Source organism: Flavobacterium sp. LAR06 (genome assembly GCF_041946075.1).
Classification (GTDB): domain Bacteria; phylum Bacteroidota; class Bacteroidia; order Flavobacteriales; family Flavobacteriaceae; genus Flavobacterium.
Genome location: NZ_JAUTYT010000006.1, coordinates 1 through 57,671, shown reverse-complemented (window position 1 = coordinate 57,671; position 57,671 = coordinate 1). Strand labels below are relative to the sequence as shown.

General features: G+C 33.2%; 58 protein-coding genes and 1 tRNA gene (1 of these 59 running past the window's edge). 34 read left to right on the top strand and 25 right to left on the bottom strand.

Annotated elements, in window-relative coordinates; translation table 11 throughout:
• Both Q7C23_RS10065 and Q7C23_RS10060 read left to right on the top strand, forming a co-directional pair.
• Positions 1–406: the 3' portion of a hypothetical protein gene (locus Q7C23_RS10065; protein WP_375032402.1), read on the top strand. The gene continues 140 nt to the left of window position 1, outside the view; 406 of the gene's 546 nt are visible here — the last part of the coding sequence; its start codon lies off the left edge, out of view; it ends in the stop codon at positions 404–406.
• Positions 407–572: 166 nt separating this feature from the next.
• Positions 573–1,508: a DUF6268 family outer membrane beta-barrel protein gene (locus Q7C23_RS10060; RefSeq protein ID WP_375032401.1), complete on the top strand. Its 936-nt coding sequence runs from the start codon at positions 573–575 to the stop codon at positions 1,506–1,508.
• Positions 1,509–1,510: 2 nt separating this feature from the next.
• Here the strand turns inward: Q7C23_RS10060 and Q7C23_RS10055 are convergent, their stop codons facing one another.
• From Q7C23_RS10055 to Q7C23_RS10045, 3 genes are all read right to left on the bottom strand, one after another.
• Complete coding sequence (locus Q7C23_RS10055) at positions 1,511–2,221, bottom strand: LytR/AlgR family response regulator transcription factor (protein ID WP_375032400.1); 711 nt, start codon at positions 2,219–2,221, stop codon at positions 1,511–1,513.
• A 201-nt stretch (positions 2,222–2,422) separates the two neighbouring features.
• Positions 2,423–3,508 (bottom strand): sensor histidine kinase, encoded by a 1,086-nt coding sequence (locus Q7C23_RS10050; RefSeq protein ID WP_375032399.1) that lies wholly within the window; start codon positions 3,506–3,508, stop codon positions 2,423–2,425.
• Positions 3,509–4,062: 554 nt separating this feature from the next.
• Positions 4,063–4,944: a PPK2 family polyphosphate kinase gene (locus Q7C23_RS10045; protein WP_375032398.1), complete on the bottom strand. Its 882-nt coding sequence runs from the start codon at positions 4,942–4,944 to the stop codon at positions 4,063–4,065.
• A 209-nt stretch (positions 4,945–5,153) separates the two neighbouring features.
• On the opposite strand from Q7C23_RS10045, the gene Q7C23_RS10040 reads away from it, so the two are divergent.
• The 13 genes from Q7C23_RS10040 to Q7C23_RS09980 all read left to right on the top strand — a co-directional run bounded on the left by Q7C23_RS10040 (position 5,154) and on the right by Q7C23_RS09980 (position 13,291).
• The gene (locus Q7C23_RS10040) at positions 5,154–5,990 is read left to right on the top strand and encodes a hypothetical protein (protein ID WP_375032397.1); all 837 of its coding nucleotides are present in this window, start codon (positions 5,154–5,156) and stop codon (positions 5,988–5,990) included.
• A 9-nt stretch (positions 5,991–5,999) separates the two neighbouring features.
• Positions 6,000–6,512, top strand: a complete 513-nt coding sequence (locus Q7C23_RS10035; protein WP_375032396.1) for a hypothetical protein — start codon at positions 6,000–6,002, stop codon at positions 6,510–6,512.
• 17 nt (positions 6,513–6,529) lie between these two features.
• Positions 6,530–6,994 carry a hypothetical protein gene (locus tag Q7C23_RS10030; protein WP_375032395.1) on the top strand — a complete coding sequence of 155 codons (465 nt, stop codon included), beginning with the start codon at positions 6,530–6,532 and terminating at the stop codon, positions 6,992–6,994.
• Positions 6,995–7,078: 84 nt separating this feature from the next.
• Positions 7,079–7,705, top strand: a complete 627-nt coding sequence (locus tag Q7C23_RS10025; protein ID WP_375032394.1) for a hypothetical protein — start codon at positions 7,079–7,081, stop codon at positions 7,703–7,705.
• Positions 7,706–7,730: 25 nt separating this feature from the next.
• The gene (locus tag Q7C23_RS10020) at positions 7,731–8,348 is read left to right on the top strand and encodes a lysostaphin resistance A-like protein (RefSeq protein WP_375032393.1); all 618 of its coding nucleotides are present in this window, start codon (positions 7,731–7,733) and stop codon (positions 8,346–8,348) included.
• Positions 8,303–8,407, top strand: a complete 105-nt coding sequence (locus Q7C23_RS10015; RefSeq protein ID WP_375032392.1) for a type II CAAX prenyl endopeptidase Rce1 family protein — start codon at positions 8,303–8,305, stop codon at positions 8,405–8,407. Before Q7C23_RS10020 ends, Q7C23_RS10015 begins: the two co-directional genes overlap by 46 nt.
• A 174-nt stretch (positions 8,408–8,581) precedes the next feature.
• A complete protein-coding gene (locus Q7C23_RS10010) occupies positions 8,582–9,082 on the top strand; it encodes a sigma-70 family RNA polymerase sigma factor (protein WP_035748371.1) in 501 nt (166 codons plus the stop codon).
• A 2-nt stretch (positions 9,083–9,084) separates the two neighbouring features.
• Positions 9,085–10,053: a hypothetical protein gene (locus Q7C23_RS10005; protein WP_375032391.1), complete on the top strand. Its 969-nt coding sequence runs from the start codon at positions 9,085–9,087 to the stop codon at positions 10,051–10,053.
• A gap of 47 nt (positions 10,054–10,100) precedes the next feature.
• Positions 10,101–10,493 (top strand): TonB-dependent receptor plug domain-containing protein, encoded by a 393-nt coding sequence (locus Q7C23_RS10000; protein ID WP_375032390.1) that lies wholly within the window; start codon positions 10,101–10,103, stop codon positions 10,491–10,493.
• Between the two features lie 146 nt (positions 10,494–10,639).
• The gene (locus Q7C23_RS09995; protein WP_375032389.1) at positions 10,640–11,227 is read left to right on the top strand and encodes a phospholipid scramblase-related protein; all 588 of its coding nucleotides are present in this window, start codon (positions 10,640–10,642) and stop codon (positions 11,225–11,227) included.
• 111 nt (positions 11,228–11,338) lie between these two features.
• Entirely contained in the window at positions 11,339–12,055 is a 717-nt protein-coding gene (locus Q7C23_RS09990) for a 3-ketoacyl-ACP reductase (protein ID WP_375032388.1), read from the top strand.
• A 106-nt stretch (positions 12,056–12,161) separates the two neighbouring features.
• Positions 12,162–12,671 carry a hypothetical protein gene (locus Q7C23_RS09985; RefSeq protein WP_072973194.1) on the top strand — a complete coding sequence of 170 codons (510 nt, stop codon included), beginning with the start codon at positions 12,162–12,164 and terminating at the stop codon, positions 12,669–12,671.
• A 2-nt stretch (positions 12,672–12,673) separates the two neighbouring features.
• Complete coding sequence (locus tag Q7C23_RS09980) at positions 12,674–13,291, top strand: hypothetical protein (RefSeq protein ID WP_375032387.1); 618 nt, start codon at positions 12,674–12,676, stop codon at positions 13,289–13,291.
• A 138-nt stretch (positions 13,292–13,429) separates the two neighbouring features.
• On the opposite strand, the gene mtaB is transcribed toward Q7C23_RS09980, so the two are convergent.
• Complete coding sequence (mtaB, locus tag Q7C23_RS09975; RefSeq protein ID WP_375032386.1) at positions 13,430–14,764, bottom strand: tRNA (N(6)-L-threonylcarbamoyladenosine(37)-C(2))-methylthiotransferase MtaB; 1,335 nt, start codon at positions 14,762–14,764, stop codon at positions 13,430–13,432.
• A 490-nt stretch (positions 14,765–15,254) separates the two neighbouring features.
• On the opposite strand from mtaB, the gene Q7C23_RS09970 reads away from it, so the two are divergent.
• Complete coding sequence (locus tag Q7C23_RS09970) at positions 15,255–15,776, top strand: hypothetical protein (RefSeq protein WP_375032385.1); 522 nt, start codon at positions 15,255–15,257, stop codon at positions 15,774–15,776.
• Positions 15,777–15,875: 99 nt separating this feature from the next.
• Here the strand turns inward: Q7C23_RS09970 and Q7C23_RS09965 are convergent, their stop codons facing one another.
• The 12 genes from Q7C23_RS09965 to hisS form a co-directional block, all read right to left on the bottom strand.
• Entirely contained in the window at positions 15,876–16,406 is a 531-nt protein-coding gene (locus Q7C23_RS09965; RefSeq protein WP_375032384.1) for a GNAT family N-acetyltransferase, read from the bottom strand.
• Positions 16,390–17,205, bottom strand: a complete 816-nt coding sequence (locus tag Q7C23_RS09960; RefSeq protein WP_375032383.1) for a Cof-type HAD-IIB family hydrolase — start codon at positions 17,203–17,205, stop codon at positions 16,390–16,392. Before Q7C23_RS09960 ends, Q7C23_RS09965 begins: the two co-directional genes overlap by 17 nt.
• A 78-nt stretch (positions 17,206–17,283) precedes the next feature.
• Complete coding sequence (locus Q7C23_RS09955; RefSeq protein ID WP_375032382.1) at positions 17,284–17,502, bottom strand: putative signal transducing protein; 219 nt, start codon at positions 17,500–17,502, stop codon at positions 17,284–17,286.
• Positions 17,503–17,530: 28 nt separating this feature from the next.
• Complete coding sequence (locus tag Q7C23_RS09950; RefSeq protein WP_375032381.1) at positions 17,531–18,346, bottom strand: alpha/beta hydrolase; 816 nt, start codon at positions 18,344–18,346, stop codon at positions 17,531–17,533.
• Between the two features lie 18 nt (positions 18,347–18,364).
• Positions 18,365–19,030, bottom strand: a complete 666-nt coding sequence (locus Q7C23_RS09945; RefSeq protein ID WP_375032380.1) for a DEAD/DEAH box helicase — start codon at positions 19,028–19,030, stop codon at positions 18,365–18,367.
• A 100-nt stretch (positions 19,031–19,130) separates the two neighbouring features.
• Positions 19,131–20,294: a sigma-54-dependent transcriptional regulator gene (locus Q7C23_RS09940; protein ID WP_375032379.1), complete on the bottom strand. Its 1,164-nt coding sequence runs from the start codon at positions 20,292–20,294 to the stop codon at positions 19,131–19,133.
• Between the two features lie 98 nt (positions 20,295–20,392).
• Positions 20,393–21,709: an ABC transporter permease gene (locus Q7C23_RS09935; RefSeq protein WP_375032378.1), complete on the bottom strand. Its 1,317-nt coding sequence runs from the start codon at positions 21,707–21,709 to the stop codon at positions 20,393–20,395.
• Positions 21,710–21,787: 78 nt separating this feature from the next.
• Positions 21,788–22,717 (bottom strand): ABC transporter ATP-binding protein, encoded by a 930-nt coding sequence (locus Q7C23_RS09930; protein WP_375032377.1) that lies wholly within the window; start codon positions 22,715–22,717, stop codon positions 21,788–21,790.
• Positions 22,718–22,880: 163 nt separating this feature from the next.
• Positions 22,881–23,990 carry a molecular chaperone DnaJ gene (gene dnaJ, locus Q7C23_RS09925; protein ID WP_375032376.1) on the bottom strand — a complete coding sequence of 370 codons (1,110 nt, stop codon included), beginning with the start codon at positions 23,988–23,990 and terminating at the stop codon, positions 22,881–22,883.
• Between the two features lie 80 nt (positions 23,991–24,070).
• A complete protein-coding gene (locus tag Q7C23_RS09920; protein ID WP_192187379.1) occupies positions 24,071–24,649 on the bottom strand; it encodes a nucleotide exchange factor GrpE in 579 nt (192 codons plus the stop codon).
• 498 nt (positions 24,650–25,147) lie between these two features.
• Positions 25,148–25,218, bottom strand: a tRNA-Trp gene (locus tag Q7C23_RS09915).
• A gap of 120 nt (positions 25,219–25,338) precedes the next feature.
• Positions 25,339–26,766 (bottom strand): histidine--tRNA ligase, encoded by a 1,428-nt coding sequence (gene hisS, locus Q7C23_RS09910; RefSeq protein WP_375032375.1) that lies wholly within the window; start codon positions 26,764–26,766, stop codon positions 25,339–25,341.
• Between the two features lie 200 nt (positions 26,767–26,966).
• On the opposite strand from hisS, the gene Q7C23_RS09905 reads away from it, so the two are divergent.
• Positions 26,967–28,211, top strand: coding sequence for an ABC transporter permease (locus tag Q7C23_RS09905; RefSeq protein WP_375032374.1), 1,245 nt, complete (start codon positions 26,967–26,969; stop codon positions 28,209–28,211).
• 185 nt (positions 28,212–28,396) lie between these two features.
• Here the strand turns inward: Q7C23_RS09905 and prmC are convergent, their stop codons facing one another.
• Positions 28,397–29,251: a peptide chain release factor N(5)-glutamine methyltransferase gene (prmC, locus tag Q7C23_RS09900; protein ID WP_375032373.1), complete on the bottom strand. Its 855-nt coding sequence runs from the start codon at positions 29,249–29,251 to the stop codon at positions 28,397–28,399.
• 78 nt (positions 29,252–29,329) lie between these two features.
• Positions 29,330–29,821, bottom strand: a complete 492-nt coding sequence (locus Q7C23_RS09895; RefSeq protein WP_375032372.1) for a GNAT family N-acetyltransferase — start codon at positions 29,819–29,821, stop codon at positions 29,330–29,332.
• A 109-nt stretch (positions 29,822–29,930) separates the two neighbouring features.
• On the opposite strand from Q7C23_RS09895, the gene ribD reads away from it, so the two are divergent.
• The 3 genes from ribD (at position 29,931) to Q7C23_RS09880 (ending at position 32,453) form a co-directional block, all read left to right on the top strand.
• Positions 29,931–30,980, top strand: coding sequence for a bifunctional diaminohydroxyphosphoribosylaminopyrimidine deaminase/5-amino-6-(5-phosphoribosylamino)uracil reductase RibD (ribD, locus tag Q7C23_RS09890; protein ID WP_375032371.1), 1,050 nt, complete (start codon positions 29,931–29,933; stop codon positions 30,978–30,980).
• Positions 30,973–31,575 carry an HAD family hydrolase gene (locus tag Q7C23_RS09885; protein ID WP_375032370.1) on the top strand — a complete coding sequence of 201 codons (603 nt, stop codon included), beginning with the start codon at positions 30,973–30,975 and terminating at the stop codon, positions 31,573–31,575. The genes ribD and Q7C23_RS09885 overlap by 8 nt, the downstream gene beginning before the upstream one ends.
• 245 nt (positions 31,576–31,820) lie before the next feature.
• Positions 31,821–32,453 carry an IMPACT family protein gene (locus Q7C23_RS09880; RefSeq protein ID WP_375032369.1) on the top strand — a complete coding sequence of 211 codons (633 nt, stop codon included), beginning with the start codon at positions 31,821–31,823 and terminating at the stop codon, positions 32,451–32,453.
• Positions 32,454–32,484: 31 nt separating this feature from the next.
• On the opposite strand, the gene Q7C23_RS09875 is transcribed toward Q7C23_RS09880, so the two are convergent.
• A complete protein-coding gene (locus Q7C23_RS09875; protein ID WP_375032368.1) occupies positions 32,485–32,889 on the bottom strand; it encodes an acyl-CoA thioesterase in 405 nt (134 codons plus the stop codon).
• A 187-nt stretch (positions 32,890–33,076) separates the two neighbouring features.
• Here Q7C23_RS09875 and dnaA point away from each other — a divergent pair, with 187 nt between their 5' ends.
• From dnaA to Q7C23_RS09820, 11 genes are all read left to right on the top strand, one after another.
• On the top strand, positions 33,077–34,504 hold the full coding sequence (dnaA, locus tag Q7C23_RS09870; RefSeq protein WP_041517015.1) for a chromosomal replication initiator protein DnaA: 1,428 nt from the start codon (positions 33,077–33,079) through the stop codon (positions 34,502–34,504).
• Positions 34,505–34,513: 9 nt separating this feature from the next.
• A complete protein-coding gene (locus tag Q7C23_RS09865) occupies positions 34,514–34,981 on the top strand; it encodes a low molecular weight protein-tyrosine-phosphatase (RefSeq protein ID WP_375032367.1) in 468 nt (155 codons plus the stop codon).
• Between the two features lie 73 nt (positions 34,982–35,054).
• Positions 35,055–35,768, top strand: a complete 714-nt coding sequence (locus Q7C23_RS09860; RefSeq protein ID WP_230716612.1) for an SAM-dependent methyltransferase — start codon at positions 35,055–35,057, stop codon at positions 35,766–35,768.
• 353 nt (positions 35,769–36,121) lie between these two features.
• A complete protein-coding gene (locus tag Q7C23_RS09855; RefSeq protein WP_375032366.1) occupies positions 36,122–36,649 on the top strand; it encodes a hypothetical protein in 528 nt (175 codons plus the stop codon).
• A 133-nt stretch (positions 36,650–36,782) separates the two neighbouring features.
• Positions 36,783–37,910 (top strand): methionine aminotransferase, encoded by a 1,128-nt coding sequence (locus Q7C23_RS09850; RefSeq protein ID WP_375032365.1) that lies wholly within the window; start codon positions 36,783–36,785, stop codon positions 37,908–37,910.
• Positions 37,911–37,984: 74 nt separating this feature from the next.
• Entirely contained in the window at positions 37,985–38,866 is an 882-nt protein-coding gene (locus Q7C23_RS09845) for an SDR family oxidoreductase (protein WP_375032364.1), read from the top strand.
• A 255-nt stretch (positions 38,867–39,121) separates the two neighbouring features.
• The gene (gene udk / locus Q7C23_RS09840; RefSeq protein ID WP_072973231.1) at positions 39,122–39,730 is read left to right on the top strand and encodes a uridine kinase; all 609 of its coding nucleotides are present in this window, start codon (positions 39,122–39,124) and stop codon (positions 39,728–39,730) included.
• A 151-nt stretch (positions 39,731–39,881) separates the two neighbouring features.
• A complete protein-coding gene (locus Q7C23_RS09835; RefSeq protein ID WP_375032363.1) occupies positions 39,882–40,214 on the top strand; it encodes a septum formation initiator family protein in 333 nt (110 codons plus the stop codon).
• 16 nt (positions 40,215–40,230) lie between these two features.
• Complete coding sequence (locus tag Q7C23_RS09830; RefSeq protein ID WP_375032362.1) at positions 40,231–41,595, top strand: methylmalonyl-CoA mutase subunit beta; 1,365 nt, start codon at positions 40,231–40,233, stop codon at positions 41,593–41,595.
• A gap of 43 nt (positions 41,596–41,638) precedes the next feature.
• Positions 41,639–43,774: a methylmalonyl-CoA mutase gene (scpA, locus tag Q7C23_RS09825; protein ID WP_375032361.1), complete on the top strand. Its 2,136-nt coding sequence runs from the start codon at positions 41,639–41,641 to the stop codon at positions 43,772–43,774.
• 333 nt (positions 43,775–44,107) lie between these two features.
• Positions 44,108–46,945: a glycoside hydrolase family 3 C-terminal domain-containing protein gene (locus tag Q7C23_RS09820; protein ID WP_375032360.1), complete on the top strand. Its 2,838-nt coding sequence runs from the start codon at positions 44,108–44,110 to the stop codon at positions 46,943–46,945.
• Between the two features lie 116 nt (positions 46,946–47,061).
• On the opposite strand, the gene Q7C23_RS09815 is transcribed toward Q7C23_RS09820, so the two are convergent.
• The 4 genes from Q7C23_RS09815 to dapF all read right to left on the bottom strand — a co-directional run bounded on the left by Q7C23_RS09815 (position 47,062) and on the right by dapF (position 50,599).
• Complete coding sequence (locus Q7C23_RS09815; RefSeq protein WP_375032359.1) at positions 47,062–47,712, bottom strand: peptidoglycan-binding protein LysM; 651 nt, start codon at positions 47,710–47,712, stop codon at positions 47,062–47,064.
• Positions 47,713–48,196: 484 nt separating this feature from the next.
• On the bottom strand, positions 48,197–49,237 hold the full coding sequence (mltG, locus tag Q7C23_RS09810; RefSeq protein ID WP_375032358.1) for an endolytic transglycosylase MltG: 1,041 nt from the start codon (positions 49,235–49,237) through the stop codon (positions 48,197–48,199).
• 10 nt (positions 49,238–49,247) lie between these two features.
• Complete coding sequence (locus tag Q7C23_RS09805; protein WP_375032357.1) at positions 49,248–49,781, bottom strand: GNAT family N-acetyltransferase; 534 nt, start codon at positions 49,779–49,781, stop codon at positions 49,248–49,250.
• Between the two features lie 35 nt (positions 49,782–49,816).
• Positions 49,817–50,599 (bottom strand): diaminopimelate epimerase, encoded by a 783-nt coding sequence (dapF, locus tag Q7C23_RS09800; RefSeq protein WP_375032356.1) that lies wholly within the window; start codon positions 50,597–50,599, stop codon positions 49,817–49,819.
• A gap of 138 nt (positions 50,600–50,737) precedes the next feature.
• Here dapF and Q7C23_RS09795 point away from each other — a divergent pair, with 138 nt between their 5' ends.
• Entirely contained in the window at positions 50,738–52,138 is a 1,401-nt protein-coding gene (locus Q7C23_RS09795) for a S1C family serine protease (protein WP_375032355.1), read from the top strand.
• Between the two features lie 204 nt (positions 52,139–52,342).
• Complete coding sequence (locus tag Q7C23_RS09790; RefSeq protein ID WP_375032354.1) at positions 52,343–53,791, top strand: glyceraldehyde-3-phosphate dehydrogenase; 1,449 nt, start codon at positions 52,343–52,345, stop codon at positions 53,789–53,791.
• Between the two features lie 60 nt (positions 53,792–53,851).
• On the opposite strand, the gene Q7C23_RS09785 is transcribed toward Q7C23_RS09790, so the two are convergent.
• Positions 53,852–54,310 carry an Lrp/AsnC family transcriptional regulator gene (locus Q7C23_RS09785; protein ID WP_041516998.1) on the bottom strand — a complete coding sequence of 153 codons (459 nt, stop codon included), beginning with the start codon at positions 54,308–54,310 and terminating at the stop codon, positions 53,852–53,854.
• Positions 54,311–54,512: 202 nt separating this feature from the next.
• Between Q7C23_RS09785 and ald the strand changes: the two genes are divergently transcribed.
• The gene (gene ald, locus Q7C23_RS09780) at positions 54,513–55,631 is read left to right on the top strand and encodes an alanine dehydrogenase (protein WP_375032353.1); all 1,119 of its coding nucleotides are present in this window, start codon (positions 54,513–54,515) and stop codon (positions 55,629–55,631) included.
• A gap of 133 nt (positions 55,632–55,764) precedes the next feature.
• On the opposite strand, the gene pafA is transcribed toward ald, so the two are convergent.
• Entirely contained in the window at positions 55,765–57,402 is a 1,638-nt protein-coding gene (gene pafA / locus Q7C23_RS09775) for an alkaline phosphatase PafA (protein ID WP_375032352.1), read from the bottom strand.
• Between the last annotated feature and the right edge of the window lie 269 nt (positions 57,403–57,671).

Here is a 57,671-nt window from a genome sequence, read left to right as displayed (position 1 = left end):
TGGTTTAAACGGAGGTTTACCAACTGACAATGCTTACGATTGGTCTCTTGGCGGAGATGTTCGTTTACAATATGATTTGTCTAAAAGAACATCGTTGACATTGACCACAGGTTTTACAAACCTATTTATGGGAAAAGATGACAATGGAGTTGATGTAAAAGATCTTGGATTTATTCCTGCAAAAGCAGGTTTTAAAGCCTTCATTTGGGAAGATCAATTCTATGTTTTAGGTGAAGTGGGTGCTGGTTTTGCCGTTACAAACGGATACAACGACACTACTTTTTTATGGGCGCCAGGAATTGGATACGCTAACAAATACATCGATATCAGTGTCCGCTATGAGGATTACAACAAATTCAAAACCAATCAGGTGGCTTTACGTCTTGCCTACGGATTTGATTTATAAAAATACGTTCATTTATTCTTTTGTTTTTGGTATGAACCCGACAGATCCTCATAGTCTGTCGGGTTTTGTTGTTTTATACCATTGGTCAAAACAAATGTGCCATTAGTCAAATGATTTTTTATGATTGATTTAGAACGCGGTAATTCGCAGAAAAATTAATCAAATTATGAACAAAACAGTTTTTTATCTTGTACAGCTTTTTCTTTTATTACTATTTGCTGTAGCGGCAAGATCACAATCGGGAATCTCAGGTGAATTCAAAGTCGATTATGCGCCTTTTTCTAAATATGTACGACCAATCGACAGTACTAAAACAGCTGCTGAGAGCAATTTTAAAAGAGCTCAAATAGCTTTTGAAGTACCTCTTTCTTTAGAAATGGACCGATACAATCATCCCAAAATCTGGTCTGTTATTATTAATGGAAGTTATGCCCGAATGGAAAACAAGAATTACGAAATTCAGGATCTCCCTATAGAATTTCATGGAGGCTTCCCAACTGAATTATTGAACGCACAAATTGGTGTTAAACATTTGCGATCTATTTCACCTTCCTGGTCTTTATTGATAATAGCTTCTCTTGGTGTTTATACCGATATGGTTGAAATTAATAAAGATGATGTCCTAATTCAAGGTGGTGTTCTTTTTATCAAACAATTTAATCCTAATCTGGCTTTAGGTTTTGGGCCTGTTTTAACGAATAGTTTTGGTATTCCAATGGTACTTCCGGGAATTTATTTTAATTGGGAATCCAGAGGTGCTTTACATTTTAAGATTACTTTTCCGGAAGGTGCAGAAGTTGCTTATCGAATGTCTGATACTTTCGATTTAAAAGCTGTTATAGAATTAAGTGGTATGACTGCAGAAACTAAAATTGGAAACAAGTCTTCGTTATTAGGATATCAGCAAATTATTACAGGTTTACGACCTCAGCTAAAACTTGGCGAACATTGGACATTAGAACCAACCGCCGGAACGACACTTGTTCGTAATTTTTCGACTACTAATAGAAAAATTAAAGATATTTTTAAAGAAAAAGATATCGCAGATCCTAAATTTGCAACCACTTTTTATGGTGCAATAGCTCTAAAATGGAAATTCTAGAGCTATCGGCTTAATAAGTTTTTATAAACTACCTCTTTCAACAATGCTTCACGGCGTGTTCTTGAAATAGGTAGTTCTTGGCCTTTTATAAATAATCTTCCACCGGAAACAGAATCGATATGCGTAATGTTTACCAGAAATGATTTATGAATTCTAAAGAAAATCTCCTTAGGAAGTGTTTCTTCTAATGAAATCATGGTTTGATGAATCACCAAAACTTTATCTTTAAAATGAAGTTTTGCATAATTCTGCATTCCTTCGATATATAAAATATCTACCCACGAAATCTTTTGAAATCCTTCATCCTGACGCACATATAAAAATGGATCTAATTGATTTTGCTTAGGTGAATTCATTTGGTACCACTGTTTTGCTTTTAAAGTAGCCTGATAAAAACGCTGAAACGTAATGGGTTTCAACAAATAATCAACCACGTGCAAACGATAACCATCTAAAGCATGTTCTGAATAAGCTGTGGTAAAAATCACCAAAGGCGGATTGTCCAGAGATTCTAAAAATTCTAATCCGGACAAGTAAGGCATATTAATATCCAGAAATAACAAATCGATTTGTTTATCCTGAATATAAGAAGTCGCTTCTAATGCCGAAGCACAAGTACCCACCACTTGAAGAAAATCAATTTTTGAAACAAAATCTACTATTCCGTTTCTTGCAATTGGCTCATCGTCAATTACGAGACATTTCATTTTCATAACTTTAAGCTTTTTTTTTAGTTATTTTTGTTTCAGGTTCCGTATCTTTTATAAAAAAATAATCTTCGCAAAGATTATGAGCCACAAATTTGATTTCCCTATTCGCTAGCACTCGGGTCACGAGCAAGCACGAATTAATTTGTGTCAATTTGTGGGATTCACAGCGAAAAAATCTTTTAATCCTTTTAATCAGCAAAAAAATTATTTCAATTCTAAAGCAACTTTTACTGTAAAATCTGAATCGGTTTTATTGATACTTAATTCATGTTTTTCCGTATATTGAATTGCTAATCTCTTTTTGACGTTCTCAAGTCCTAATCCTTGACTTTTAGAAGGAATTTTATATTGTTCTGTATGAGAATTTTTTACTCGAAAAATCAATTGTTTATTGATTTGTTCGCAAGACAAGTGCACATATCCTTTTTGGTTTGGAAGTCTTGATACATGTTTAAAAGCATTTTCGATCAAAGGAACCAAAAGCAGTGGAACAACCTGAAGCTGGCCGTCTTCGATATTCCATTTGCTTTTCACTTCCAGTTCATTGCCCCAACGGGTTTCTTCGACCGCAATTAAATCTTTCAGATATTTTATTTCAAGATGTAACGGAACATATTCTTTATTACATTCATACAATTGATACCTTAAAATATCCGAAAACTGAACTAATAAAACCGATGCTAATTCGACATTACTTTGCATCAAAATATGAATATGGTTCAGCACATTAAACATCAAATGCGGATTTATCTGATCTTGCAAAATCTTGATCTGTGCCTCCAGATGCACTTGCTGCAATTGTGCATGATTTTGTTCAATAACATTATGTTCCTGATAGAAACGAAGTCCGCAAGCCGTACCACAAATCAAAATTGCCGCAGGAATACTTCCCAGAAATCGCGCCCATAAAAACTGAAAAGAAGTCATATTCCCTTCTTCGGGATATAATCGTGCACGTGTATAAGAATCTGAAAAAGTAGCATAAATCACTGCCAGGCAAAATGATAAAAGAACCACTACAAAAACACTTTGTATTGCAAATAGTGTCATTTTACTATTTCGTAAGGCATTTGGCAATATTACATCACTAAGAAAATGTGCCAAAAGAGAAGAGCATAACAAAATTAAAATGGCCTGAATAGTTGCTGACAATGTACTATAAGCATCTATCATTTGTGCCCAAATCGTAATACCAAGTAAACACCAAAAGAACACTAAAAAAATCCAGTGTCTGTTTTTATTTTTTATAATCATCAAATAAGAGTAAGTAAATCGTGAGAAAGTTTGCATTCAAAAATAACCTTATATTTTCTAAAAGAACAGCAAAGAATTAAAAAGATTCTTTGCTGTTTTAAAGGTTAAACGGTAAAATAAAATATCCAACACTGTCATTAGAATCTTTTAAAATCAGATTGTGTAGTAGCTTTTGAAGAAATTAAACTTACAGAAAAAATCGTATTCATTACTAATTTGTACATGTTCATAATAATAGCTTTTATTAAATTGATACAAAGGAGTACAAACCTAAAATGCTATTAAAATTAGTTTGACGAACTGTATTTGGCTTTTGACCAACGGGAATTTTTTAAGTTTTTTTTGCCACGAATTGCACTAATTAGCACTAATTTATTTCATACAATTCGTGGCGAAAAAAATATTTATTATTTAAACTACGTAACAAAAATTAACCTAAAAAGATGCGTGAAAATTTCCAACATCAACTATCTTGCTTCTACCATTTTGCCTCTACTTTCTACGCACTTTTTATCCGTCAAGGTTTTCATAAAAGCTATAAGCTTTATTTTTTCCTCAGGATAACCTAAACTAAAAAAAGAGTCTTTTTATTAAGAGTCTTTTTTCAATTGTTGCTTATACATTTCAATATTAGCTTTTATTTTGTCATCAAGATCCGGTTCTTTAATATCAGTGTGTTTTTGCATTTCTTCCCAGATAATTTTAGCCACAATATAACGCGCCATTTCTTTATCATCGGCAGGAACAATATACCAAGGTGCGTGATCTGTCGAAGTCTTATTAATTGCTTCTTCATAATATTCCTGATATTCCTTCCAGTGCTCGCGTTCTTTTAAATCGCCGGGCGAAAATTTCCAATGATGTTTCTCTTCTTCCAAACGACGTAACAATCTTTCCCTTTGTTCCTCTTTGCTCAAATGCAAATAGAATTTCATTATGATGGTTCCGTTTTGCGAAATATGCTTTTCAAAATTATTAATCTGTTCAATTCTATTTTCCCAAAACTGAGGCGTAATATCATCAACCGAATTTATTCCCGGCAAATTCTCACCCAAAATATATTCAGGATGCACGCGCGTTACTAAAACATTCTCGTAATGCGTTCTGTTAAAAATCGCAAACTTTCCTTTCTCCGGAAGTGCCAGATAATGTCGCCACAAATAATCATGTTCCAATTCAGTAGAATTTGGCGTTTTAAAACTGTGTACCACAACCCCACGCGGATTAAATTCCTTAAAAACTTCCCTGATCAAACTGTCCTTTCCGGAGGTATCCATTCCCTGTAAGCAAATCAAAACACCGTATTTATTATGCGAATACATAACATCCTGCAAGTCGCTCAATTTCGCCTGAACTTTATCTAGTTTTTTTTCTTTGGTCTCTTCATCTGCATCAATATCGAGCAAAGTCGAAATCTTGGATAACTTTATTTTTTTTACAACTTTAAAATCATTCGGGTCAATAGATTTCATATATCTTTCATTTTTATAATTATAAATATACTAATTTTACGAAGCATATTCCTGCTATTCATTGCAATACTTTTTCAACAAATTGTTTTTTTACAAGACACAATAAGAGCTTCCTCCGGTCGCTTTGTTCTTTCAGTAAAAAATACAATTTCTCTTCAAAGTATTTCCATTACTATCAGGGCTAAGCACTTTTTTACAAAACAACATTCATGGAAAAATTTACATTAGAAATATTATTTCAAATCATCGGAATCGGATCAGCATCAGGATTATTCTTCAATAACAATTCACTCTATATCATTGGCGATAACAGCGGATTCTTATACGAATACAATATGCAGAATCAGCAATTGAGTCATCACCCCTTAATTGAAAATCCATCACAAAACATTCCGAAAAACATCAAACCCGATTTCGAATCGATCACGCATCATAATGATACACTTTATGTTTTTGGTTCCGGTTCAACCGAAAAGCGAAACAAAATGATTGCTTTTGATCTTAAGTCGAAAACCATTTTACAAAAAAATGATTTAGTTGATTTATATGCCTTAATGCAAAGTTTCGGCGAAATAAAACCAGAAGATTTTAATTTGGAAGGCGCTATATTCGATGGAGAAAACTGGTATTTATTCAACCGTGGTAACGGAATATCAAACAAAAACACCATTTTTACCATTCACGCTAAAAGTCTGGGTGAAGAATTTGCTTTGGTGGCAACCAATTATAAACTGCCAAAAATAAAAGGCACTCGTTCTAGTTTCACCGATGCTATTTTAGTCGAAGACAAAATCTATTTCTTATCAACTGCCGAAGACACAAAATCAACTTATGATGATGGTGATATCTTAGGAAGTTTCATTGGAAGAATAGATCTTAAAACCATGAAAATCGATTTCACTCAAAAAATAACATCAACTAATAAATTTGAAGGATTGACTTTTTATAAAAAATCAAGTGATAAAATTGAGTTTTTGCTTTGCGAGGATAATGATACGGAGTTATTGGAAACTAAGATTTTTAAATTGACTTTGCCAGTTAAGTAAATTATCCAAATGAAAAAGATAATTATTTTCAGTTTATTTCTGTTAGTTCCAATATGTTTAATTGCTCAGACCACAATAACAGAATCTTCAGTAAAAAAAATATTAAAAGAGAGCATTGTCAAAAAGAAAAATGGTCGTTTCACAATGTCTTCAGATCAATCCTGGAACTTTAGTAATACCGATAGTTTATATTATAAACAAGATACAATAAATGCTATTTATTACAAATCTGGCAAGCATAAAAGTCATTGTGAATCAATTATCTGGACTTTTTATCGCAAAAATGCATTCATATTAGGTAGCGAATCTTTATGCAAGGAGCCTGCTACCAGATCAGTGACAAAATACCCGCAAGATTATTTTACAATTGCAATTTATAAAGTTGAAGATGAAATAATGATCGACTTTTTTGACCAAAACAAAATTATTGTCGAATCATTTAAAATTTTAGAGATAAACAATAATAATGATTACGATGAAATCATATTAAAACGTAGATTTAAACCTCAGTTTGCCAACTAAGTACTAATGAACTTTATATGAGAAAAATAATTATTTCAATATTACTAATCTTCACTCTTTTAGTTGGAGGCTATTTTTTTTATGATTTTAAAATAAATAAACCAAAAAAGGAATATTATAAAAACTTATCGCCAAAAGATTTAGATCCAAAATCGTTTATTACCCTATTTACAGAGAGATATAATAAGAGGCTAACAAATTTTGTAACACTGGGTGGAGAATTTCCTGAAAATTGGGTCAAAGCAAATGATATCCAATATTTAATCTCAATTATGCATTCTAAACAAAAATGCTGCGGCTACATCAATATTTTCTCTTCGTACATCTCAAATGATAATGCTGAAGTTGGAGGTTTTGCCATAATTTTTCTAAACTCTTATATTTCTCAAACAAAAATAAATTTAGGATTAAATTGTAATCCAAAAGTAGATTTAGCTTCAATTAAAAAAATTGAAACATGGTATCAAAAACAAATGAAATAGTTTCATTTTATATCATTCTCAGGAATGAGAAGTCCGCGTAAACAACTCTACAATCTAAATCAAAATATACCATCGCATTAGAGAATGAAACAAATCTATCAAATCACAATTATCCTACTTCTTATAACTTTTCAAAGTTACTCTCAAACACAGGAAACTGCAATACTGTACTTTAAAGACGGTGATTCTATTGAAGGTTTCGCCTCAATAAAAAATAATAAAATAAAATTCAAAATTTCTGCTGATGATAAGGCTGATAACTGGAATTATGAAAATATTAAAAAAGTCAAGTTCATAGGCTTTGATATCGTACAAACTTATGAATATATTAAACTAAACTCTTTTGATGATCCAAAATTACTTGAACTTATTGTTGAAGGTGACGTGAATCTTTATAAAGAAGAAAAAGTACAATTTTTAACACATCCAAATATTACAAACAAAACTGCCGTATCTACTCATGGCACAAACAATTTAAATAGTTACGCTTATCAAACAGAACAATATCGAGAGCTTTTCTATGTAAAAAGAAAAAAAGACCAATACCCAACTTACATAAATTCTGGAATTCTTTCAAATTGGAAAAAAAGCACAATTAATTTTTTCGCTGACTGCGATTTCCTTGTCAAAAAAATAAAAGATAATAAATATGGTTTTAATCAAATTAATGAGATTGTAGAATTCTATAATGAGATTTGTTTAGGCGAATAAATTGATATAAACTAATAACTTTAAAATGCACCAAAACCCAAGTGCCATAAAAAAACCAATCCTCATAATAGGTGTTTCAATTTCAATATTTCTTCTCTTTTTAGCACTTTATTCGGGGCTTTTGCTTAAAGGGGCAATTCCAGACAAAGAGATATTATTTTTAATATCAAGATTTAGTATCTGGTTGGTTCTTGCTTTATTATTTTTTTATGTCTCTAAAGTTGAGAAATCACCATTTTTAATCTGGAAAGAAACGGAGTATTCCCTAAAATTTTCAGCTGCTGCCCTTTTAAAAACAATGCTAAAATTGTTCTTAGTAGTTTATCTTGTTGGGATATTGAGCTTGCTTTTTCATCTAAAAACAAAAAGTGCACACTTAACCGAAACGCTTACCTTATTTCATAAGAACTTTTTCCTTTTGTTTTTCACTTGTGTCACAGCCGGGATTACAGAAGAATTAATTTTCAGAGGCTATCTTCTTCCAAGACTTGAAGTTTTGCTTAAAAATACAAAATTAGCAATAGTGCTTTCCAGTATACTTTTTGGAATACTACATTATGGCTATGGTACTTTAATTCATGTTCTCGGGCCTGTACGATGGGAATTGTATTTGCTGTGCAATATCAAAAATACAGAAACATAAAAATTGTCATAATAGCGCACTTCCTTTGGGATTTAATTGTATTAGTACTAAATACATGACACTTAACATTCTGTACTCCCAATAAAATTGTACATTTATAATATTTTAAAAAAATAAAAGCCCTTTTCTAAACTTTTTTTCATCGCCTTCCCAACCTTTTTATCTTTTAAGCTCTCTTTAGTATAAAGACAACAATTGTGATAAACGAAACCATCATTTCCAACTGCAAAAAAATGCAACGTGATGCCCAGCGTCAGGTGTATGAGCATATGGCTCCAAAATTGTATCGCGTTTGCAAACGATACTTAAAGAAGGAAGAAGAAATAGAAGAAGCTATGGCCGACGCTTTCTATACTATTTTCACAAAACTGGATCAGTTAAAAGAAATTTTGGCTTTTGAGGCCTGGGCGCGAAAAATAACCGTCAATCACTGTTTGGCAACCATCAAGAAGAACACCAATTTCAATATGTATCTTGATGATGTCAAATTGCTGTCACAACCTTTTACAGAAGAAATTAATTCTCTGGAAGAAGAAGATTTACTCAATTTACTAAACCATATTCCGGATGGCTGTAAAACTGTTTTTAACCTTTTTGTTATTGAAGGTTTTGGACACAAAGAAATTGCAGCAATGCTAAACATTTCTGAAGGTACCTCAAAATCACAGTTAAATGCAGCCAAAACCAAGCTGAAGGAATTAGTAAACAAATTGTATTATCAAAAAGCAAAGTAGTCATGGACAATCAAGATAAAATATTCGATAAATTTAAAGAAGCCGCCCACAACTCGGAACAAAAAGACTTTCCGGGAATGGACAAAGTCTGGGCGCGAGTTGAGGAAAAACTCGACAAAAAAGAAGACAAAAAAGCGATTTCATTATGGAAAAAAATCGCCATTGCAGCTTCTCTTTTATTGCTAATTTCTTTAGGGACACAATTTTTTAAATCAGATCAAAACACTACAATTCCAGCTTCAGAAGTTGTAGTAAATGAAACAGATAAAGAAGTAATTCAGAAATCAGAAATTAAAAAGGATGCAGTTGTTGTCGAAGATGCAAAACTAGTTCCGAAAGCTGAAACAATTAAAATTTTAGACAAACAAATAAAAGAACAGCAAACTATAGTTGCAAACAACGAGGCCATTGCAGTTGCAGAAGTGGTGGGTACCGGAACAGTTTCTGCGCCTGTTTATGAAGAAGCAAACGCACCAATTTCGGAATCTGTTTATTCTTCAGGTTCTATTAATGATGAGGAAGACTCAGTTGCAAAAGATAAAGTTGCTGATTTTGGTTATTCAAAAAAGGCAGAAAGAGAAGCTTTTGCAGCAAAAGCAGCCGGACAGCAAGCTGAACGAGCTAAAAAAACCACTCCTTTGGTTATCTTAAACGGAAAAGCAATGTCTCATAGCAACGAGGCTAAAAGAGATGAAATGATGCAGGCCGAATTACCAAACCTACAACCCGAAAACGTAGAATCGTTAGTGGTTTTAGACGAACCTTTATACATTATTGACGGTGTCTATTATTCAGAAAATGATTTATTCGGAAATAACCCTACTAGTCCATACGCTCCATTAAACAAACAGGAAATCAAAACCATTACTATTCTTCAGGATACAGAAGCCGTTACAAAATATGGCGAAAAAGGAAAAAAAGGAGTTGTCATTATTACAACCAAGAAAGGAAAGCCAACCGATAAAAAATAGTCTTACTTAGAAATCTTTGTCACATCAAATCTTAAAAAATTACTTTCATGAAAAATGTCAAAACTCTTTCATTGGGCATTGCTATACTTATAGGTCTCAGTAATAAAGCACAAGAAAAAACAGTTACTGATTCAATTTCTGAAATAAAAGAAGCCAAATTTGTAAAAACGGAAGTTGAGATATCACCGGTAAAAGTTTCTTCGAATTTTGTAAAAACGGATTATTCGCCACCAAGTTTACGAATTGTATGTATTAAAAGTATTCAGGAAAGAAATGAACCTTTATACATTCTTGATGGTCGTCTGATAAATGCTAAGCAATTTTCTAAAGTTAACCCAAATGATATTCAGGACATAAAAGTTTTAAAAGGCGCTGAAGCTACTTCCATTTATGGAAATCAAGGTAGAAATGGAGTTATTATTATTACAACAAAAAAGTAGAACAGTCAGGACGATAGCGAAGAATAAAATTGATTTTAGACCCTAACTCAGTACTAATATTAACCAATAATTTTTTACATTTGGTCTCCTTTTGAAAAATCTTTCAAAAATTATTCTAGTACAAAATCAATTTCAAACAAAATTTCATGAACCCTATTTTAAATCAGAATTTATTTCTTGTAAAAGAACACGTTGGAATGTTTAAAGCCGCTAACAATTATGACATTTATCATCCGGAAAGCAACGAGCTTATAATGAATTGCAGAGAAAACAATTTGGGCTTTTTTACCAAAATGTTACGCTTTACAGAATACAAAAGAATGACTCCCTTTAATATTGAAATTACATCGGCTTCTGGCGAGAAAATAATTACCGTAAAACGCGGTATTGCCTGGTTCCGTTCGACTGTTGAAATTTTTGATGAGAAAGATCGTCTGGTTGGAACCTTCAAACAAAAATTCTTTTCTATTGGAGGGAAATTTGAGATTTTAGACAAAAACGAGAAACCTGTTGCAACCCTTCAGGGAAAATGGACTGGTTGGGATTTTAAATTCAGCTATGAAAACAAACAGTTGGCGCAGGTAAGTAAAAAATGGGCAGGAATGGGCAAAGAGTTTTTTACCAGCGCTGATAATTATGCTTTACAAATAGAAGAAACCGTACCGCAAGACAGTCCGCTTAGACAATTAATCCTTGCAGCAGTAATGTGCATTGATATGGTTCTGAAAGAATAAAAAAGTTGTTAAACTTAGATTAAGAAAACATTTAAAGCATTATTTTAGGAAGCAAAAACTGTATTTTTGTGTTACTAAAATGATGCTTTCTGCATTTCTAAAAATACTATCATGACAGACTTAAAAAATAAAAATGCCCTAATTACAGGAGCCGGAAAAGGAATTGGAAAAGCTATTGCACTTGCTTTAGCCAAAGAAGGCGTAAATGTAATTTTAGTTTCAAGAACCCAAACCGACATCGATCAACTGGCAGACGAAGCATCGAATTTAGGAGTAAAATCATTGGCTTTAGCGGCAGACGTTTCAGATATAAATTCGATAAATAGTGCAGTAGAAAAAGCATTATCAAAATTTAAAACGATAGACATTTTAATCAACAGTGCCGGAATTGCTTCTTTTGGAAAATTCATGGAGTTAGAACCAGCAGCCTGGGAAAAAATCATTCAGGTGAATTTAATGGGAACGTATTACACAACCCGCACCGTTATTCCAAATATGATCGAAAGACAGACTGGTGATATTATTAATATTTCATCAACAGCAGGACTTGCAGGAAATGCATTAACAAGTGCTTATAGCGCTTCAAAATTTGCAGTTTTAGGATTGACGGATTCTTTAATGCAGGAAATGAGAAAACACAACATTCGTGTTTCAGCTTTAACTCCAAGTACCGTTGCAACCGATATGGCAAAAGATTTAAACTTAACAGACGGTAATCCTGAAAAAGTAATGCAGTCTGAAGATATTGCAGAATTATTGATTGCTCAACTTAAATTAAACCGAAGAGTTTTTATTAAAAACAGCAGTATTTGGTCTACTAATCCTTAAAAAAATAAATTACAATTTTTTAAATTCCAAATTCCAATAGCTGGTCAAATTTGGAATTTGGAATTTATCCCGAGGCTTCGGGGTTGGAATTTTAAAAAAAAATATGATGGAACAATATTTAAGACAATTAATTGCAATAGAATTCACGGATAAAAAAGAAATTTTCACTGGATTCCTTATTGATTATTCTGATGACTGGATTCTTTTGAGAAACAATCCAGTCGATTATATCCTGGACGGTTTTGTGATTCTGAAAAATAAAAACATAGAAGCTATTCACAGAGATCAGGATCTTGCCTTTACGGAAAAAGTAATCCGTTTAAAAGGTTTGAAAACAAGCGCCGAAGATATTATTCCAATTAAGGATTTAGCTTCGATTGTAAATTTCTTAACCAATAAATATGGCATTTTTCAGATTGCAAAAAAATCGGCTAAATCAGCTTATTTAGGCAAATTGCTTGAACTGAACGATGAAGAATTAACTATTGACTTCCTGGATACAAGAGGTCAGTTTGGTGGGGAATTAAGTTTCAATCCGGAAAAAATTAGAGTTATTGAATTTGATACGGACTATATCAACTCTTTGAAATTGGTACTGGAGCAAGAAATAAAATAAGCATGAATAAAATGATCTATTTTACGATTGCTTCTTTTTTTCTGTTTTCCTGTAATACAAAGGACAATAATGAAATCACAACATCTTCTACTGAAAAAAGAATTCATACTGCAAAAAGTGAAATGAAATCTATTCAATCGGAAAAAAAGGACCGAATTTTAATTGGCCCTAAAATAGAAGGCGATTTTAATGGTGATGGTAAAGATGAATTTGCAATTATTACTCAAACAAAACAAGGTGAAGGAAATCCTGTTGAAGATGGAACTCCGGATGAATACACAATCTCTTTTAGTAATAAAAAATTAAAGCCAATCATTATTGGATGTTGTGAAGCTCAATTAATAAACGAAGGCGATTTAGATCAGGATGGTAAAGAAGATTTTTCAGTTTATCAGGCTCCAATGAATGGTACTGTTTACGAAATGACAACCTATTCACTTCAAAATTCAAATTGGAAACAAATCATAGAAACCTTTTTGATACCAACAGCACATAAAGAATTGAATAATGAAGATCTACAAAAGAGAGTCTTTCTTGAAAACAACACATTGTATATCTTCAAGGAAGATCCAAATAATGAAAATTATAAATTGATTAAGAAAAAGATTGAATTAAATTAAATTAAATTAAATTAAATTAAATTAAATTAAATTAAATTAAATTAAATTAAATTAAAAACAGAAAAGCCCTTTTAAAGGGCTTTTCTGTTTTTATAAACTTTAGAAATATAAACCATTTTACATTTCACAATTATCATTTTACACTTCCGCTAATTTATTTAAAAACTCCAAACGAACACTTCCGTCTTCATCAATTTTTGTCAAATTAATCTCCTGCAGCGTATTAATCAATTCAGGATTCCATGGTGTTTTTACTTTTACGTAGTTTTCAGTAAAACCATGAATATATCCTTCTTTATTTTCACTTTCAAAAAGAACCGTTCTGATAGTTCCTAATTGGCTTTCGTAAAAAGCACGACGCTTTTTAACAGATAAACCTCGAAGCATTTTACTTCGTTTTGCACGCACATTTGCAGGAACAACTCCTGGCATATCTGCAGCTTCTGTATTATCTCTTTCCGAATAGGTAAATACGTGTAAATACGAAATATCCATTTCATTTAAGAAATGATAGGTTTCTAAAAAGTGCTCATCTGTTTCTCCTGGAAAACCAACAATAACATCAACACCAATGCAAGCATGTGGCATTACTTCACGAATCTTGTTTACACGTTCCGTGTAAACTTCACGCAAATAACGACGCTTCATCAACTTCAAAATATCATTACTTCCTGATTGTAACGGAATATGAAAATGAGGTACAAAAGTGCGGCTTTTAGAAACGAATTCAATTGTTTCATTTTTCAATAAATTAGGCTCGATTGAAGAAATTCGCAAACGCTCAATTCCTTCAACTTTATCTAAAGCCTGAACTAAATCAAGAAAAGTATGTTCGTGTTTCTTGTTTCCGAATTCTCCTTTTCCGTAATCTCCTATATTTACTCCAGTCAAAACAATTTCTTTAATGTTTTGAGCTGAGATTTCTTTAGCATTTTGCAAAACATTTTCAAGAGCATCACTTCGTGAAATTCCTCTTGCTAACGGAATTGTACAATAGGTACATTTATAATCACAACCATCCTGAACTTTCAGGAAAGCACGTGTTCTGTCTCCAATAGAATAACTTCCAACATAAAAATCAGCTTCAGCAATTTCGCAGGAGTGAACTTCACCCATATCGTTTTTGCTTAAGTCATGAATATAATCGGTAATCTTAAATTTCTCTGTAGCACCCAAAACCAAATCAACACCATCAACAGCTGCTAATTCTTCTGGCTTTAATTGCGCATAACATCCAACAGCCGCTACAAAAGCCTTTTCATTAAGTTTCATTGCTTTTTTTACAACCTGCTTAAACTGTTTATCTGCATTCTCTGTAACCGAACAGGTATTGATAACATAGATGTCTGCAACTTCTTCAAAATCGACACGATCAAAACCTTCATCATTGAAGTTTCTGGCGATTGTGGAAGTCTCTGAAAAGTTCAGTTTGCAACCAAGCGTATAAAAGGCAACTTTTTTTCTGTTTTCCATAGGAATAGACTACGTTTTAAGTAGTAAGATATTATATTTACATCTCTTTTGAAGAGTTTGCAAATTTACGTACAATATTCTTTAAAATAAAATCAATAATATACTATATATCAACATTTTGCACAAAACCTCTATTTTGAATCAACACGAAAAACAGCAATTGGAACGAAGTAGATTTTGAAAACAAGAAAATTTTAGGAATACAAAAAATATTTTCAATAAGAATAAATTGACAAAACATCGATTAAATGCAAATATTATCGATTAAATGCATTTTTTCAATATTTAAATTGAAATTTTCTTACATTTAACTTTGTTTAGAAAGTTTTTAGAAGTATTTTCACTCCGCCAAAAACAACTAAATTATTTTATAAACAAATTACACATAACAATTTTGTTTTTTACTCGTTATGTTGTTGTTTTGTTATAATAAAAAATGGGCAGGCCGAAAACCAGAAAGAGTAGGCAAAAATTATAAATTAAATTCTATATGAAAGCATTTTTACCCACAATCTGCTTGATGTTCTTAACCGTTTTTAGTTCGCAAGCGCAAACTAATGCTCCGGCTGCAACTAATCCTTTTCCATCGATTAGCACTTTAACAACTTGGGCGAGTTTAAACTCTCAGTCACAATTTGATATTGCTATTCGTGCGGTTGGATTTAAATTTGAAGTAAAAGAGCCAGGTGAAGGTTCAACTGCTTATACTTACATTCGTAAAGTGACTGTAAATGAAGTAAATTATACTGATAGAATTGTTTATAGAATTACAAACAATAATTCAGCAAGTATTATTTCGTTGGTTACTGCTTCAACAGATTTAGTGAGTTTATACACCCCACAATTAGCAACTTTCAAAAACAACAACTGTAAAACAGAAATGTCTAAAGACAAAAACACAACTTGCAGCTGTTACGAAAGTGTAAATTTTGCAATCGATCTTTGCGACGAGCGTGTAAAATTAACTATGGGTGATGGAAATAAATATTTTGTTTCTGTAGCTAAAAAATAATACCAAATAAACAGAGAATAAAAATTACGAGTTGTTTTCCAAATCTTTGCAAACCTTAATGAGGAAAGTTTACAAAGATTTGGGACGCATTTCTCTGGTTTAAACCAAATTTGGATTTTTCAATTCATACCAAACTTCAGATTCTCCTTCATATTCAAACGAATTGACATACTGCAAACCGAGTTTTTCCAGAATCTTTCTTGAATTTTCATTTCCTGCATCTGCGTAAGCATACAATGCATCTGCTTTCAATTCGTTAAAAGCATAATCTACAAAGACTTTTCCTGCTTCAGTAGCGTATCCTTTTCCCCAATGTTTTTCTATAAAACGATATCCAATTTCATAGAAATCTTTATGATTGTTGATTTCATTGGTAATGAATTTTATTCCGGACCAGCCTAAAAATTCATTGGTTTCTTTTAGAATGACAGCCCAACGGCCTGTTCCAAAATCTTTGTATTGTTGTTGAACATTTTCAATATAACCAATACTTTCTTCAATACTTTTTACTGGTTTCTTACCAACAAAGAGGTGCACATTCGGATTAGAATCCAATTCAAACATACCGTCAATATCCGACATTTGTAATTCTCTCAAAAGCAGACGCTCTGTTTCAATTGACTTCTTCATAAACAAAATTATTTAAAATATAACGCTGAACTACCTCAGCAACACCGTTATCATTATTTGACGCCACAATTACATTCGCCCTGTCGCGCAATTCAGGCGTCACATTATCAACCCAAACTCCTAAACCGGCATATTCTATCATGGTTAAATCGTTTCCAGCGTTTCCGACAGCAATAATTTCACTTTGATGAATATTTAGTTTTTCTGCTAAGATTTTTATACTTGCCGCTTTATCGATTCCGTTTTGCGCTGCTTCCAGGAAAAATGGTTTTGACATTGCAATACTTAAATAAGGCATTGCTAATTTCAAATCCTGTTCTAGTCCTTTTAGATAAGAAGGTTCTGCCAATAAAATACATTTTACTGCGGGTTTAGAGACGGCATCTTTAAAGCTTGGAACTTTTAGATGAGCTAGTCCAGTTATTTCTTTTTCGATTTCAATGTACTCAGAATCTGTTTCACTGATAATTTCGTTATCCAGATACGTTATAATATGTGTTTTCTTTTTCACACTATAATCGTACAATTCATGAATCTGTTCTATCGTCAATTTCTGTTCAAATAAAACAAGATCATCTTTTACAGTACTAATTATAGCGCCGTTAAAAGAAATAATATAAGAATCGTTTAAATCTAATTCCAGTTCTTTAGCATAAGCCGTCATGGCAGATGTGGGGCGGCCAGAAGCCAAAACCACATATACGCCTTTTGCCTGAGCTTCAAGAAGTACTTTTTTATTTAATTCCGAAATCTTATGATCGTCTGTCAACAAGGTATCATCCATGTCGAGTACCAGCATTTTGTATTGCATATTTTTTGAGTTTTCAGTTTACAATCAAATTATCACTTAGATTGTAAACTGTGACTGAAGATTTATTTAAATACTCATTCTGAAATCTTCAATTACCGGATTCGATTTTGCAAAATCAGTTTCCTGAATAAAAACCTCAACGGCCAAATCTGTTCCGCCAAAACCTCCCAAACGAGCTGATTGAATATTATCTTTTTTTACGGTTTCTACTCCCGCTTCTTCTAATCTTTCCTGTAAAGCAATTGCTAAAACTTCACTTCCTGAAAACACCTTCATTAATCCCATGACATTTTATTTTTTTATTATTTATATTTTATTCTAATATTATTCTTAACTGATACTGGAAATCATTATTCTCGTTCATACCGATATGTCCCTGGTCATTTAAAAGATAAAAATGTCCATTCGCTTTTATTATTTTACTCAATCTAACTGAATTTTCATAAGGAATTAATTGATCCTCTTTTCCATGAAATATATAAACTGGAGCACTAATTTTGGGAAGATATTCATAAGTTTCTAACTGGAATTTCTTCATGAAATCAGGAAAAAACGGAACTCTGCCAGTAGATAATTCTGTAAAACTATAATAAGGCGATTGCAGTATCAAAGCTTTTGGTTTATTTTCAGAAGCCAAAATAGCAGCAAGCCCTGAACCAATAGAATACCCACCAATTATGATTTTATTTTCCGGATATCGTTTATTTAATGTTTTATAAACTACAGCAATATCCTTATTTAATTGTTCTTCATTTTCAATTTCACCTTCGCTTTTTCCAAAACTTCGATAATCTAAAATAAAAATATCATAACCTAAATTCGTATATGTTTTTGCTATTTTACCCCAGGTTTCTAATGTTCCCGCATTTCCATGCAAATAAAAAATCAATCCTTTCGATTTATCAGCTTTAAATAGAAGTCCGTTTAAGTTTACTCCGTCAAAAGACTTAATATTTATCTCTTCAAACTTTGACTGATATTCAAACTGATACTCTTTTGGAAGTGAAGCACTTTGAAAAACCATTCCAACCTGATTAAAATAGACATAAGAAATAACCATCAAATAAATAACAACGAAAAAAACTAAAAGTATAACCGTCAAAAATTTAAGTGTTTTGATTATTTCCATAAAAAAATTTAATCAGTCTTATTCCTCCTCTTCAATTCCGTCCTCTTCTTCGTCCAATTCTTCTTCTCCTTCTTCATCCATATCAAAGAAATAAGGCTCCAACAGGAATTTATCAGCCAAAATTTCGATGCGCTCTGTCAATATTTCAGCAAAGATGATACGTTGTGTTTTGGCGATACTGTTTGAAATTCGCATGATTTTCGTTTCATTACGCAATCTCAAAATAGGATCTGCATCATCCAAAATCAACATTTTCAAACGGTTTACATTGTAACCGGCAGTGGTAAACATATCACTCAATTTGTTTGGGGTACCAATTAAAACATCAACTCCGGTTGAAATATAGTTTTTATCGTAGTCCATATCGCCTTTATCATGAACACCGTAAACTTCAAGATTAGTATATTTTCCGTATTTCTCAAAAAGAGCTTCCATTGCCAATACTTTTTCCTTGTCTTCCACAATAATCAAAGCACGTGGAGACTCTTCTGTATGTCCCACTAATTGCTGAATTACATTTATTACAATTGTTGTCGACTTTCCAGTTCCTTTTGGAGAAATAATCATACAATCTGCACCACTTTTAATGGTTGAAAAAGTTTGCATCTGCAATATATTTGCTTCCGTTAAACCATTTTCAATTAAGGCATCCTGTAACTTCTCGTTTATTTTTTTTAGTTTCATCTTTGGTATGCTTTAAGCTTTAAGCTTTACGCTTTAGGCAAAAATTATTTATATCATTTAAAAGCTTAAAGCCTAAAGCTTATAGCCTATTGCGCGAAGCTTATTTGCTTGCAAACATTTTTACATCGGTTTCAGAAATTTCTGTTCCTCCTAAAATAATCAATCTTTCGACTACATTTCGAAGTTCACGAATATTTCCTGTCCAATCGTATTCCTGTAATAATTTTATGGCTGGCTGCGAAAATACTTTTACTACATTCCCTTGCTCCGAAGCAATTTTCTCAGCAAAGTGTCTTATCAAAGCCGGAATATCATCACGTCGCTCATTCAATGGCGGAACTTTAATCAAAATTACAGCCAAACGATGGTATAAATCTTCACGGAAACGACCTTCAGCAATTTCTGTTTTCAAATCTTTATTGGTTGCGGCAACTACGCGAACGTCAACTTTAATATCTTTTTCGGCTCCAACTCTGGTAATCATACTTTCTTGCAAAGCACGTAATACTTTAGCTTGCGCCGAAAGACTCATATCTCCAATTTCATCTAAGAAAATAGTTCCTTTGTCAGCTGCTTCAAACTTTCCAGCACGATCTTTCACCGCTGATGTAAAAGCCCCTTTAACGTGACCAAACAATTCGCTTTCGATCAATTCACTCGGAATCGCAGCACAGTTCACTTCGATTAAAGGAAAATTAGCACGCTCGCTTTTTTCATGCAATTGATGCGCCACTAATTCTTTTCCTGTTCCGTTTGGCCCCGTTATCAAAACTCTGGCTTCGGTTTGAGCTACTTTATCAATCATCAGTTTAATATGACCGATCACTTCGCTCTCCCCTACCATTTCGTAGTTTTTGCTCACTTTTTTCTTTAGAATCTTATTTTCAACTACCAGTTGTTTTTTATCTAAAGCATTGCGAACGGTATTTAATAAACGATTTAAATCTGGTGGCTTTGAGATATAATCAAAAGCTCCCAAACGCATGGTATGAATCGCAGTTTCCATATCGCCATGACCCGAAATCATAACCATCGGAATTTCCGGTTTTATCTTTTTTACTTCTTCTAAAACCTCAACACCGTCCATCTTTGGCATTTTGATATCACACAAAACCAAATCGTAATCGTTGTTTTTTATTTTGTCAAGTCCCACAGCACCATCTTCCGCCTCATCAACCTGATACGTATCATTTTCTTCCGATAAAATCTTTACCAAAACGCGTCTGATCGCTGCTTCGTCTTCAATAATTAGTATTTTACTCATTTTTTTTTAAGATTCTGAGGTTCTGAGATGCTAAGATTCTATTTTTTTTAAAGAAGCTAAGAAAAACTTAGCAACTTAAAATCTTAGCAACTTTAAAATTAATATTTAAGCCATCTATACAATTCCTTCCAGGTTGGTTTTTTGCCGTACATTAAAATACCTACACGATAAATTTTTGCAGCAAACCATACTACAAGGAAAAAGGTAGCAAACAATAATGATACCGAAATTGCGATTTGCCACCACGGCACGCCAAACGGAATACGCATTAGCATCACAATTGGTGATGTTAACGGAATCATTGAAAATACTACCGCAACGGTTCCGTGTGGATCATTTACTACTGTAAAGAATCCTATGTAAACGCTTAAAATAAGCGGCATAATAATAGGCAAAAGAAATTGTTGCGAATCCGTTTGATTATCGACTGCGGCTCCAATTGCTGCATAGAATGAACTGTACAAAAAGTAACCTCCTATGAAATAAACCACAAAACCAATCAGGATACTGGCAATTGGTAAATTCCACAATTCGCTAATATACATTTGTGCTGATCCAGACATTTCATGTTGTGCCGTTTGCATTAATTCTGGAGAAATTCTGGCTGTAGGACCAACGTTCACTCCAAAAAATGCCGAAGCTGCAAACATTAATCCAAGTCCAATGATCGCCCAAATCATAAATTGCAATATTCCTGCAAGCGAAGTTCCAACAATTTTACCAATCATTAATTGAAATGGTTTTACCGATGAAATTATGATTTCGATAATTCGGTTCGTCTTTTCTTCGATTACACTTCGCATTACCATGTTTCCATAAATGATAATGAACATCATAATCAAATATCCGAATGCCCCACCAATACCGATTTTGATTTCGTTCAATCCTTTCAAACTTTCTTCTCCAGATGCTTTTGCCAAATGAATATTGACTTCAGCCTGCGCTTTCTGAATCGCTAGCGTATCTAATTTCGCTTTTTCCAGATTTAATTTTGTAATCTTTCCGGCAATAATATCCTGTGTATTTTCAATAAAAGAAATACTCGGACTGTTATTCGAGATAAATTCTATTTTACTTTCTAAATCCTTTAAATTGTTTGTTTTCGGAATCACGATCAGACCACTAAAATCTTCCTTGGCAATACTGTCTTTCAAAGATTTCGTGTCGATTTCAGATAAATTGAGATATTTATATTCGGCGTCTTTTTTATTCTGTTTTACAAAATCATCTGCAAATAAGCCCGTTTCATCATGAATCGCAATTCGTTTGGTATCTGCTTTCATTGAACTCAAATACCCAATAAAAACAGCAATTGCCACAAACAAAAGCGGACTCAAAAAAGTCATGACAACAAAAGACTTATTGCGGACTTTTGCAATAAATTCTCTTTTTATAATTAATGAAATTATACTCATTCTTAATTTTAGATTTTAGATTGTTGACTTTAGATTTTTAGATTCCAGGTTTTCACTCCAAAATCTAAAATCTGAACTCTAAACTTTGTTTTCAGTTACTGTTTGAATAAAAATATCGTTGACACTCGGAATTTTTTCTACAAAATGTGTTACTTGTCCGCGTTGTGTCAAAAGATGTAATAGCTCGTTTGGCGCAGCATCTCCAATTTGGATATTTAATTTCAAATCATCATTTAATGATTTGAAATTGGCCGGCGAAACTGTAAATTTCTGTGTGATATCGTACATTAAACCCTCAACATTGCTTGTCAGGATTCCAACTTCAAAACTATTGGTTTTAAACTGGCGCTTTACATCACTCAGTTTTCCTTCAATTAATTTATTCGATTTATGAATTAAAGCAATATGATCGCAAAGTTCTTCCACACTCTCCATTCGGTGTGTCGAAAAAATAATGGTTGCTCCTTGTTCTTTTAATGCCAAAATTTCATCTTTAATAATATTCGCATTAACCGGGTCAAAACCAGAAAAGGGCTCATCAAAAATCAGCAACTTTGGTTTATGTAACACACAAACTACAAACTGAATTTTTTGCGCCATTCCTTTAGAAAGTTCCTGAATCTTTTTATTCCACCAACCCTGAATTCCTAAGCGATCAAACCAATACTCCAATTGCACTTTTGCTTCTGCTTTAGAAAGCCCTTTCATCTGCGCAAGGTATAAACATTGTTCCCCTACTTTCATAGAAGTATACAAACCTCTTTCTTCAGGCAAATAACCAATTGTCTGCACATGTTTTGGCTGCAATTTTTCTCCATCCAAGATAATTTCTCCGCTATCTGGCAGAGTAATTTGATTAATAATTCGGATAAGGGAAGTTTTTCCAGCTCCATTCGGACCTAATAATCCGTAAATACTGCCTTTTGGGACATTTAATGAAACTTCGTTAAGCGCTACATAATCACCGTATTGTTTTACGACTTTATGTACTTCGAGTAAGTTGCTCATGCGATTTTTTAGATTTTCTTCGGTCAATTTGACCATTGTGGCTTTGCGCCTGTAAAAGTAAATAATTCACAGCGAATCTGAGTACTAATACGCAAAAAACCCATCCTAAATTTATGTTAGAATGGGTTTTAGATTTATTTAAACATTTCTAAAAAAGTTTAGCTTATGAAAACATATCTTTTACTTTTTCAAAAAATGATTTTTCTGATTTTTCAGGACTCGGAACAAAGTGTTCGTCGTTTAAAGCATTTTCAAAAAATTGTTTTTGCTCTTTGTTCAACGTTTTAGGCGTCCAAACATTTACGTGAACCAGTAAATCTCCGCTTCCGTAACCGTTGATACTTGGAATACCTTTTCCTTTTAATCTTAATATTTTTCCTGATTGAATTCCTTCTTCCAGTTTAATACGAACTTTTCCGTTGATTGCTTCGATATCTTTAGAAACACCTAAAACAGCCTCTGGAAAACTAATGTATAAATCAAAGTGAATATTTTCACCTTCACGTTTCAAAAATTCGTGTTCTAGTTCTTCAATGGCAACAATCAAATCACCTGGAACGCTATTTCCTGGGGCATCGTTTCCTTTATTAGAAACTTTTAACTGCATTCCGTCAACAACTCCGGCTGGAATTTTGATAGAAACTGTTTCATCTTCCAGAACCATTCCTTGTGCATCTGCTTCAGAAGGTCTTTTATCTAAAATTTGCCCAGAACCACCACAAGTAGGACAAGTAGATGCAGATTGCATTCTTCCTAAAATAGTGTTGGTTACACGCATTACCTGTCCTTGACCATTACAAGTCGAACATGTTTTGTACGTAACACCTTTTGCCTGAACTTTACGTTTTACTTTTACTTTTTTCTCAACTCCATTTGCAATTTCTTCTAAAGTCAATTTAACTTTAATTCGAAGATTACTTCCTTTAGCGCGACGAGGACCGCCTCCGCCGCCTCCGAAACCACCAAATCCTCCACCAAAAATGTCACCAAACTGGCTGAAAATGTCATCCATATTCATACCACCGTGGCCACCGCCAAATCCGCCAGAACCATCAAATGCCTGATGTCCATATTGATCGTATTTCGCTTTTTTGCTCGGATCACTTAAAACTTCATAAGCTTCTGCCGCAAGTTTAAAGTTTTCTTCTGCCTCTTTGTCGCCTGGATTTTTATCCGGGTGATATTTCAACGCACTTTTTCGATAAGCTTTTTTTATTTCTGCAGCGTCAGCATTTTTTGAAATGCCTAGTATTTCGTAAAAATCTTTTTTCATAATTTAGGTTAAATTCCAAATCTAAAATTCCAAATTCCAATACTTAAAAAATTGACTTTCAGAATATTCATTTGCATTTTTTAGTTTCCAATAACCACTTTAGGGAAACGAATAATTTTGTCTCCTAATTTGTATCCTTTTTCAATAACATCAACTATTTTACCTTTCAATTTATCAGAAGGTGCAGGAATTTGAGTAATTGCTTCAGCAAAGTCAGCATTAAAAGCATCACCAGCTCTTACTTCAACTTGCTCTAAACCTTTAGCTACCAAAGTGCTTTTTAGTTTCTCGTGAATCAACTCAACTCCTTTTTTCAAATTTTCATCGTCAGACTTGTTGATTTCTACTGTCGCTCTGTCAAAATCGTCCAAAACAGGAAGCATTGCTAACAAAACTTCTTGGTTTGCTGTTTTAAACAAATCGATACGTTCTTTTGAAGTTCTTTTTTTGTAATTTTCAAATTCGGCAAATAATCTCAAAAATTTATCTTTTTCTTTTGCCAAGTCTTGAGCCAATTGCTCTTCAACACTTAATTCTTCAACAATTAATTGCTCACCGTTGGCATTGTTTTCTAACGTTACATCATCTAATTCCTGATCGAACTCTGTATTTTCCGTAGTCATATTACTTTTATTTTTAAAAATATCTTTAAACTTCATTTTTATTCTTTCTGTTGGATTGCAAAAGTACTGCCAAATCTCTTAAAATGTCAAATTGTCACTTTATTAAAAATGAGAGCGTTAAAAAACTCAAACAGTACTTTAAAATTTAGTATAATTTTAAGACTATTACGTTATAGTTTATACTATATTTGATATCCAAAATGAAAAACTAAATTATTACCTATCAAAATTGAATTTAAGGGTTGGCTTCGGCCTCATAAATAATTATTAATTCAAGTTTACCTTATATTAAAAAAAAGCTTCGCCTTATGAGACGAAGCTTTTTTTATGCTTTTTTAGTCTTTGCCAGATCAGTATTAAAAACCTGAAGAACAAAAAAATTTATCGCAAAGAACGCAAAGATTTTTTTACTCTTAAGCTTTATAAAAAAGGAAAAGTTCGCAAAGCATTATATTGACATAGCTTTGCGAACTTTGTGTTTTTTGAAAGTACTCTTAGACAAAATTCTTTGCGTCCTTTGCGGTAAAAAAATTGCACGGGCGGAGGGATTCGAACCCCCATCAACGGTTTTGGAGACCGCTATTCTACCCTTGAACTACGCCCGTAACTTAAGGTCGGCAAATTAAAAGTTTTTTTTCTTATCCAGCAACTATTTCAAGAAGATATTTAAGAAGAAATCCCTTTAAATCTGGGCAATCTACTACAAAATACTACATTTCAAACAGTTAACCTAACAAAGCATTTTTCAATCCTTCAAAATCAACTGAAACTTGTTCGCCTGTCACTAAATTTTTAAGTGAGTACGAATTTGAAGCAATTTCCTGATCGCCCGCAATTACTGCAAACGGAATCAAACGTTTATCTGCATACTGAAATTGTTTTCCAACTTTCACATTGTCCGGATACAATTCCACTTTTATATTTTCTTTTCTTAATTTCTGAATCGCCTGCGAAGCATACAAAGCCTCAGCATCTCCATAATTAATAAACAATGCTTTTGATGTTGCCGCTACTGTTTCAGGGAATAATTGTAATTCTTCCAGAACCAGATAAATTCGGTCAAGTCCAAAAGAAATTCCAACTCCACTCATATTTTTCAAACCAAAAATACCCGTCAAATCGTCATATCTTCCACCACCACCAATAGAACCCATCGAAACGGTTTTTGGTGCTCCTACTTCAAAAATAGCTCCTGTATAATAATTCAATCCGCGCGCCAATGTCACATCAAGATCTAATGTCGCAGTCGACAATCCTAAAGTAGCCACATTGTCACAAATAAATTTCAATTCCTGCACTCCTTTCATTCCTTCTTCTGATGAAGCTAACAGATCTGAAAGCTGGTTTATTTTATCTGAAAAAGTTCCCGTAAAACTAAAAAGCGGCTGTACTTTAACCAAAGCTTCTTCAGCAATTCCTTTTTCGATCATTTCTTTTTTAACTCCGTCTTCACCAATTTTATCCAACTTATCAAGCGCAACAGTAAAATCAATCAATTTGTCCGAAGCACCAATTACTTCAGCGATTCCAGATAATATTTTTCTGTTATTGATTTTAATGGTAACACCTTCTAATCCTAAAGACGTAAAAACAGTATCATACAACTGAACCAATTCCACTTCCTGCCACAATGATTTTGAACCTACAACATCGGCGTCACATTGATAAAATTCTCTGTAACGACCTCTTTGAGGTCTGTCAGCTCTCCAAACTGGCTGGATTTGATATCTTTTAAAAGGAAATTCAATTTCGTTTTGGTGCTGTACCACATATCTTGCAAACGGAACTGTCAAATCGTAACGCAACGCTTTCTCTGAGATTTTTCCTGTAAACTTATTCAGTTCAATTCTTTGATTCAAATCAATTGTTTCTGCCGAATTAACTTGCAGTGATTCAATAGATTCCGGCAATTCAATTTTATTTTTATTGAAGAAGAAATTACCTGAATTTAATATTTTAAAAATCAAACGATCTCCTTCTTCTCCATATTTACCCATTAAGGTATCTGAATTTTCAAACGACGGCGTTTCAATCGGCTGAAAACCAAATTTCTCAAAATTATTTTTTATCGTCTGAATAATATATTGACGTTTTGACACCTCTGCAGGCGAAAAATCTCTTGTTCCTTGTGGTATGCTTGGTTTTGAAGCCATCTTTTTTATTTTAGATTTTAGGTCTTAGATTTTAGATTCCTTTTGGAACTCCAAAACTTAAGCTCTTTAATATTAATTTCATTCCAATTTAGATTTCTCTAAACCCTAAATCGTCTGCAAATATCTTATTTTTTAAAATAAATATTGGCAGTTCGAAAACAAACTTGTAACAAAAAACGTATTTTCGTGACAAATTGGTCATGATGCTAAAATTATTTAAAGAAAATATCCGAATTGCTTTTGGTTCCATCAAAACACAATTGCTGCGAACTATTCTTACCGTATTAATCATCGCGATAGGGATCACAGCACTAGTTGGTATCCTGACAGTTGTAACGGCTCTTGAAAATACCGTTTCTACCAATTTTGCTTCAATGGGAGCCAACACCTTCAATATCAATCAATACGAAAATAATGTAAAGAACCGCGGTGGAAATGAACGCGAAATCATAAATCCGATTATATCCTATCCGGAAGCGGTTGCTTTCAAAAACAAATACAAATATCCGTTTACCGAAACTTCTCTTTCGTTTACAGCTACATCAACTGCCGAAGTAAAATATTTAGACCAAAAAACAGATCCGGAAATTAAAGTGCTGGGTGTCGACGAACATTTTATTTCTAATTCTGGTTTAGAAATAAATTTGGGTCGTTCTTTCAATCAATTTGACATAGACAATAATACTTATTCCTGCGTTGTAGGTTCTGATTTTGAAAAAGGTTTACTAAAAGACATTAACCCAATTGATAAAATAATTTCGATTCGTGGTGCCCGTTTTAAAGTCATTGGCGTTTTAAAAGAAAAAGGATCAACGTTTGGAAATAGTCAGGATTTACGTGTTCTGATTCCAATTCAGGTTGCGCGTTCCTTATTTACAGCGCCAAACATTAATTACACTATGAGTGTAATGGTTTCTAAAAAAGAACTTCTAGATGAAGCTGTTGACAACGCCACAAGTACCATGCGAAGAGTCCGTAAATTAAGTCCGGTTCGTGATAATAATTTTGGCATTGGCCGAAGCGACGACTTAATCAACCGAATTCTCGGAATCACAAAATATTTAGGCTGGGCTTCCTGGATTATCAGTATTATCACAATTCTGGGATCGTCTATCGCCTTAATGAATATCATGATTGTTTCGGTTACAGAACGCACCCGCGAAATTGGAGTTCGTAAAGCTTTAGGCGCTACAAAAGTCACCATATCAGTTCAGTTTTTTATCGAAACTTTATTGATTGGGCAAATTGGGGGAATGGTTGGTATCGTATTAGGAATCTTAATCGGTTTTGCTTTTGCGGCTGCAATGAGTTTTGCATTTGTAATTCCGTGGATGGCCATTTTTGCGGCTTTTGCTACCAGTTTTATGGTTGCCATTGTTTCGGGATTATATCCAGCAATAAAAGCTTCTCAACTTGATCCTATTGAGGCTTTGCGTTACGAGTAGATTTTAGTCACAGTTTTCAATCTCATTAAATTTTAATAAGGCTTTCACACAGATTTAAAAAGATTTAAGCGGATTCTGGCAGATTATAATTAAAATAAAATCTGCTCAAATCTTTTTAAATCTGCGTGAAACAAAATCTTTTAATTTCTAAATCTTTGACTGAAAACCGAGACTGAAACTGAAAACTAAATATTCCCTTTCATCATTCTGTCATTATCGTAAATATCTTTTTTCAATTCAATATTTTTAAAATCCATTGTTTCCAACAAATCCGTCATTTCTTCTCCTAAATACTGATTGATTTCAAAAAACAACTGGCCATTTTCTAAAAGACTACTTTTCGCTAAAGCAGCTATTTTTCGGTAAAAAATCAAAGCATCATTATCCTCTACAAAAAGTGCCAAATGCGGTTCGTAATCCAGAACATTCTTTTTAATTTCTTCTTTTTCTAAATTTCGAACATAAGGCGGATTCGAAACAATTATATCATAATTAAATCTCAATTTTTCCGTTTTCAAAATATCCAAAAAAACAAAAGTAACATCAACATTATTTCTTACTGCATTTCTTTTTGCTGTTACTATGGCCTTTTTCGAAATATCAACACCATATACTTCAGCATTAGGAAGATTCTTGGCCAGTGAAATAGCAACACAACCACTTCCTGTTCCGATATCTAAAATTCGAAGTTTTTTAGTTTTATCTGTTTTTGAATTCTCATTTATAATCCATTCAACCAATTCTTCGGTCTCTGGCCTCGGAATCAAAACATTTTCATTAACTTCAAAATCCAAACCATAAAAACTTGTTTTCCCCAGTAAATACTGAATTGGGACTTCTTTTTTTAATTGACCTAACAATGAATTCCAAACCACAAAATCACTTTCTGAAAAATTTAATTCATGATTTAGAGCCAAATCAATTTGCCTCAGCTTGTGTTTATCTTCCAATATTAAATAGAAAAAACTCTCCGCTTCATACGCATCGTAAAAAGGCGATAATTCTTTTATAAATTGAGTGCGGTATTGTTTAATTTTCATTTCGGGTCTTTGAGTATTATCATTTGGCAAAAGCCAATTTTCTTTCAAATAAGTATTAAAAAAACTAATTTGTTACAGTTAATTTTTCAAATCTTTCAACATCCAAACGGGGCAAGAACAATGGCCGGTACAGCCCATTGGTGCATCTAAATATTCAAAACCTGATTTTTTATATAATTTTTGAGCCGCATGCATAAATGGCATTGTCTCAATATAACATTTCTCAAAACCAAAAACTTTAGCCTGCTCCAAGCATGTCTCCATCATTTTACTTCCAATTCCTAAACCTCTTGTTTCAGGTAAAAAATACATTTTTTGCAGTTCACAAATTAAAGGATCTCCATTTTCTAAAGGAGCAATTCCGCAACACCCTACTATTTTACCTTCATTTTCAACCACAAAATAAACAGATTGCGGTTTGTTATATTCTTCAAACATCAAATCTAAATAGGGATCCTCATAGGCTGTACCCACTTTTGGAATCTCCAGTTCCTCAAAAACGGATCTTATTAATTTAGCAACTGCCTGATTGTCTTCTTTTTTAATCTTTCTAATAAGCCAATTTTCCATATTTCGTTTATTCTTGTAATATCTACAAAAGTAAAAATACTTTTTTGATAGTTTCTTATCATACGTCAATAACTATGTTACTAAACTCAAAAATAATTACTTTTGTGCTGTGAAGACACATGAGAAATACATAAAACGCTGTATAGAACTTGCTGAAAATGGTTTTGGAACAACTTACCCAAATCCAATGGTAGGAAGCGTAATTGTTTACAATGACCAGATTATAGGAGAAGGCTGGCATAAAAAAGCAGGAGAACCACATGCAGAAGTTAATGCCGTTCGATCTGTAAAAGACAAATCGTTGCTAAAAAAAGCTACTATTTATGTAAGTTTAGAACCTTGCAGTCATTTTGGAAAAACGCCGCCTTGTTGTGATTTGATAATTGCAAATGAAATTCCGAACGTTGTTGTCGGAACTGTAGATTCAAACGAAAAAGTAGCAGGAAAAGGGATCAAAAAATTAATTGAAGCCGGTGCAAATGTCACGGTAGGCATTTTAGAAGAAGAATGTTATGAGCTTAACAAACGCTTTTTCACCTTTCATAATAAGAAGAGACCTTATATTATATTAAAATGGGCCGAGAGTCAGGACGGCTTTCTGGCACCTGAAAAAGAAATGGATCAGGAACGAAAACCAGTTTGGATTACCAATACATATTCCAGACAATTGGTTCATAAATGGAGAAGCGAGGAACAGGCAATTTTAGTCGGAACTCAAACCGTAATTGATGACAATCCGAAACTAAACGTTAGAGACTGGTCTGGAAACAATCCGGTAAGAGTTGTTTTAGACCAAAATAATCGCATTTCAAAAGAGAGTTTTATTTTTGATGATAGTGTACAAACCATACTATTTACGAAATCTAAAATTAACTTTTCAGCAGAAAACATTACCTTTGAATTAATCGATTTTAATCAAAATATAATACCGCAGATTTTAGCTGTTTTACATCAAAACCAAATTCAGTCTATTATTATTGAAGGCGGCATGAAAACATTACAAGCTTTTATAGACCAGGATATCTGGGACGAAGCCCGTATTTTTATTGGGAAAACTATTTTTAGCAAAGGAACAAAAGTTCCGATTATACAAAAGAAAACCATAGCCAAAACCTACATTCAAAACGACGAATTAATATACGTTAGAAATCATGATTGATACTATAATTTTTGACTTTGGAGATATTTTTATCAATTTAGATAAACAGGCCACTATTTCGGGCTTGCAGAAATTAGGCATGACCGAATGGAATTCAGAATTGGATCGTTTGAATCTTTTATTTGAAACCGGAGATATTTCGCATGATGATTTTCTGGCAGGTTTTCAAAAACAACTTCCAAATGCTTCAATCGAAGAAATCCTGGAAGCGTGGAATGCTATTCTGGCAGACTTCCCTTTGTACCGATTAGAGTTTCTTCAGATGCTTTCAAAAAAATACCGTTTGTTTTTATTGAGCAACACTGATTCTATTCATATTGAAACTTTCGAAACCAAAAGCGGTATTTCATTTTATAGTGATTTCTACCAATGTTTTGAAAAAGTTTATTTTTCCTTTGAAATTGGAAAACGAAAACCAAATGCCGATGTTTTTCAATATTTAATTAATAAACATGAGTTGTCGCCAAAACGCACTTTATTTATTGACGATAAGAAAGAAAACACAGATTCAGCTGCAGCTTTAGGTTTCAATGTATGGAATTTACAAGTGGGCCGGGAAGATGTTGTGGATTTATTTGATAAAAAAATATTATAGAAATTAAAAAATCTTTTACTACGATTAAAATAATTTTATTAAACGTGGTGTAATTATCTACAAAGGGCGCTAAGTTTTTTTACTTTGCATAGCTTTATAAACGCAAAGTTCACAAAGCTGGAATCAACTCAAAGCTTTGTGAACTTTGTGCTTTCTAAACATACAGATAAATAAAAAACCTTAGCGCCCTTTGTGGTAAAACAAACCCTCGGAAAAAAAATACATATAATTTAGAAATTTCACTTTTGGAATATAACGATACCTATCAAACCATTGCTTTTGAATCTGAAGAAGTCCTTTTTAAAGAAAAAGGAAGCAAGTTCTTTGGTTATGCATTTCCTCTTTCAAATGAAGACGAAGTAAAGCCTATTATTGAAAACCTAAAAAAACAACATCCTCACGCGGTTCATTATTGTTATGCTTATCAATTGGGTACTGTTCCAAAAATATTTTATCGTGCCAATGACGATGGAGAACCCAGCAACACAGCCGGCGCTCCTATTTATGGCCAAATTCAATCTTTTGGATTAACAAATGTTTTGGTTGTTGTAGTTCGAATTTTTGGAGGAGTTAAATTGGGTGTTGGCGGATTGATTGCCGCTTACAAAACAACTGCACAAATGACGCTTGAAATTTGTGAAATTGTCGAGAAAACGATCGACGTATATTTTTTAATCTCTTTTGATTATAAAAACATGAATAAAGTTATGCGTGTCATCAAAGAAAAAAAACTGGAAATTACTTCTCAGGAAATGGAAATTGACGAAGATTCAGGACTCCCAATTGGCAAAATAATCACAAAAACACGAAAAAAAAATGCCGAATCCGTATTCGACATTTTTGATTTAATGTTTGAAATCGATATCAAAATTATATAAATTGATATAAAAACCTACCTCGTTTTAACAATTATACAAGTGTTTTAAACAATTCTAAAATATAAACCGGAGGGGCAGTTGGACGACCTGATTTTAACGAAATAAATACTAAAATAAACACAGCAGTTGTTAATAACTCATTCGCTTCGTTATAGATCGCACAGTCGAATTCAATCTTGACAGATGATTGACTTTTGAAAGTTGTATGAATCGTAAGAAGCTCATCATAACGCGCCGATTTTTTATAATTTATTTGCATGGAAACAATTGGCAATCCGATTCCGCTTTCTTCCATACTTTTATACGAAATCCCTTTGTCTCTAAGCCATTCCACGCGTCCGATCTCAAAATAGGGTACATAATTTCCGTGATAAACGACCCCCATTTGGTCTGTTTCAGAGTAACGAACACGCACTTGCGTTTGATGATTTTTCATTATTTATTGATTAAAAAAAATTAGCTTCCTAAAGTTCACTTACAACATTTTTTTATAAAATTAGACTCCAAAATATTTTTTTTTACAGAAATTTGTTCACATATTTGTTATCCTGAAATACGGAAAAATTTTGCTCCTTTTTTATTAGGAGAATCTTTATCAATAATAAAAAAATTTATCTGAATCTATGACTAAAACTGCTCAATCGGTATGGGAAAACTGTTTGTCTTTTATAAAGGACAATATTCAAGATCAAGCATATAAAACTTGGTTCGAACCAATCAAATCAGTTGAGCTAACCGACAACGCATTATATATTCAGGTACCAAGTAAATTTTTCTACGAATGGCTCGAAGAGCATTACGTTAAATTATTGAAAGTTGCGCTTACCAAAGAACTAGGAAAAAACGCAAAGTTACTCTATAAAATTAAAATGGAGAACACTTATGGCAATAAACAACCGTTTACCGAACAGTTGCCAAGTGCCAACAGAGTGCCAATGAAACCGCAAGAGGTTGATGCTCCGTTTAAAAACCTTAATCCTGAACTTAAAAATCCTTTCGTAATTCCCGGAATTAGAAATTTAAAAATTGAGTCGCAATTAAACGCAAACTACAGTTTTGATAATTTTCTGGAAGGGGATTCAAACCGTTTGGCGCGTTCTGCAGGTATGGCTGTTGCCAATAAACCTGGAGGAACGTCATTTAATCCGTTATTGATTTTTGGCGGAGTTGGTTTAGGAAAAACCCACTTAGCACACGCTATAGGTGTTGAAGTAAAAGACAAGTATCCTGAAAAAACGGTTTTATATATTTCTGCCGAGATTTTCACACAACAATATATTGACTCGGTAAAAAAGAATAATCGTAACGATTTCATTCACTTTTACCAATTAATTGACGTTTTAATTATTGATGACGTTCAGTTTTTATCTGGAAAATCAGGAACTCAGGACGTATTTTTCCATATTTTCAATTACCTGCACCAAAACGGAAAACAGGTAATTTTAACTTCAGACAAAGCTCCTGTTGATATGCAGGATATTGAGCAACGTTTATTATCTCGTTTTAAATGGGGATTATCTGCTGAGTTACATCAGCCAGATTACGAAACTCGTATTTCAATCTTAAAAAACATTTTGTACCGCGATGGTGTTGAAATGCCGGAAGACATTATTGAATATGTTGCCCGCAATATCAAAAGCAATGTTCGTGAACTTGAAGGCGCGATTATTTCATTAATTGCTCAATCTTCTTTCAACAAAAAAGAAGTTACGATTGAGTTGGCTAAAAGTGTTGTAGAGAAATTTGTTAAAAACGTGAAGAGAGAGATCTCTATCGATTATATTCAAAAAATTGTGTCTGATTATTTTCAGTTGGATATTGAAACGCTTCAATCGAAGACCAGAAAAAGGCACGTTGTTCAAGCGAGACAATTGGCCATGTTTTTTGCGAAGAAATTCACTAAAGCTTCTTTGGCAAACATTGGTTCACAAATTGGAGATCGCGATCACGCTACCGTATTACATGCTTGTAAAACAGTTGACAATTTAGTTTCTACAGACAAACAATTCAAAAAATTTGTCGAAGACATCAACAAAAAACTAACGCTATAAACGCGAATCATGCCAGTAAAAATTTTAATGGTTTGTTTGGGAAATATTTGCAGATCACCTTTAGCAGAAGGAATTCTGGCTTCTAAATTACCAAAAGACAATTTCATAGTTGATTCCGCTGGAACAGGATCCTGGCATATAGGGCATGCACCTGACAAACGCTCAATTGCAGTTGCTCAAAAAAACGGTTTATGTATTGACAATCAAAAAGGAAGACAATTTAAAACTTCAGATTTTGATGAATTCGATTATATCTATGTTATGGATAATTCGAATTACCGCGATGTCATTCATCTTGCCAAAACACCTGAACATAAAGGAAAAGTTTATCTTATTTTAAACGAATTATTTCCGGGCGAAAATGTAGATGTTCCAGATCCTTATTTTGGAGCAGTAAATGGTTTTGACAACATTTACGAAATGTTAGACGAAGTTGCTGAGATCATTTCTAAAAAACTTATCGAAAAACATTCTTAACTCATCAATATTTCAATTATTTGGCAACTAATAATTGAATTTATTTCATTTTATAATCTATAAAATAAATCACATGAAACTTCTAGGAAAACTATATTTAATTCCAACAACAATGGGTGAAAGCGATCCGATGGATGTTTTGCCACAAACCGTAAAAAGAAGCATCGATTTTATAGATCATTATATAGTTGAAAACGAAAAAACGGCCCGAAAATCAATAAAAGCAGTTTCCCCTGAAAAAAAACAATCCGAACTAATTCTTTTCACGCTTAATAAACGAACTGAACCAAGCGAACATTTAGACTTCATAAAACCTTTATTAGAAGGAAAAAATGTTGGATTAATGAGTGAAGCTGGCTGTCCAGGAGTTGCAGATCCAGGTGCAGTAATTGTAAAATTAGCACATGAAAAAGGAATTCAGGTAGTACCTTTGGTTGGACCCTCTTCTATTTTATTAGCCATGATGGCTTCTGGAATGAATGGACAAAGTTTTACTTTCAATGGCTATTTACCAATTGATAAAGACGAGAAAAAATCGGCATTAAAACATTTTGAAAAATTATCTCAGGACAAAAATCAATCTCAGATTTTTATCGAGACACCATATAGAAACAATAAATTAGTTGAAGATATTCTGCAAATTGTAAACCCTTCAACACATCTTTGTATTGCAACTGATATTACATTACCAACAGAATTCATTAAAACAATGCGTATTTCAGATTGGAAAAAATTAAAAGTTGATTTACATAATCGACCAACCATTTTTATTATTCATAAAATGTAATTGTAAATATTCTCTTTTTTTATTAATCTGCATTTCTATAATCTAGTTTTTTTTTTAGTGTATCGTCAACTATTTTTTTTCTTATTAAAAAACAAATAACCAAGTACATTTTCCTCCAAAAAAAACAGCACCAAAACCACGTTTAATTAACAATCAATAAAGACAATTTTAACTCTTCTATATTAGTATAAGAATTATTTTTATCTGATTAAAAAAAATTGTTCAAAGCCTTAAACTTTAATGATTTAACAAGAAATCCATCATCAAAAAGGGGAAGAAAAAAAAGAAGCCTTCATATACTTTAAATCATTAAGATTAACCTAAACTATTAATAATTTAAAAAATAAAATATCATGAAAACATTTCTTTTATTTTTATCTTTTTTTAGTTTAACGGCAAACTCTTTTTCTCAGGGTGAAAACTCTGAATTAAAAGAGGGCGAAATTAAAATGGACGAACTGCCTGCAGTTGTAATTAAAAGCGCAGGAAAAGACTTTTCTGTTTACTTGCCTGACAGAAATCCAGATGCACATGTTATTGCACTTCAGCAAGAGTTTATTTCTTATAATTTAGGAAAAGACTATGAAGGCTTTGATTCTTATTTAGTAGTCTTAGAATGCCCAAAAGGCTCTTTATCTGCAACCTATAATCACAAAGGAAAATTAACTAGCGTAGTTGAAAATTATGAGAATGTAAAGCTTCCTGCTAAAGTAATTTACGCCATCTACAAAGAATATCCTGGTTGGACCATAGTAAAAGACAAATTTCTTTACACCCAAGAAGAAGGCGATATCAAAAAAAAGGAATATAACCTGAAAATCGCAAAAGACAATACTGTTCGTAAAATTGTTGTCAAACCAAACGGTGAAATTGTAAAATAAGAACAAATCCAAAAACAAAAGACATTAAAAGACAGTTTTCTTTTAATGTCTTTTTATGTTTTAAAAAAAATAAAAACCCATTTTATTTTAAAAAACAATTACTTTTATTAATACAATTTCTGTAAATATAATTATGAGTAAACTTCCGAATATAACGACTAGTATTTTTACGGTAATGTCTAAAATGGCAGCCGAATATTATGCAATTAATCTTTCCCAAGGATTTCCAAATTTCCCTGTTGATGAAAGATTAACCGATATTCTGGCAAAATTATCTAAAGGAAATGTGCACCAATATACACCAATGGCAGGTTATCCGCCTTTGATGAATCAGATTGCAAAATTAATTCAAAGTTCATATAATAGAAGTATTAATCCTGATCTAGAACTTTTGGTTACTGCCGGAGCAACTCAGGGAATTTTTACAACAATTTTAGCTTTGATAAAAACTGACGATGAAGTTGTTATTCTGGATCCGAGTTATGATTCATATGAATCTCCTGTTTTACTCTGTAATGCAAAACCGGTTCGTGTTGCTTTAAATGACGATTACACACCCAATTGGGAAACAATTGAAAAAGAATGTACATCAAAAACTAAGATGCTTATCATCAATAACCCACATAATCCGACAGGAAAAATTTTGACAGAAAATGATTTTTTAGAACTTGAAAAATTACTTTCAAAATTCCCGGAGATTATAGTCTTATCTGACGAAGTTTATGAATACATCACTTTTGAAGAAAAACATATTTCAGCCCATACCAAAGATTTTCTTTTAAATCGTTGCATCATGATTTCTTCCTTCGGAAAATCATTTCATATTACAGGCTGGAAAATTGGCTATACAGTCGCACCGGAATATTTGATGAAAGAAATCAAAAAAGTACATCAGTTTTTGGTTTTCAGTGTTAACAGTATTTCCCAGGTTGCTATCAGTCAATATTTGGATATTGTAGATGTGAATTTGCTTGGAAAATTCTATCAGGAAAAACGTGATTACTTTCAAAAACTCCTTAAAAACAGCCGATTCGAGTTAAAACCTTGCGAAGGAACTTATTTCCAAGTGGCTTCTTATGCCAATATTTCTGACGACGAAGATGTGACATTTTGTAAAAAACTAATTACAGATCATGGTGTGGCCGCCATCCCTATTTCAACTTTTTATTCAGATCATAAAGATCAAAAATTAATACGTTTTTGTTTCGCCAAAGACAATCCTACATTAGAATCAGCAGCAAAAAAATTGTGCGATATATAAATTTTATCAAAATTTTATAACATTATTATGCATGCATCCTATTATTTTAATTAATATTGTAAAAAAAGAAAAGTATGAGCTATACAGATAAAATGTTACGTGACGATGCTTTAAAGGGCAAAGTTATTGTAGTTACAGGCGGTGGAAGCGGTTTAGGAAAAGCAATGACTAAATATTTCTTAGAATTAGGTGCTCAGGTAGCAATTACTTCCAGAGATTTAGATAAGCTAAAAGCAACCGCTATAGAACTTGAAACTGAAACTGGCGGAAAATGTTTGCCTCTTCAATGTGATGTTCGTCATTATGAAGAAGTAGAAAATATGCTTCAGGCAGTTTTGAAAGAATTCGGAAAAGTAGATGTTCTTTTGAACAATGCTGCCGGAAACTTCATTTCACCAACAGAACGTTTATCTGCAAATGCATTTGACACTGTTATTGACATTGTATTAAAAGGTTCTAAAAACTGTACACTTGCCTTTGGTAAACATTGGATTGATACTAAACAAACATCGGCAACGATTTTGAATATTGTTACAACTTATGCATGGACAGGATCTGCTTACGTGGTTCCAAGTGCTACTGCAAAAGCGGGAGTTTTAGCCATGACAAGAAGTTTAGCAGTAGAATGGGCAAAATACGGAATCCGTTCTAACGCCATTGCTCCGGGACCATTCCCTACAAAAGGTGCGTGGGACAGATTACTGCCAGGAGATCTTGCAGAAAAGTTTGATATGGCAAAAAAAGTACCATTAAAACGTGTAGGTGATCATCAGGAATTGGCCAATTTAGCAGCTTATCTAGTTTCTGATTTTTCAGCTTACGTAAACGGAGATGTTATTACAATTGACGGTGGTGAATGGTTAAAAGGAGCCGGACAGTTCAATTTACTGGAAGCAATTCCGGAAGAACTTTGGGATCAGCTTGAAATGATGATTAAAGCAAAAAAGAATAAATAATTTTACGTGCTTACTAAATTCAGAATATTTTTATTAAAACTATACTGATTGCACTAAATCCCGATGGTATTGCTGTCGGGATTTTTTTTATCATTTTTACCATATAAGTAATATAAATTCAGTTAAATAATACTTTGTTTAAACATCTGTTTGCTTAATTTTACTTATATTACTTATATGGTTTAAATAAATAATATGCTTATACAATTCACTTAAATTATTATTTTTGCCAGACAAATATATAATATCAAATTTATGCTCATTATTGGACTTGCAGGAGGAACAGGAAGTGGAAAAACGACAGTAGTACATCAGATCATGACTGAATTACCCGACACCGAAGTTGGCGTAATTTCTCAGGATTCGTACTATAAAGAAACAACCAATTTGTCATTTGACGAAAGAGCATTAATTAATTTTGATCACCCAAGATCGATTGATTTTGAACTATTGGTAAAGCATCTTAAAGCGTTAAAAGCAGGCGAAACAATTGATCAGCCGGTTTATTCTTTTATACAGCATAACAGAACTGACGATACCGTATCGACACATCCTAGAAAAGTAATGATTGTTGAAGGTATTCTAATCTTAACCAATCCGGAGTTAAGGGAACTTTTTGATATCAAAATTTTCGTTCATGCAGATTCTGACGAAAGATTAGTTCGTCGTTTAAAAAGAGATATTTCAGAACGCGGTCGTGATATCGACGAGGTTTTAAATCGTTATCAAAACACTTTAAAACCTATGCACGAGCAATTTATCGAGCCATCAAAAGCTTTTGCGGACATCATTATTCCAAATGACAAATACAATACCGTAGCAATTGATGTGGTTCGTGCCGTAATTAATCAGCGAATTTTATAATTTTTATTGTAAATTTAGTCCATAATAATTAAGAGCTGTTTCCCGCTCTCGCCTTTATCTTTTTATGGCAGAAAAAGCCATAAAAAGGATACCGGCTCCATCGGGGCTAGAAAGACGGCTCAAAATTCTAATACACAATCAGTTACTGAAAATGAAAATAAAAAATCCATATAAAGACAAATCATGGTTTAAATTCCTGGGTAATAAATATGTTTGGGTGTTGCTGTTTTTTGTTATTTGGATGTTATTTTTAGACAATTACTCCTATTTTGATCATCGTTTTTTAGACGGGCAAATCAATGAATTACAAGACAATAAAAAATATTATCAGGAAGAAATAAAGAAAGACCAGGAACAGATCAAGCAACTTAAAAATCCTGAACAAATAGAAAAATATGCTCGTGAAAAGTACTTTATGAAAAAAGACAGCGAAGATATTTACATCATCCAATTTGAAGGAGATACCATTCAAAACAAAGAATAATTAGAAAAAACACCCAATGGCCACTACCCTGTTCGACGATTTTAATCCGATTTCATCCAAACAATGGAAACAAAAAATTCAGTTTGAATTAGATGGAGCCGAATACAACCAAACCGTAATTTGGAATTCTCCGGAAGATATTCAGGTTAAGCCTTTTTATCACAGAGATGAATTTTCAAAAGCGGCAGCCGTAAAAACGGAGGCTTCCAATTTTAAAATCTGTCAAAATATTTTTGTTTACGACATCGAGAAATCGATTCAAAGAGCCATTAACACAATTGAAAGAGGTGCTGAAAGTTTACGTTTTACAATTGAAAACGAAAAAATAGACATTGAAAATTTATTGGAATCACTTCCTTTAGAAAACCGAATCGTTTACTTTAATTTGAATTTTATTTCAATCGATTTCGTAAAAAAATTAGACACTATTTCTTTACAAAAAAAAGCTATTTTTTACTGCAATATTGATCCGATTGGACATTTTGCACGAGAAGGAAATTGGTTTCCAACTACAGACAAGAATAATTTTGAGACGATTGAAAATATTGCAAAAGCAACTACAAACCTTTCTTTACTAAGTATTGATCTGGGTTTATATCAAAATGCCGGAGCCAACATTACACAACAAATTGCTTACAGTTTAGCACACGCAAACGAATATTTAAATCGTTTGCCAAACATTACAAAACCTTTTGCATTTCAGGTTTCTGTGGGAACTAATTATTTCTTTGAAATTGCAAAACTTCGCGCTTTACGAATGCTTTTTAAATTAATTGCCCAAGAATATAATCCTGATATCGAATGTCATTTATTGGTTACGCCAACCAAACGAAATAAGACGATTTACGATTACAATGTCAATATGCTTCGTACTACAACCGAATGCATGTCGGCTATTTTAGGTGGTGCTGATTCTGTTGCAAATCTCCCTTATGATTCATTATATCATAAAGACAACGAATTTGGAGACCGAATTGCACGAAATCAATTGCTTGTTTTAAAACATGAAAGTTACTTTGACAAAGTAGATAACCCCGCCGATGGAAGTTATTATATTGAAAGTTTAACAACGCAATTAGCAGAAAAAAGTTTGACACTATTTAAAGATATTGAAGCAAATGGAGGTTTTCTGAAACTTTTGAACGACGGAACAATCAAAAAGAAAATTCAGGAAAGTGCTGCTAAAGAACAAGAGTTATTCGATTCTAAAAAAGAAGTTTTACTAGGAACAAATAAATATCCAAACAAAGAAGACAAAATGAAACACGATTTAGAATTGTTTCCTTTTGTAAAAATAAAACCAAGAAAAACATTAATTACACCCATAATAGAAAAAAGATTAGCTGAGAAACTGGAACAAGAACGCTTAGAACTTGAATAATCTTTTTCAAAGTAATTAATAACCCAACAAACGAAGTGTCTCCATGATAAGAAAAGACCTTAAACATATTAATCTGGATAGCCAAAAGTTAAAAATTGAAAGTCAAAAGTCAGACATTTTAACCGATAACTTTTTTACTGCTGAAGGTATTGAACTTAAAAAAACATACTCTCAAAAAGATCTTGAAAATTTAGAATTTCTTGATTTTGGGGCTGGCTTTGCGCCAAATTTACGCGGGCCCTATGCAACTATGTATGTAAGACGCCCGTGGACGATTCGTCAATATGCAGGATTTTCAACTGCTGAAGAAAGTAATGCTTTTTACAGAAGAAATTTAGCTGCCGGACAAAAAGGACTTTCAATTGCTTTTGATTTACCAACCCATCGCGGCTACGATTCAGATCATGAACGAGTAATTGGCGATGTTGGAAAAGCAGGTGTTGCGATTGATTCTGTTGAAGATATGAAAGTATTGTTTGATCAGATTCCTTTGGATGAAATGTCGGTTTCAATGACAATGAACGGAGCCGTTTTACCTATTATGGCTTTTTACATTGTTGCAGCAGAAGAACAAGGTGTTGCTATCGGCAAATTATCAGGAACTATTCAGAATGACATTTTGAAAGAGTTCATGGTGCGTAATACCTATATTTACCCACCAACACCATCAATGAAAATTATAGCGGATATTTTTGAATTTACGAGCAAAAAAATGCCGAAATTCAATTCTATTTCAATATCGGGATATCATATGCAGGAAGCAGGTGCAACTGCCGATATTGAATTGGCTTATACCTTAGCAGATGGTTTAGAATATATTCGAACCGGATTATCAACCGGAATGACAATTGATGAGTTTGCTCCTCGCCTTTCTTTCTTTTGGGCTATCGGTATGAATCATTTTATGGAAATTGCCAAGATGAGAGCGGGCCGAATGATTTGGGCAAAATTAATTCAGCAATTTAATCCAAAAAGCGATAAATCATTAGCATTAAGAACCCATTGCCAGACAAGTGGATGGAGTTTAACAGAACAAGATCCTTTTAATAATGTAGCCCGAACTTGTATTGAAGCGACTGCTGCTGCTTTTGGAGGAACACAATCTTTACATACCAATGCACTTGATGAAGCCATTGCTTTACCAACAGACTTTTCAGCAAGAATTGCCCGTAATACACAAATTTTTCTGCAGGAGGAAACTAAGATAACTAAAACTGTTGACCCTTGGGCCGGAAGTTATTATATCGAAAGTTTGACCAATGAAATCTTAGAAAGTACCTGGAAACTTATTGAAGAAGTTGAAGAATTAGGCGGAATGACAAAAGCCATAGAAGCAGGAATTCCAAAACTTAGAATTGAAGAAGCAGCAGCAAGAAAACAAGCCAGAATTGACAGCGGACAAGATATTATTGTGGGTGTCAATCAATTTAGATTAGAAAAAGAAGATCCGTTACATATTCTAGATGTTGACAACCAAATGGTTCGTAAGCAACAAATTGAACGTCTTGAAGAAATAAAAGCAAAAAGAGATACTGAAAAAGTAAATCAATCACTGGAAAAATTAATTCATTGTGCCAAAACCGGTGAAGGAAACTTATTGGAAATCGCAACCGAAGCAGCTCGCGAAAGAGCGACATTAGGTGAAATCAGCGATGCTCTGGAAAGTGTTTTTGGCAGGTACAAAGCGCAAATTAAATCCTTTAGCGGTGTGTATAGTGCAGCAATAAAAAATGACGAAAATTTTAAAAAGGCTAAACAACTAGCGGATGCCTTTGCAAAACAAGAAGGAAGACGTCCCAGAATTATGATTGCCAAAATGGGACAAGACGGGCATGACAGAGGTGCAAAAGTAGTTGCAACTGGCTACGCCGATGTAGGTTTTGATGTTGATATTGGTCCACTTTTCCAAACTCCGGCTGAAGCTGCTAAGCAAGCCGTCGAAAATGATGTCCATATTTTGGGAGTTTCTTCTTTAGCCGCAGGACACAAAACTTTGGTTCCGCAGGTTATCGAAGAACTTAAAAAACACGGCCGCGAAGATATAATGGTTATTGTAGGCGGTGTTATACCAGCTCAAGACTATCAATACTTATTTGATGCCGGTGCAGTTGCCGTCTTTGGACCAGGGACAAAGATTAGTGAAGCAGCAATTAAAATCTTAGAAATATTAATTGATTAAAATAAATCCTCCTAAAAAATTAGGAGGACTTATTATTTAAAATCATTTCATACTGAATCCATTCGGTTTTTTGGGTAAGATTTGAAGTCCTTTCATTATGTGTTTTTTTACATTGCCTAAATATAGTCTCCTTCCCCGGCTATAGGACATAATTACCTTTCTCCGTATTTATTTTCCCTTTTTTTCCAAAATAGAATCTAATAATTCTCCCGCAAACACGTAAAATAAAAAAATACGTGTGCGCACACGAAAATTTTATATATTTGTGTGCACGAACACATTTTTTTCTACTATACTAATACTCACCATCATTTTTCATTAAATATAAAGACCATGTTACTAAACCGAAATTTACTACTGTCCCTCCTGTTTCTATTATCCATAGGAGCTTTGGCACAAAAAAAAACGTACAAACCAGACAACAAAATCTATAAAAAGGATTGGATAGATTTTAATAAAAACGGAAAAAAAGATATCTATGAAAATCCTCATGCAAAGCTAGAAGATCGTGTCGAGGACCTATTGTCACAAATGACTATGGACGAGAAAACCATGCAAATGGTAACTCTTTATGGTTACCAACGAGTTTTGACCGACCCGCTTCCAACTGACCAATGGAAAACGAAAATCTGGAAAGATGGTGTTGCTAATATTGATGAACATTTAAATGGTTTTAGAGGCTGGGGAGTTGAGCCACAAGACAATCCAAATGTTTGGCCAGCATCAAACCATGCTTGGGCGATTAATGAAGTACAGCGTTGGTTTATCGAAAATACCCGTTTAGGAATTCCAGTTGACTTTACTAATGAAGGGATTCGTGGTATAGAAAGCTACAAGGCAACTAATTTTCCAACACAATTAGGAATTGGACATACATGGAATAAAGACCTGGTATTTAAAATAGGAAATATTACAGGACGAGAAGCCCGTATCTTAGGTTACACCAATGTATATGCTCCAATTTTAGATGTGGGACGTGATCAACGATGGGGACGTTACGAAGAAATTTACGGAGAATCCCCTTTTTTGGTAGCTGAACTGGGTATCCAGATGACCAAAGGGTTACAAAACAATTTTCAGGTTGCAGCCACTGCTAAACACTTTGCCGCCTATAGTAATAACAAAGGAGCTCGTGAAGGATTTTCTCGTGTAGATCCTCAAATATCTCCTCGTGAAGTAGAAAATATCCATTTATATCCTTGGAAACGGGTCATTCGAGAAGCAGGACTTTTGGGCATCATGAGTTCTTATAATGATTATGATGGTGTTCCCATACAAGGTTCTAAATACTGGCTAACAGATAAATTACGAACAGAAATGGGCTTTAAAGGATACGTCGTTTCAGATAGTGATGCTGTAGAATATATGTATGAAAAACACCGTACCGCCGAAAGTCCTAAAGATGCAATTCTTCAGGCTGTCAATGCAGGTTTAAATGTGCGCTGTACATTTCGCTCACCAGATAGTTATATATTGCCTTTACGTGAACTTATAAAAGAAGGCAAGATTACCGAAACACTAATTAATGAAAGGGTTCGTGATGTACTGCGAGTGAAATTTATAATAGGTATTTTCGATAACCCCTATATAAAAGAACCTAAAAAAGCCGACGAAATTGTTTATAATAACGAAAATAGAAAGATAGCTTTGCAAGCTTCGAGAGAGAGTATTGTCCTTTTAAAAAATGAAAAGAATGCACTCCCTTTAGACCGATCCAAAATAAAAAAAATAGCTATATCTGGTCCAAATGCCGATGATGCTGCCTATGCCTTAACGCATTATGGTCCTGTTGCGGTGGATGTAACAACGGTGCTACAAGGAATTAAAAACAAACTCGGAAAATCAGTCGAAGTATCTTATACAAAAGGATGCGATATTATCGACAAAAATTGGCCGGAATCAGAAATAATCGAATTCCCACTAACTCAAGAAGAACAAGCTGAAATTGACATAGCAGTGAAACAAGCCAACGAAGCTGATGTAGCTATTGTAGTGCTAGGTGGTAATGGAAAAACTTGTGGGGAAAATAAATCCAGAACAAGTTTAGACCTTCCGGGCAGACAATTAAAATTATTACAAGCCATTTATGCTACCGGAAAACCTGTTGTCCTGATCATCATTAGCGGTCGTCCGCAAAGTATCAACTGGGCAGATAAATATATCCCTGCAATACTAGCTGCATGGTATCCAGGTTCTGAAGGTGGTCAAGCTGTAGCCGATGTCCTATTTGGCGACTATAATCCTGGTGGTAAACTTACCGTTACAGTTCCTAAAACAGTGGGACAAATTCCATTAAATTTCCCCTATAAACCTGCTTCTCAAATTCCAGCCGGACCGGCGGGCGTAAACAATCCTTTATATCCTTTTGGTTATGGGTTAAGTTATACAACTTTCAAATACAGCAACCTTAAAATTTCTCCATTAGTTCAAACCAAAGAAGGCAATATCACTGTAAGTTTTGATGTAACTAATACAGGAAAACGAGAAGGAGATGAAGTTGTACAAATGTACTATCGCGATTTAGTAAGTAGTGTAACTACCTATGATCTAAATATGCGAGGGTTTGACCGAGTGAACTTAAAGCCAAATGAGACAAAAACGATTGTTTATGCATTAAAACCAGAAGATATTCAATTGTTAAACCAAGATAACAAATGGGTTGTAGAACCTGGTGAATTTAAAGTCTATATTGGTGCATCTTCTACAGATCTAAAATTGGAAGGAAAATTTGCGATTGCAGAAAGAGATAAAACAGAAGAAATACTGGCTAAGATTTCTACTGACAACAGAATACAAAATTATGTTCAGCCGTCTACAAATGAATCTAATAAATCAAAAATGTTCGATAAAAACTTAAAAACTTTCTGGACGGCCAAAGAAAAAAATGTTTCAATAGATTTTCAACTGGAAAGTAATGTCACTCCAAAAGAAATTGAAATCGCATGGGAAAAAGGAAACGAGTTAAAATACAAGTTTGAAGTTCAACTTTCCTGCGGTGGAGGACAATTTATTTCTATGTTCAAGGGCGAAAGTTCGGGCAAATCTCTGGAAATAGAAAAATACCCAATAAATACCTGTACTGCAAGTATATTACGCATTATTTTTTTTGGGAACAATAAAGATGATGTAACAAGAATTTCAGAAATTTCTCTAAAGGAATTGAAAAACTAAACTATTCTCTATCAAAAATTCCAGAGACCTGGTTTTACGAAAGACTGAAAATATTATTTATAACAAAAAAACCTGCAATCTCTTGCAGGTTTTTGTAATGTTCTTAACTAGGGAAATTACATCGAGTGTATCGTCGCGTTACTATCTGCCTCAATATAAGAGAGATCATAACCGCCAAAGGCTTTCATATAACTTCTTAATGAAGTTCCATAAGCATCTCTAAAATACCTATTCCCTTTATTTTTAAAGAAGTTTTTCACTGATCCGGCGCCACCAAGATGTGCAGCCGCTAAAATTCCGGATTCGGTGATGGCAATACCGTTTATGATTTTGCCTTCGTACCTTTGGATTTCATTTCGCAAAATCCATTTATTTTTAGATAATAGCGCAATAAATGCCTTTTCTTGCAAAGCTGGATCTTTTAAGAATGCCTTTCCACTGCGAACACCAATCGATCTCAATGCCTGAGGACCAAATTGATATTTGCCCATGTAACCAAGTGAATTTACCAAACGGTATTTTCCCTGAGACTCTTTAAAAGCAACTGCTTCTTTAAAACCGATTAGATGATTTCCCGTGTATGGGACGTTTAATTTGTTTGATTCAGGATAATCATCCTTATCTAACGATGGAAATAAGTATTCTGATCCATCTGTTTTTTCTATTAAAAACCAAGGTTTGGTTTCTAGATTAAAGGGTTTAAAACCCAAAGTTAAAAATGTAATAATAACGACTAAACTCGCATAAAAATACCATTTCTTTATCATAAATTGTTTTTCTTCAAAACGCTGTCACCCTCTTGAAATTTCTACGGTGCAAAGATAATAAAAACAAAACAATGCTGACAACCAGTAACTTAACCGATTTTAAGAATTATAAAATTGCGCTTGATCCCTTTAATGATACCCTTTTAGAGCATAAATCGAAGATTTCAAATCTGCTTTAAAAGCGCTAAAAAATAAATTTCAAAAACATCATTTTTATCAAATTTTTAGCAATTTTGTTAAAATAATAATACTTAACTTACAATATTTACGATTTGTTTACAGATAAATAAATGACATTTAACCTGAATTTTACCTTTTTAAATTTAAAAAGGCCTTATATTCCATTCTTTTACTTTTTAAAACTTCAAAAATTAATTCAAATGGAAATTTACAAATGATCACCTTTCTTACAATAATGAAACCACCAAAAACAAAAAAACCGAAGCTTTTACGCTTCGGTTAAATTTTATAAAGTATTTAAAAACTATCTTGTTACACCTTGGCTAGCAATCCAGTCAGAATATTTTTTTGCATTTACATTGTGTTCTGCTAAAGTTGAAGCAAATTCATGATATCCAAAACGCTCAACACTAGCACAAAAATAGATATAATCATTTTTCTCAGGATTCAAAACAGCTTCAAGAGCCGTAATATCAGGCATTGCAATTGGTCCTGGAGGCAACCCAATATTTACATAAGTATTATAAGGAGATTTCATTACCAAATCATTATAGAATACTCTTTTAATAACCTGATCGAAATTATTATCTCTTAATTTTAATGCATAAATTACTGTTGGATCTGCTTGCAACGGCATTGCTAAACGTAAACGGTTTAAATACACTCCTGCAATTCTAGGCCTTTCGTCTTTTTTAACTGATTCTTTATGAACAATTGAAGCTAAAATAGTAACCTGAACTGGTGTTAAACCTTGTTCTTTTGCTTCTGCAATTCTTTTATCTGTCCAGAAATTGTGATATTCTTTGATCATTTTATCACGGAATTTTTCTGCAGAGGTATTCCAATACACTTCATAAGTATTGGGAATAAACATGGCGAAAACATTATCTTCATTAAAACCATTCGCTGCCATGAAAGTCGAATCTTTAATCGCTTTCATTAGAGATAAACTATCAGCTTCGATTTCAGAACCAACTCTTCCCGCAAAATTCTCTAAACGCTCCTGATTGTTAAAAGCTAACTTAACTGGAACATTAGAACGCATTGCACGAACCAAATCGATATTATTCATGTCTTTTTTAAGTAAAAAACGACCTGATTTTACGTTTTCAGGATAGCTTCTTTTATTCGCTACCATTTCGAAGTTTTCGAAATTCTTAATATGAGGTTCTAATATCTTTTTAACATCGGTATAATTTGCACCAGTTGGAACATAAACATAAAGTTCTTTTTCCTCAAATTTTGTGTTGGCGCTAAAAATTCTGCTGATCAAAATAAATCCGTAAATCATTAAAACTGAAATTACGGCTACAGCAGTTATCGTGATAATTTTTTTTAAGCTCAAAGTCTAAATTTTAAATTTGTTTGTTAATTAACTGGTACATTGCTTCGTCTTGATAGTGGTTATTCAGCAAAATCCAATCTTTTTTAATTCCTATTTTCTCAAAACCAAATTTAGTAAAAAGAGCTATACTTGCTACATTTTCGACACTAATATTTGCATAGAGCTGATGTAAATTTAAATTATAAAACGCATATTTAATTAAAAGTTCTAATGCTTCAGAACCAATATTCTGTCTTTTATTTTCGTCCTTTTGGATAACGATTCCAACACCCGCTTTATTATTCTTGGGATCAAATTCAAATAAATCAATTAATCCAATCGCAGGAAAATCTTCATCCTGACAAATAGCCAATCGCAATTGTTTTGCCTCATAAATATCCTGATGTGCATTTTCAAGATATTGGCGAACCAGAAAACGACTATATGGAGTGTAAGTATTGCTAACTTCCCAAATTTTTTGATCATTTTCCATCGCATACACAAACTCTAAATCATTAGGTTCTAATGCACGCAGATAGATATTTTCTCCTTTGAGTGTTATCATTATAATTTTAGATTATTGAATTTAGATTTTAGAAATTAAATTTCAATACTGCCTTTGAAAACAAATTTTGCCGGACCAGTTAAGAAAACATTGGTAAAATGATCTCCCATTTTATCAAAAGAAACATTTAGCTTTCCTCCTTCAACATTTAAATTGATAGATGTTTTATCCGTTTCTCCAATCGCATTCATTGCAATTGCAACAGCTGTTGCTCCAGTTCCACACGCTAAAGTTTCATCTTCAACACCTCTTTCGTAAGTACGAAGTGAAAAAGTATCATCATCAATTTTCTTTACAAAATTGACATTGCTTCCCTTTTCTCCATATAATTCTCCATAACGAATCGATGCTCCATTATCTTTTACATTATAGTTTTTCAAATCTTTAACAATCTGAACATGATGCGGAGAACCTGTATTCAAAAAAGTATAAGAATCTTTCTTTTGTATCTCATCAACATCGATCATCTGTAAAGAAACAATGGCATCATTTCCAACAGAAGCGTGATGCAAACCATCAGTTGCCATAAAAATTGCCTGATTATCGATAACACCCAACTGATTTGCAAAAGCTACTAGACAGCGACCTCCATTACCACACATCGAACTTTCGTTCCCATCAGAATTGTAATAAACCATTCTGAAATCAGTATCCGAATCATTTTCTAGTAAAATAAGTCCATCAGCGCCAATGCCAAATCGTCTGTCGCATAAACGTACTATCAGTTGAATATCTTCTTTTGGGAAAAAATTAGTACGATTGTCAATCATTACAAAATCATTCCCGGTACCTTGATATTTATAAAATTCTATTTGCATTTTTAGTCTATTAATAAGTACAAAAGTACGAACTATTAATTAATGAAATGTTAATCATTGTTAAAGAGCGTTAAACCATTTTTTGAAATAATTTTTTCCTTTAATTTTACGTTAGTAACTTAAACATAAATCCTAATTATGAAAAGATTTTCAAGCTTATTTTTAGTGTCCCTACTAAGTGGTACTACTACACTTGGTGCTTACAAATTATTATTTGATGGCAACAATTCTTTTTTTGGAAGAGAAAATTCTGTTGTTACTTTAGCCCCCAATTCATTTGGCAGAAATGTTGCATTATCAGCTGAAACAGTTGATTTTACTGCTGCGGCAGACAAGACAATCCATACTGTTGTTCACGTAAAAAATGTTTCAAGAAGAACAGTCAGTAATCCGATGATTGAATTTTTCTATGGATATGGTGGTCAACAGCAACAGGAACAAGTAGGAACTGGTTCTGGGGTTATTATTTCTGAAGATGGATATATTGTGACCAACAATCACGTAATTAAAGATGCTTCTGAAATTGAAATTACCTTAAACAACAAGAAATCATATGCGGCAAAATTAATTGGTACCGATTCAAAAATGGACATCGCCCTATTAAAAATCAATGCCGATGAAAAACTACCTTACACTGCTTTTGCCAATTCTGACAATGTAAAAATTGGAGAATGGGTTTTGGCAGTTGGAAATCCCTATAACTTAACTTCTACCGTAACTGCGGGAATTGTTTCGGCGAAAGCCAGAAATTTAGACACCAGCGGAATTCAATCATTTATTCAGACTGATGCCGCTGTAAATCCGGGAAATAGTGGTGGAGCGTTAGTAAATACGAGAGGAGAATTGATTGGAATTAATACGATGATTTCGTCAATGACTGGTTCTTATGTTGGATATTCATTTGCAGTCCCATCTAATATCGCTAGAAAAATCATTGAAGATATCATGGAATTCGGAAATGTTCAAAGAGGTATTCTAGGTGTTGAAGGTGGTGAATTAAATAGTACTGCATCAAAGGAATTAGGTATATCTCAAACGCAAGGATTCTATATCAGTAAAGTTTCTAAAAATTCAGGAGCAGAGAAAGCTGGGCTTTCAAAAGGAGATATTATCGTAAAACTAGATGATCAAAACATTGCAACTTATGCTGATCTTTCAGGTTACATTAACACTAAACGACCAAACGATGTTGTCAAAGTTACTTATATGAAAGATGGACAAACGAAAACTGTTCCGGTAACTTTAAGTAAAAATGAATTCTTTAGCACTGAGTTTAAAGGAATAGAATTAGAAAATATCGATGCCGCTGACAAAAAGAAATTCAGAATTGATTATGGTGTAAAAATTAAAAACATAACCAATGATAATTTAATGCAATATCAAAATGAATTGCAAGGCAATATTATTTTAAGCATCGATAATGTTAAAGCAACAAATGTTGAAACCGTTTCGAAACTGTTAAGCAAAAAAGACGAAGGACAAAGTGTCCGCATCGAAATGATAAATAGAAATGGAGAAATCTTCAGAATAATTATTTAGTCACTCTTATTAGTCACAGTTTTCAGCTAAAAAAATAAAAACTGTAGCTAAGACTGAAAACCCTTAAAGCCATCTTAAGAAATTAAGGTGGCTTTTTATTTTCAAAAATAAATCACAAAATAGTTTACGAAATCGATTGAAATAGATACTTTTGCGCCAAATTTTAAAATAGTGAGCATTTTATTTTTTTCAATTTAATCAATTATGAGTAAAAAATCTTTGTACCAAAAAGAGGTATCATTACAAGTCGACCGAAGAAGAGCTGGTGTTGAATTAATAAAAGTCATAAGCGATTTATGGTATGACAAATCCATCGAAATGGTTTTATTTAAAAATCAATTATTGGATAAAAATGTCAGTGACATAATCAATTTGCATCAATATGCAGGCGAATTCGTAGGCAAACCTATTAGTGTTTTTGATTCAGTTGAAATTGCAAAAGTAATTTTGTCTTTAGATTTTCCACCTGCAAAATTAGATTTAGGAAAACTTACCTACGAATATCTTTTAGAAGAAGAAAAATATCCTGATGCAAGATATTTTGTGATGGAAAAGTTGAAAAAAGCCAAATCAACGAAAGAAATTCAACCGAAAGATGTTGTTTTATATGGCTTCGGGAGAATTGGACGTTTGCTTGCCAGAGAATTAATGTCAAAAACCGGTAAAGGAAACCAATTGCGTTTGAGAGCAATTGTAACCCGTGATAAAAGTGATGCTGCAACTTTAGAGAAACGAGCTTCTTTATTGCGTTACGATTCAATTCATGGAGATTTTCAGGGATCTGTTACTGCTGATCCAAAGAATAACGCTTTAATCATAAACGGAACTACCGTTCATATTATAAATGCCAATACGCCGGAAGAAATAGACTATACACAATACGGAATCAATGATGCTTTAGTTATTGATAATACTGGTGCTTTTACTACAGAGGAAACACTAAAAAGGCATTTAACTTCAAATGGAGTTAGCAAAGTTTTATTGACAGCACCTGGAAAAGGGGTTCCGAATATTGTTCACGGCGTTAACCATAATGAATATAATCCTGACGAAATAAATATTTTTTCTGCAGCATCATGCACTACAAATGCCATAACACCCATTTTAAAAGCAGTTGAAGATACTTTAGGAGTTGCTAAAGGTCATTTAGAAACCATTCATGCTTATACAAACGATCAAAATCTGGTTGACAATATGCATAAAAAATACCGCCGTGGAAGAGCTGCTGCACTAAACATGGTTATTACCGAAACTGGTGCCGGAACTGCAGTTGCAAAAGCAATTCCATCCCTTGAAGGAAAATTAACTTCAAATGCTATTAGAGTTCCAGTTCCAAACGGATCGTTGGTGGTATTAAACTTAGAAGTTAAAAAAGCTACCTCTATAGCAGCAATCAATAAAATAATGAAAAAATACGCTTTAGAAGGTGAACTTGTGGAACAAATTAAATATTCCTTAAATAATGAATTGGTTTCTTCTGATATAGTAGGAACTTCTGCTCCATCAATTTATGATAGCAATGCAACAATTGTTTCTAAGGATGGAAAAAACATCGTTCTTTATATTTGGTACGATAACGAATATGGCTACAGTCATCAAGTAATCCGTTTAGCAAAGTATATTGCTAAAGTGAGACGTTTTACTTATTATTAATATAAAACCAAACCAACCATTCTTAAGACCATCAAGTTTTCTTGATGGTTTTTTGTTGTTTTAAATTGGAAGAACTGTCGTGCTTTTTACCTCTGAAATCACAAAAACAGTGTTGATTAGAGAAACCTCAGGCAAGATCGATAATTTTTTTTGATGAAAATGATGATAGCTTTCCATATCAGGAATAATGATTTTAAGCATATAATCAAAATTACCAGAAACGTAATTACATTCCACAACTTCCGGTAAATTAAGAATGGATTGATTAAACCCTTCAGAAGTATCGTAAGTCTGTTTTGTTAAGGTAACCTGACAATAAACCGTAAGATTATTTCCGAGTTTTTTCTTGTTCAAAATCGAAACATACTTCTCTATAACCCCCTCTTTCTCAAGACGTTTAACCCTATCATGAACCGGTGTAAGGGACAGATTTATTTTATTTGCAATGTCCTTTAAAGTATAATGGGCATTTTCCTGTAAAAGTCGTAAGATTTTTTTGTCAATTTCATCTAAAGCCATAACGAAAACGTTTTCTTTAATTAGTAAAATTTAGTCTTTTTTTCTCTTTTTAGAATTACAAACCTATTCAAAAAGAATATTTTTCTGTAAAAGTATAAAATAAAATAATATTTTCTTATTTACAAGACGAATATCAATAATATATTCTCTATCAGTAGCTTTGTAAAACAAATTCAAGAAAAAAACAAAAAAATATAACAAGATGATAATAGGTGTTCCAAAAGAAATCAAAAACAACGAAAATCGTGTAGCATTAACACCAGCAGGTGTTTCTGAAATGAAAAAACATGGACATACAGTTTATGTTCAAGCAACTGCAGGTATAGGAAGTGGATTTAGCGATGATGAATATACAACTGCGGGAGCGGTAGTTTTAGGAACTATTGAAGAAGTTTATGCTATTGCAGAAATGATTATTAAAGTAAAAGAACCAATTGCTTCTGAATATCCTTTAATCAAAAAAGATCAATTGCTTTTCACATACTTTCACTTTGCTTCATCTGAGCCATTAACACATGCAATGCTTGAAAAAGGGGCGATTTGTTTAGCTTATGAAACAGTTGAAAAAGCAGACCGTAGTTTACCATTATTAGTTCCAATGTCTGAAGTTGCAGGTCGTATGGCAATTCAACAAGGAGCAAAATATCTTGAAAAACCATTAAAAGGAAGAGGAATTCTTTTAGGTGGTGTTCCAGGTGTACCGCCAGCTAAAGTATTAGTTTTAGGTGGAGGAATCGTAGGAACTCAAGCTGCAAAAATGGCTGCTGGTTTAGGAGCACAAGTAACTATTATGGATTTAAGTTTGCCACGTTTACGTCAACTTGACGATATCATGCCAGCAAACGTAAATACAGAAATGTCAAACCATTATAATATCACAAGAGCAATTAAAGACGCAGATTTAATTGTTGGTGCAGTATTAATTCCAGGAGCAAAAGCACCTCACTTAATCACTCGTGACATGCTTAAATTAATGCGTCCGGGAACTGTTGTTGTTGACGTTGCAGTAGATCAGGGAGGATGTATCGAAACTTGTACACCTACAACACACGAAAACCCAACTTTCATTATTGATGATATCGTTCACTACTGTGTAGCTAATATGCCAGGTGCTGTACCTTACACTTCAACTTTAGCTTTAACAAATGCTACTTTACCTTATGCTGTACAATTAGCAAACAAAGGATGGGAAAAAGCTTGTAACGAAAACGAAGAATTGAAAAAAGGATTAAACATCGCTAACGGAAAAATCCTTTATAAAGGAGTTGCTGAAGCTTGGAATCTTCCTTTTAACGAAGAATTAGTGTTAGCAAACGCATAGGCTAACATTATAATAAGTGCTTACTAAAACACTATTCAAAAGGTTTTTCAATTAAGAAAGACCTTTTTTTTGAGCATAAAAAAAACCTGTCATAAAATAATGACAGGTTTTACTTTATAGGTAAATAGAAAAACTATTTTTTCTCAATTTTCTCGATTTTCTCGTCTAAAACTTCTTGCAACACTTTTGCCTCAGTTCCATTAGGAAAACTAACTTTAATTTTCTGAGCTATTGTCGGGGCAATTTCGGTAATCGCTTTTTTATCATATGATTCTCCTTTGTTAATGTGCCATCCGTAAAAAATAGCAGGCACATGAGTATCATAGCTATATGGAGTTCCATGCGAAGTTCCAGTAACCGAATATTCCATATCCCCAGGTTTATTGATTATAACCATATCCCCATCCTGAGTAACATCATATCCTTTAGCAACAAAATTCAAATAATAATCATTTCCGGAATTAGCTAAAATTTCTTCTTCTGTATAGACTTTCTTAATCTGTGGTAGTGAAATCATGTAATCTTTAAAAGCTTGTTTTACTTTTACTAAATCCAAACCTTTATCTTTAATTATTTGTTTATTAAAGAAGATATTGAAATTAGAATAATTTAAAAGCAGATCAACACCAAAAGTTTTTACAGAAAAATCCTGAAGATTTTTCCTAAAGTCTTTTGACGGATAATTATCGACATTGTATTTACGATCTTTTAAATAAATAACATTTTCAGCACCTGCATGATCTGCTGTTAAGAAAAGCAAATAATTGCCTTTTCCGACCCTTTTATCTAAATACGCTAAGAAATCAGCAATCGTTTGATCCAATCTTAAATAAGTATCCTGAAGTTCCATCGAGCGCGGTCCTAATAAATGTCCAACATAATCTGTTGATGAAAAACTAACTGTTAAAAAATCAGTGATATTATCCCTTCCTAATTCTTCTTTTTCGATAGCTTTTTTAGCAAACTCAGCTAATAAATCATTACCAAAAGGAGTAGCTCTTATTACACCTGCATCATTTTTTTCATACATTGTTTTCAAATCATATGGAAAAACGGGTGCTGCACTACCGTATAATTTACCTTCATAAGGATTGTTATCCGGTAGACTCTCATTGTATGTTGAAGCTGATTTATACAAATCCCAACCTTTATTAATATAGGACATATAATGTTTCTCATTATTAAACTGAGTTACCCATTCAGGCAATTTTTCGCCATAAAAAGTACTCGAAATAAACGAACCCGTTTTACTATACCAAAAAGCCCAGTTTGCAAAATGTCCTGCTGGTAAAATTGCACCACGATCTTTAAGACTCATTCCAATAACTTTACCTTGAAAATTAGTAGCCATTCTTACTTCATCCGTAATAGTAGTACTTTGAAGATTTTTAGGAGACATTGCCCCTTCTTCGGCTGTTCCGTCACCGACCGTCTTTACCCCAGCATCATCTGTACAATATATTTCTTTTCCAGTAGTTCTGCTAAACCATTCGTTACCAACAATTCCATGCGTTGCTGGCGTCGTCCCTGTATAAATTGAAGCATGCCCCGGAGCAGTATAAGTTGGCATATAATTATAATGCATATTTTGAAAAGTATATCCATTATTCATTAATTTCTTAAAACCATTTGGCGAAAAATCATCAGAAAACCGATATAAATATTCCATTTTCATTTGATCGACTACAATACCTACAACCAACTTAGGGCGTTGTTGAGCACTTAAATTTGAGATAACAAACAATGTCAACAATACAATACTTTTTTTCATAATTAAATTATAATATTTAGACAAAAATACTGATTCACATTTAAAATGGCTAACCGAGGCTAAATTAAAACCCAAAATTGATTTTTATTTAACACAAACAAGATGGCATATTGTTGAAAGAATACATATGATTAGGGCGTTCCTTCCGGGTCAGGCTGTGCGCTATATCACCAATTAACAAAAACTACGGCAAAAGAGCCTTGTTTTTCTAAATCCAGAGATACCGCTCCCCTCCCTAACGCAGCCTACGATAAACTCGAAGAGCTTTT

Bases quoted from the DNA above. Each gene is read 5' to 3' on its own strand.
- Q7C23_RS10005 (WP_375032391.1), top strand. From the start codon at position 9,085: ATGGACAATCAAGATAAAATATTCGATAAATTTAAAGAAGCCGCCCAC.
- Q7C23_RS09940 (WP_375032379.1), bottom strand. From the start codon at position 20,294: ATGAGTAAAATACTAATTATTGAAGACGAAGCAGCGATCAGACGCGTT.
- Q7C23_RS09935 (WP_375032378.1), bottom strand. From the start codon at position 21,709: ATGAGTATAATTTCATTAATTATAAAAAGAGAATTTATTGCAAAAGTC.
- Q7C23_RS09875 (WP_375032368.1), bottom strand. From the start codon at position 32,889: ATGAAAAATCATCAAACGCAAGTGCGTGTTCGTTACTCTGAAACAGAC.
- Q7C23_RS10025 (WP_375032394.1), top strand. From the start codon at position 7,079: ATGAAACAAATCTATCAAATCACAATTATCCTACTTCTTATAACTTTT.
- Q7C23_RS09945 (WP_375032380.1), bottom strand. From the start codon at position 19,030: ATGAAACTAAAAAAAATAAACGAGAAGTTACAGGATGCCTTAATTGAA.
- dapF (WP_375032356.1), bottom strand. From the start codon at position 50,599: ATGCAAATAGAATTTTATAAATATCAAGGTACCGGGAATGATTTTGTA.
- dnaJ (WP_375032376.1), bottom strand. From the start codon at position 23,990: ATGAAAAAAGATTTTTACGAAATACTAGGCATTTCAAAAAATGCTGAC.
- Q7C23_RS09790 (WP_375032354.1), top strand. From the start codon at position 52,343: ATGAGTAAAAAATCTTTGTACCAAAAAGAGGTATCATTACAAGTCGAC.
- Q7C23_RS09850 (WP_375032365.1), top strand. From the start codon at position 36,783: ATGAGTAAACTTCCGAATATAACGACTAGTATTTTTACGGTAATGTCT.
- Q7C23_RS10000 (WP_375032390.1), top strand. From the start codon at position 10,101: ATGAAAAATGTCAAAACTCTTTCATTGGGCATTGCTATACTTATAGGT.
- Q7C23_RS09795 (WP_375032355.1), top strand. From the start codon at position 50,738: ATGAAAAGATTTTCAAGCTTATTTTTAGTGTCCCTACTAAGTGGTACT.
- Q7C23_RS09905 (WP_375032374.1), top strand. From the start codon at position 26,967: ATGATGCTAAAATTATTTAAAGAAAATATCCGAATTGCTTTTGGTTCC.
- Q7C23_RS09865 (WP_375032367.1), top strand. From the start codon at position 34,514: ATGCCAGTAAAAATTTTAATGGTTTGTTTGGGAAATATTTGCAGATCA.
- Q7C23_RS10035 (WP_375032396.1), top strand. From the start codon at position 6,000: ATGAAAAAGATAATTATTTTCAGTTTATTTCTGTTAGTTCCAATATGT.
- Q7C23_RS10050 (WP_375032399.1), bottom strand. From the start codon at position 3,508: ATGCAAACTTTCTCACGATTTACTTACTCTTATTTGATGATTATAAAA.
- dnaA (WP_041517015.1), top strand. From the start codon at position 33,077: ATGACTAAAACTGCTCAATCGGTATGGGAAAACTGTTTGTCTTTTATA.
- Q7C23_RS09860 (WP_230716612.1), top strand. From the start codon at position 35,055: ATGAAACTTCTAGGAAAACTATATTTAATTCCAACAACAATGGGTGAA.
- Q7C23_RS09845 (WP_375032364.1), top strand. From the start codon at position 37,985: ATGAGCTATACAGATAAAATGTTACGTGACGATGCTTTAAAGGGCAAA.
- Q7C23_RS09895 (WP_375032372.1), bottom strand. From the start codon at position 29,821: ATGGAAAATTGGCTTATTAGAAAGATTAAAAAAGAAGACAATCAGGCA.
- scpA (WP_375032361.1), top strand. From the start codon at position 41,639: ATGATAAGAAAAGACCTTAAACATATTAATCTGGATAGCCAAAAGTTA.
- Q7C23_RS09985 (WP_072973194.1), top strand. From the start codon at position 12,162: ATGGAACAATATTTAAGACAATTAATTGCAATAGAATTCACGGATAAA.
- Q7C23_RS10030 (WP_375032395.1), top strand. From the start codon at position 6,530: ATGAGAAAAATAATTATTTCAATATTACTAATCTTCACTCTTTTAGTT.
- Q7C23_RS09830 (WP_375032362.1), top strand. From the start codon at position 40,231: ATGGCCACTACCCTGTTCGACGATTTTAATCCGATTTCATCCAAACAA.
- Q7C23_RS09990 (WP_375032388.1), top strand. From the start codon at position 11,339: ATGACAGACTTAAAAAATAAAAATGCCCTAATTACAGGAGCCGGAAAA.
- ald (WP_375032353.1), top strand. From the start codon at position 54,513: ATGATAATAGGTGTTCCAAAAGAAATCAAAAACAACGAAAATCGTGTA.
- Q7C23_RS10045 (WP_375032398.1), bottom strand. From the start codon at position 4,944: ATGAAATCTATTGACCCGAATGATTTTAAAGTTGTAAAAAAAATAAAG.
- Q7C23_RS09820 (WP_375032360.1), top strand. From the start codon at position 44,108: ATGTTACTAAACCGAAATTTACTACTGTCCCTCCTGTTTCTATTATCC.
- Q7C23_RS09965 (WP_375032384.1), bottom strand. From the start codon at position 16,406: ATGAAGAAGTCAATTGAAACAGAGCGTCTGCTTTTGAGAGAATTACAA.
- Q7C23_RS09835 (WP_375032363.1), top strand. From the start codon at position 39,882: ATGAAAATAAAAAATCCATATAAAGACAAATCATGGTTTAAATTCCTG.
- Q7C23_RS10020 (WP_375032393.1), top strand. From the start codon at position 7,731: ATGCACCAAAACCCAAGTGCCATAAAAAAACCAATCCTCATAATAGGT.
- hisS (WP_375032375.1), bottom strand. From the start codon at position 26,766: ATGGCTTCAAAACCAAGCATACCACAAGGAACAAGAGATTTTTCGCCT.
- Q7C23_RS10040 (WP_375032397.1), top strand. From the start codon at position 5,154: ATGGAAAAATTTACATTAGAAATATTATTTCAAATCATCGGAATCGGA.
- Q7C23_RS09805 (WP_375032357.1), bottom strand. From the start codon at position 49,781: ATGATAACACTCAAAGGAGAAAATATCTATCTGCGTGCATTAGAACCT.
- prmC (WP_375032373.1), bottom strand. From the start codon at position 29,251: ATGAAAATTAAACAATACCGCACTCAATTTATAAAAGAATTATCGCCT.
- mtaB (WP_375032386.1), bottom strand. From the start codon at position 14,764: ATGGAAAACAGAAAAAAAGTTGCCTTTTATACGCTTGGTTGCAAACTG.
- pafA (WP_375032352.1), bottom strand. From the start codon at position 57,402: ATGAAAAAAAGTATTGTATTGTTGACATTGTTTGTTATCTCAAATTTA.
- Q7C23_RS09970 (WP_375032385.1), top strand. From the start codon at position 15,255: ATGAAAGCATTTTTACCCACAATCTGCTTGATGTTCTTAACCGTTTTT.
- Q7C23_RS09980 (WP_375032387.1), top strand. From the start codon at position 12,674: ATGAATAAAATGATCTATTTTACGATTGCTTCTTTTTTTCTGTTTTCC.
- Q7C23_RS10015 (WP_375032392.1), top strand. From the start codon at position 8,303: ATGGGAATTGTATTTGCTGTGCAATATCAAAAATACAGAAACATAAAA.
- Q7C23_RS09785 (WP_041516998.1), bottom strand. From the start codon at position 54,310: ATGGCTTTAGATGAAATTGACAAAAAAATCTTACGACTTTTACAGGAA.
- Q7C23_RS10055 (WP_375032400.1), bottom strand. From the start codon at position 2,221: ATGAAAATGAAATGTCTCGTAATTGACGATGAGCCAATTGCAAGAAAC.
- Q7C23_RS09885 (WP_375032370.1), top strand. From the start codon at position 30,973: ATGATTGATACTATAATTTTTGACTTTGGAGATATTTTTATCAATTTA.
- Q7C23_RS09815 (WP_375032359.1), bottom strand. From the start codon at position 47,712: ATGATAAAGAAATGGTATTTTTATGCGAGTTTAGTCGTTATTATTACA.
- Q7C23_RS09855 (WP_375032366.1), top strand. From the start codon at position 36,122: ATGAAAACATTTCTTTTATTTTTATCTTTTTTTAGTTTAACGGCAAAC.
- Q7C23_RS10060 (WP_375032401.1), top strand. From the start codon at position 573: ATGAACAAAACAGTTTTTTATCTTGTACAGCTTTTTCTTTTATTACTA.
- Q7C23_RS09950 (WP_375032381.1), bottom strand. From the start codon at position 18,346: ATGGAAATAATCAAAACACTTAAATTTTTGACGGTTATACTTTTAGTT.
- Q7C23_RS09995 (WP_375032389.1), top strand. From the start codon at position 10,640: ATGAACCCTATTTTAAATCAGAATTTATTTCTTGTAAAAGAACACGTT.
- Q7C23_RS09960 (WP_375032383.1), bottom strand. From the start codon at position 17,205: ATGCTGGTACTCGACATGGATGATACCTTGTTGACAGACGATCATAAG.
- Q7C23_RS10010 (WP_035748371.1), top strand. From the start codon at position 8,582: ATGCAACGTGATGCCCAGCGTCAGGTGTATGAGCATATGGCTCCAAAA.
- Q7C23_RS09930 (WP_375032377.1), bottom strand. From the start codon at position 22,717: ATGAGCAACTTACTCGAAGTACATAAAGTCGTAAAACAATACGGTGAT.
- udk (WP_072973231.1), top strand. From the start codon at position 39,122: ATGCTCATTATTGGACTTGCAGGAGGAACAGGAAGTGGAAAAACGACA.
- Q7C23_RS09955 (WP_375032382.1), bottom strand. From the start codon at position 17,502: ATGGGATTAATGAAGGTGTTTTCAGGAAGTGAAGTTTTAGCAATTGCT.
- Q7C23_RS09920 (WP_192187379.1), bottom strand. From the start codon at position 24,649: ATGAAGTTTAAAGATATTTTTAAAAATAAAAGTAATATGACTACGGAA.